Here is a 56,893-nt window from a genome sequence, read left to right on the forward strand (position 1 = left end):
CCGGCGTCAGGTCATAGCAGTTCGTCGACACCGCCAGCGGCGGGATCAGCAGCACCGGGCGGGTCGACGCCGCCCGCGCCGAGGTCAGTTCCTCGTCGGTGCCGTAGCGACGCAACTGCCGATGCGGCGCGTCGACGAGCACGGTGTTCGGCGTCGGGCGGGTCTCGCCGACCTCCCCGCCGCGTGCCAGGTGGATCAGCGTCGCGACACCGTCGAGACCACCCATGTGGACGTTCCTCCCCCGTCGATCGGATCAATTCCCGGACGCCTCCGGGCACGTGACGCAGCCATTCAACACGGTCCGCAACCGGTCCACATGATTGGGGGCGGTCACCCGTGGGTACGCGACGGATCCGCGACCGAGACCGCGTCGAAGGAATATCAGGTCGAAGGAATATCAGACAGTCGCGCCGACCCACCGACGTGCCGGTGCCGACGAGGAGGACAGCCATGGCCGAAGAACTCAACGACGTCACCGTCGCCTTCCTGGTCGCCGCGGAGGGCGCCGAACAGGTCGAACTCACCGAACCGTGGAAGTCCGTCGAGGCATGCGGCGGCAAGCCGGTGCTCGTATCGCTGGAACCCGGCACCATCCAGGCCTTCGACCATCTCGACCGCGCCGACACGTTCCCGGTCGATGTGACGCTCGCCGACGCGCGGATCGCCGACTTCGACGCCCTCGTCCTGCCCGGTGGCGTCGCGAACCCGGATTTCCTGCGCGTCTCGGCGCCCGCCGTCCGCTTCGTGCGCGGCTTCTTCGAGGCCGGCAAGCCGGTCGCCGCGATCTGTCACGCGCCGTGGACGCTCATCGAGGCCGACGTGGTGCGGGGCCGCACGCTCACCTCCTACCCGAGCGTGAAGACCGACGTCATCAACGCCGGCGGCAATTGGGTCGACGAGGAGGTCGTCACCTGCCGCGGCGGCGACAGCGTGCTGATCACCAGCCGGCGGCCCGACGACCTGCCGGCGTTCAACGCCGCGCTCGTGTCGGTGTTCGCACACAGCCGCGTCCCGAACTGAGTCATCGGCGCCGCCATCTCCCGATCACGGGGGGGGGCAGGAGAGCACGCGCGATCGCCACGAAGGCCCCACGGGAGACACCGTCGGGGCCTCCGCGGCCTGCCGGCGTCACACCACCGAGATCGGCCCGTTCTCCCGCCCGGTCAGCACCAGCAGCGCCCGCTCGCCCTGCCCCGTGATCCGCGCGGCCTCGGCGGCCGTGGACAGCGCCGACGCGAGCACCGCCGACGGAAGGGGCGACGACGAGCCGATCGCCCGTGCGATATCGAGGCCGTGCACCGCGAGCTCGAAGGTCCGGGTGGGCAGGTAATCGGACAACAGGATGCCGCCCCACGGGGTGGCCACCGGCCGGTCGGCGATGCCGTCGAGCGCGGCCGCGGCCCGATCCCGCCGCGCGGCCGCCTCGGCCAGGGGATCGTCGCCGAGCTCGACGCCGGCCGCAACACCGCGGGCGGTGACCTCCGGCGCCGACGCGAGTCCCTGGATCTTCGCGTAATAGCTTCCGACGCGGTCGATGTCGACCTCCGGTTCGGGCTGGTCGAGATAGTCTGCGACGGTCGTCAGGGAGCGGGTCGTATGGCCGACCAGCGACCGGACCGTCCACTCACCGAGACCCGGTGCCTCCCACTGTTCGTCGGTGATCTCGTCGATGAGGGCGAGCAAGTGCGCTGCGCCCGCGAGGTAGTCGTCGACCACCGGCCGCAGGTTCCGGTCATCCACCATGGTGTTCCCTTTCGTTCGCGGAAACCGCCGTCCGAGCACACGATATGCGGCGCGGTGCCGACCTCGACGCGCGAGGTCGACGACCCGGCTCGTACCGTGGTCGTCATGACCACCGACTCCCCCTCCCGCGACCGCGCCGCCACCGGCGTCGACACCCGCCACCTCATCCGGTACGGCGGCCAGTTCTCGCCCGAGCCGATCGTGCGGGCGTCGGGAAGCTGGGTGGAGACCGCCGGAGGCCGTCGCCTGCTCGACTTCACCTCAGGGCAGATGTCGGCGATCCTCGGCCATTCCCATCCCGACATCGTCGCGACGGTGACCCGCCAGATCGGTGAGCTCGACCACCTGTTCAGCGGCATGATCTCCCCACCGGTCGTCGAACTCGCGGCCCGGCTCACCGAGACCCTGCCCGAGTCGCTGGACAAGGTGCTGCTGCTGAGCACCGGCGCCGAATCCAACGAGGCCGCGATCCGGATGGCCAAGCTGGTCACCGGGAAGCACGAGATCGTGTCGTTCGCCCGCTCCTGGCACGGCATGACGCACGCCGCCGCGGCGTCGACCTACAGTGCCGGACGCACCGGCTACGGCCCGGTCGCGCCCGGCAACTTCGCCCTGCCGACCCCGAATCCGTACCGGCCGGATTTCACGAATCCCGACGGCACCCTGGACTGGCAGCGACAGCTCGACTTCGGTTTCGAGCTCATCGACGCCCAGTCGACCAGCTCGCTGGCCGCCTGCATCGTCGAACCGATCCTGTCCTCCGGCGGCGTGATCGTCCCTCCGCCCGGCTATTTCGCGGCACTCAAGCGCAAGTGCGAGGAGCGCGGAATGCTGCTCATCCTCGACGAGGCGCAGACCGGGTTGTGTCGCACCGGTTCCTGGTACGCCTTCGAACGCGATGGCATCGTCCCGGACATCCTCACCCTGTCGAAGACCCTCGGCGCGGGGCTGCCGCTGGCGGCGGTCGTCACCTCCGCCGAGATCGAACAGGCCGCCCACGACCGCGGATATCTCTTCTTCACGACCCACGTCTCCGACCCGCTGGTCGCGGCGGTCGGCCTCACCGTCCTCGACGTGCTGGCGCGCGACCGTCTCGATGCCCGTGCGGCGCGGGCGGGTTCGCTCCTGCGCGACGGCCTCGAGGAGATCCGGGGTCGGCACGAGTGCGTGGGCGACGTGCGCGGACGCGGACTCATGCAGGGTATCGAGCTCGTCACCGACCGGGAGACCAAACAGGGTGCGGACCGGCTGGGAGCCGCGATCACGACGCGATGCTTCGAACTCGGCCTGCACATGAACGTCGTGCAGCTCCCCGGGATGGGCGGCATCTTCCGGATCGCGCCGCCGCTGACCGCCTCCGACGACGAGCTCCGCACCGGACTGGAGATCCTGGACACCGCGATCGGCGAATGTGCCGCCACGACTTGGTGATCCGGTGAGCGCCGGTTGGCCGACGAGACCGGGTCAGGCCGGCGGGCCGTCGACCTTGTGCCCGGTCTCGAGCTCGGGGTCGCTGCTCTCGGTGGCGAGCTTCGTGGTGCGCTTGTAGAGGATCGCGACCACGGCGGCGAACACGATGACGCCGAGGATCTGCGCCCATGTCTCGAAGCCGTCGCCGACGACGGCGAGCACCGAGTCGTCTCCGGTCGCCGCGACGATGCCGGCGTACACCACGCCGAACAGCGCCTCACCGACGATGAGACCGGTGGCGAGCAGGACGCCCATGCGCTTCTTGTGCTCGACCGCACCGCCCGAGCGTTCGGCCCACTTGTCGTAGAAGTACCCGAGGAACGCGCCCACCGGGATGATCAGTGTCACCGACATGGGCAGGTACATGCCCATGCCGACGGCCAGTGGCGGGATGCGGAAACGTCCGGCACGGCCGAGGAGCTCGTCGACGAGGATGACGACGGCGCCGATCAGCGCGCCGAGCCCCACCAGCCCCCAGTTCAGGTCGGCGCCGAGCACGCCCTTCGCGAGCGTCGACAACAGCCCCGCCTGCGGCGCGGCCAGCGCGTCGGGACCGGCGCCGGGCGCGCCGACGAAACCGAAGACGTCGTACATGAGGCCGAGGATCGGCGGGATGATCGCCGAACCGAACAGCACGCCCACCACCAGCGCCACCTGCTGCTTCCACGGCGTCGCGCCGACCAGCTGACCGGTCTTGAGGTCCTGCAGGTTGTCGTTGGAGATGGTCGCGACACCGAACACGATCGCCGCCGTGAACAGCGTGTAGGCGATGAGCGCATCGGTGTGCGAGTCGTCGGTCGCCCCGTAGACGGCCTTGATGAGGATGGCCGCGATCAGCACGACGAGGATGCCGACGCCGGAGATCGGCGAGTTCGACGACCCGATCAGACCGGCCATGTAACCGCAGACCGCCGCGACGGCCAGGCCGATCACGAACACGAACACGACGCTGACCGTGATGATCCCGGCGGCGCTGCCCTCGAGCACGGTGCTGTGCACGAAGTCCCACAGCAACAGGCCGATCGGGATGAGCAGCACGAGGATGCTGCCGCCGACGATGTTGAACGGGATGTCGCGCTCGGTGATGTCGACGGTCACGCCATCGCGTCGCGACCGCGAGGAGGCCAGCGAGCCCTTGATGCCGCCGACGATCGGACCCATCACCTTGATGAGGGTCCAGATCGCGGCGATGGCGATGGCGCCTGCACCGATGAGGCGCACGTCGTTGGCGAACACCCCGGACACGATGTCGCCGAGCGCTTCGCCCGGTTCGCCGGCATTCTGGCTCTGGATCGGCAGCAGCACGCCGTAGGAGATGACCAGCCCGATCAGCATCGCGATGCCCACCGTGACGCCGACGAGATGCCCGATTCCGATGAGGGACATGGACAGTCCGGCGGTGAACAGGGTGCCGCCCGCGCCGACCTTGATCGTGGCGGAGATGGCGTCGCTGAGGACCCTCAGCTTGGCCAGGAGTGCGAATCCGGCCGAGGCGATGGAGCCGACGATGATCGCGCGCAGGCCGGCCCTGTTCTCCCGGGCCCCGCCGGTGGAATCACCGACCTTCAGGACCTCGGCTGCCGCAACGCCTTCCGGATACGGGAGATCCGAGCCGGTGACGAGGGCCCGCCGCAGCGGGATGGAGTACATCACGCCGAGGATGCCGCCGATCGCACACACCGCGACGGTGATCCAGTACGGGAAGCCCGTCCACCAGCCGATCATCACCAGGCCGGGGATGACGAAGATGATCGCCGAGAGTGTACCGGCCGCGGACGCGATGGTCTGGACGATGTTGTTCTCGACGATGGTGTGGTTCGCGAAGTTGCGCAGGATGCTCATCGAGATGACCGCCGCCGGGATGGCCGTGGCGAAGGTGAGGCCCACCTTGAGACCGAGGTACACGTTGGCGGCGGTGAAGACAAGAGTGATGACGCCACCGAGGAGAATCCCTCGAAGCGTCAGTTCGGGCAGACTTCTCGCAGCCGTCGGCGTCGTCGCCATTGAAGGATCCCTCCCGCGGATCGTGACCGGTTCGCGGGTCGTGTCCACGGGCCGGGGTCACAGGTGTCGGTCGCTTCACCATAGGTCGGCCGGGTCTGCCACGCACGCACCCCCCGCCGTATCGGTCGGCCGACGGTCGCGCGCCGGGACGATGCCACGCGTCGGCGAACCGTACTCGGGACGGGACGGCCGGTAGGGCATCATTTATCCATGACCGAGGGGAAGACGGAGCAGTCCGCCCGCACCCGGCAAGCACTCATCACCGCGGCGGAGAAGCTGATCGCCCTGCACGGCGTGTCCGCGGTGTCGAGCAGGCAGATCAGCAAAGCCGCCGGTCAGGGCAACAACTACGCGGTCGGGCACCACTTCGGCAGCAAGGCGGACCTGATCCGGGCGGCGCTCACGGTCCACAACACCCCGCTCGATGAGTTGCGCCGGAAGGCGCTCGACGAGATCGGGCCCGACCCCGGGGTCCGCGACTGGGTCCGGTGTCTGGTCCGACCCGAGATCGAGTACCTGGGCCGGCTCGCCTCCCCCACCTACTTCGCGCGGTTCTTCGCGCAGGTGTCCGCCGACCCGTCGACCACCACGCTGCTCTACGAACAGATGGGCGGGTCCGCACCACTGCTCGCGATCCTCGAGGGCTTCTACGGCGCGCTGCCCCCGTTCCCCGACGACGTGCTCGAGATCCGCAACAACATGACGCGCCACATCATCGTCAACACCCTCGCCGACATCGAGCGCGCCGCCGAGGACCCCGCCCACACCCCGACGCCGTGGGAACGCCAGTGTGAGATCGTGGTCGACGCCCTCACCGGGATGTGGCTCGCGCCGGTCACCCCCGATTCGCCCTGAGGCGCGACGAGGGGCCTCGACCGGTCAGATCACCGTCCCCACGTCCTTCGCGACGATGTGGTCGAGCGCGCGTTCGGCGACCGCGGCGATGGTCATCGACGGATTGCACGCCGCGGTGGTGCCGGGCATGAGGGCGCCGTCGATCACGTAGAGACCGCGCTGCCCCTTCACCCGGCCCTCGAGGTCGCAGACGACACCCATGTTCGCCCCACCCAGCGAATGCCAGGTCGACGGGAAGGTCGCATTGGTATCGACGAGGATCGCGTCGGGACCGGCGATCCTGCGGACCGCGCGATCGATGTGTGTGGTCTGGATCTCCGAGTCACCCTCGTGCGGCCACTTCAGGATCGCGTCCCCCGCAGCGGAATCGTAGGTGATCACGCCGCGTCCCGAACTGACCCCGAAGCCGACGAGCATCGTCGTCCGGGCCCGGACCGGCAGGGGCGGCAGCGACGCCTGGACGACGGTGAACGCACTCTTCGGGTCGCTCCAGTTGGGGCTGCCGTACACAACCGGACCGCCTTGCACCGCACCGAATTCCAGGCTCGGACTGGTCCAGGTGTAGATGCGGTCGGCGTTGGTTCCCCAACCGTGTCCGAGGCCGTCGGGCAGGTCGGTGATCGTCCCGGCCTCCCGGGCTTTGACCAACAGCTTCGTGGTGTTGACGCTGCCCGCCGACAGGATGAGCGCCTTGGCGACGATCTCCTTGTGCTCCAGCACCTTTCCGGTCTCGTCGGTCCGTTCGACGTCTAGTGACCACTTGCCGTCCTTCCGCCGGGAAACCTGCCTCACGGTATGCAGGGTGCGCACGGTGACGAGTCCGGTCGCCTCGGCCTGACGGATGTAGGTGACGTCGATGCTGTGCTTGCCGCCGTTGTTGACGCCGATCGCGCCGTCACCGTTGGTGTATGCCGGTTTCATCTCGCCGCGGAGTTCGGCCTCCGCGTAGCTCCAGTCGATGGGCATCGGGATCTTCTGCAGCGGAAGGCCCTCCGCCCGAACACGTTTCGCGAACTGGCGCGAAGCCAGGTACTGCGGCGCACGGATCAGCGAGTCCGGCGCGACGGCCACCTGTAGCATCTTCGCGACCCGCGGGTAGTGGACGCGGTTCATCAACTGCCAGTCGAGGGCGTTGGGGAAGTGTTCGTTGAACACCGCCTCGCTCGGCTGCAGGGTCATTCCCTGGTACACCAGCGAGCCGCCACCGAGGCCGGCGGGGCACAGCGCCGTCATGTTCACGCCCGCAACCGATTCGAACAATCCCACATAGGGTTCCACGCTGAGTGGCCTGCCGAACGGGTTCGGCGTGGACTCGTGCCAGAGCATCCGCTTGTCGGGCTTCGACGACCGGGGGAAGGTCTCCGCGTTCGGCCCGGTCGGCCAGCGCTTTCCGCGTTCGAGCAACAACACCGGGACACCTGCCTGCGCCAGCCGCAATGCGGCGACCCCGCCGCCGAAACCGGAGCCGACGACGACCACCCGGTGTTCCTCGCGCGTGCTGCGCACCCGCCGTGACGGCGTCGCCGACGCCGGGGCGCCGATGGAGGTTGCCGCCGCGCCCGCGACGGTGACGGCCGCGGCCTTGAGGAAGGTTCGTCTCGTCGCTGGGGCCCCGGACATGCATCTCCTGTCGTCGGCGCACGGGAGGGTTCCCGCACGCACGTGCTGAGGGAGCCCACGGCAGATCTCGCCGCGGGCGGGAGAACCTGGGCGGCCCCGGACCTCGCGGCCGCCCGGAGAAGGATTCGGTATACGAGGCGGCTGTGTCAAGGGCTACAAGCCTTTTCGGTCTCGAATCCACACTCGACCGCCGGCGCCCTTGACAGATCTTCAGTCATATGACTGAATCGTTCTCCTACGGGCCCGGACCCTCAGGCCCCATGACGTCGGCGATCGAGTGATCCGGTGTGTGTGAGCGGCCGCGGTGCGCAGAGGGGTGCACATCACGGCCGGACCGACGCGCACCCGTCGGGCACGATCGCCGCTGTTACGATGGCCCGACCGATTACGGCCGGGGGGGGAGTTGCATGTCAGATCACTTGCGGGACAAGACCATCATCATCACCGGGGCGGCCGCCGGTTTCGGCAAGACCATCGCCGAGAAGTGCGCCGCACGGGGTGCGCACGTCGTCGGAGTGGACATCGACGCCGATGCGCTGCAGATGGTCGTGGACGGGATCGCGGCGAGCGGTGGTTCGGCGATCGCACATGCGGCCGACGTGACCGACATGCGACAGATGAAGGACGGTGCCCGTCTCGCGGTCGACAGGTTCGGCGCGATCGACGTCATCGTCAACAACGCCGGGGTCATGCCGCTGGCGTTCTTCGCCGATCACGAACGTGCCTGGGAGAGGTGGCACCGGGCGATCGACATCAACATCAAGGGTGTGGTCAACGGGATCTCCGCGGTCTACGACCAGATGATCGCGCAGGGGCGCGGGCACGTCGTGAACATCGCGTCGATCTACGGCAACGGCGGATTCGAGGGTTCTGGCGTGTACAGCGCGACGAAGGCCGCCGTGACCATGCTCTCGGACTCGTTGCGAATCGAGGCCAAGGGCAAGATCAAGGTCACCACGGTCAAGCCGACCGGGGTCGCCGGCACCAATCTCGCGAGCTGGATCGTCAACGACCGCGCGATCCGCGGCATCGTCGGCCAGCGCGCGGCGTCGTACAAAGAGCACGTCGGCCAGATGCTCAGGGGTGAGCTTCCCGAAGCCCTGACCGACGTCGACTCGATCCAGTACTGGCTCATCACGCCGGAGGACCTCGCGAACGCAGTGGTACACGTGATCGACCAGCCGTGGGGCATCAGCCTCTCGGACGTGACGGTTCGTGCGAGTGGCGAGGACTACCTGTACTGATCCGGACCCTTGACGGCTCGCAGCGCAGAAGTCGGCGTGCCGCAGCCACCGGGGCGGTGTGGGACTCAGTGCGGCCGGCGCACCTCACCGCGGTACTTGCGGTGGTACTCGTCGTAGAGGTCGGCGTTCTTCTCCCGCTCGAGACGGTTCACCAGGTCCGGGTTGAGGCCGTGCTGCGCGAGACGGTGACGGCGGTAGACGCGGTTGAGCGCGATCGAGAAGAACAGGTAGGCGAGCAGGATGGGCATCGTCATCGTGAAGCGGACACCGAAGTCGGCCGGGACGAGCCACATCGGGGCGAGGATGATGATGCAGGGGATCGCCCAGCGCACGACCATGCGGAGCGACGCACCCGGACCCGTGAGATCCTTCTCGACCCACTCGGTCATCGACTTCGGGAGAGGGGCCCAGTAGGCGTACTTGATGTACTGCCAGGTGGACGGGGTGGTGCGTTCGGTTGTTGTGCTCACCATTCGATCGTGCACCATCACGGCGGGTGGTCCCAAAAACTCCGTCGCACGTCACAGAGACCAGAGGACCGCCCGGCGACGCCGATCCGTGCGGCCCAGACCTGCGGAATCCGGCATATCGAACACGTGCCGAGTGTGCTCGGCCACCACGCTCGGTACCCTGACCGCGACCCTGCGTCGCACCACCTCCGAAAGGACCCGCGATCATGAGCTCGGACTCGACCACCGCCGCACCGGGCGACCCGATCGACTCCGACGCCATCAGTGGCCTCGAGGCGGAGCTGACCGACTTCTGGCGGCGCGGCCGCATCCGGACCCGCCTGCGCGCCCGTGCGATAGACCCACGCCTCGATCCGTCCTGCTATCCGCTCATCACAGTGCTCGCCCGCCACAACTCGATGCCGATGTCCGAGCTGGTCAGCGCCGTGGGCATGGAGAAGTCGACGGTCACGCGGCAGATCGACGCCGTGGAACGACTCGGCCTCGCCGAGCGCCATCCCGATCCCCGTGACGCCCGCGCTCGCGTCGTGACCCTGACCCCGCACGGCCGCGAACGCGTCGACGCGGTCCTCGCCTCCGCGGTCACCGAGTGGCGCGCACGGCTCGCGAAATGGGACCCGGAGGACATCCGCACCCTCACCCGCCTGCTGCATCGCCTCAGCGAAGCCGCCTCGGACGACCCCGCCTCGCGCACGGACGCCCAGTCCTGAGAGGCACGACACACTCGTCCCGGGATCGCGGGGAATAACTCAGATCGTTGCGCGTTACACCTTTCGCGCCCTATAGTTGCAGTATTCAACTAAACGGGCGTCCCCTGTGCCCGTTTTCATCACCCCTCCGGCACGCAGAGATCGCGACGTCGACCGAGCCCACGTCGACGCGCCACCCGCGCGCCCGCCTGAACCGCGCCGTTTCACCGACGACGCCCTACACGACCGAGGAACCGCCTGCATGACAACGTCCCCGACCCGCGTCGAACCCGCGGACACCCCGATGACGCATCGCCAGCGCATCAACGCGCTCATCGGCCTGCTGCTGGGCATGTTCGTCGCCCTCATGTCGGCGACGATCGTGTCGAACGCGCTGCCGACGATCATCACCCAGCTACACGGAACACAGGATCAGTACACCTGGGTGGTCACCGCGACGTTGCTGGCATCGACCGCCGCGACCCCGATCTGGGGCAAGCTGTCCGACGTCTTCAGCAAGAAGCTGCTCGTCCAGCTGTCGCTCGCCGTCTTCACCATCGGCTCGATGCTCGCGGGTCTGTCGACCACCGTCCCGATGCTGATCGGATTCCGCGTCGTCCAGGGTCTCGGACTCGGCGGTATGCAGTCGCTGGTCATGATCGTCATCGCGTCGATGTTCAGCCCGCGGGAACGCGGCCGCTACCAGGGCGCGATCGCCGGTGTCATGTCACTGGCCACCGTCGCCGGCCCGCTGCTGGGTGGCGTCATCGTCGACACGAGCTGGCTCGGCTGGCGGTGGACGTTCTATGTGTGCGTCCCGCTCGCGGTCATCGCCATGATCGTCGTCCAGCGCACGTTGAACCTGCCGCTGATCCGTCGCGAGGTCCACATCGACTACGCGGGAGCCCTGCTCATCGCGGCCGGCGTCAGCGTCCTGCTGATCTGGGTCACGCTTGCCGGCAAGAACTTCGACTGGGCCTCGACCACCTCATTCGGCCTCATCGCCCTCGGCCTCGCGATGCTGGCCGTCGCCCTCTGGGTGGAGTCCAGGGCGAAGGACCCGATCATCCCGCTGTACCTGTTCAAGGACCGCACCACCACCCTCGCGACGATCGCGAGCATCGCGGTCGGCGTGGCACTGTTCGGCGGCGCCGTGTTCCTGGGCCAGTACTTCCAGATCGCCCGTGGCTACTCCCCGACCGCAGCGGGCCTCCTGACGCTCCCCATGGTCATCGGCTCGCTCGTCTCGGCCACCGTGTCCGGGCGACTGATCACCAAGTTCGGCCGCTGGAAGGCATACCTGGTCGCCGGCTCGATCGTGATGGCCCTCGGCTTCGGCCTGCTCGCGACCATCGACTCCCACACCAACATGGCGGTGCTCGGGTGCTACCTGTTCGCGCTCGGCCTCGGCATGGGTATGACCATGCAGAACCTGGTGTTGGCCGTCCAGAACACCATCGCCCCGCGCAATCTCGGTGCGGCGACGTCGGTCGTCACGTTCTTCCGGTCGCTCGGCGGTGCAGCCGGCGTCTCGATCCTGGGCGCGGTGCTGTCGAACCACGTCGCCGATCTGATCGCGCAGGGGCTGCGTGCGGTCGGCATCACCCAGACCGGTTCCGGCGGCGCGGGTCTGTCGAACCTCAACGAGCTGCCCGCACCGATCGAGGCCATCGTCCGCGGCGCCTACGGTGACGGCACCGCACGGATCTTCCTGGTCTCGATGGTGATGGCGCTCGTCGGCACGCTGGCGGTGCTGTTCATCAAGGAGGTCGCGCTGAACACCCTCAATGCCGAGGACCAGCGCCGCGCCGAGGCCGCCCTCGCCGCGTCGGGGGATGCCGGACCCACCCCGGCCGCGGTTACGGCCGCAACGACCCTCGACGCAACGACCGCCGCCGCAGGGCCCGCCGCCGAGGGCGCCCACGCCGGCCCCGCCCGTCGGGTCGTCACCGGCGCCCCGGCCTCCACGGAGTCCGATCGTCGATCATGACGACCGGCGCCTGTCCCGGAGCACCCGGACGCTGATGCGCACCAGCTGAACGAGACCGATCGCGGCCGCCGCCAAGGTGGCCGCGATCGCCGTCTGCGCCCACGGCCAGGGGGCCACGCCATCGCGACCGGCGGCCGGGACGTCCACGGGATATTGCAGGCTCTTCGCCACCCACGACGCGGTGGCGCGGTCGTAGTGGACGGCGATGTCATCGAGGACCGGGTCGAACGCGAACCGATCCGACCGATGCAGGTACGTCGGTTCGGGACCGTCACCGACGACGGCCGCGGCCACCCCGGTGCGGGCGGCCTCTGCGCCCGGCACCAAGAGACGGTCGATCCCGCCGGCACCTGCCACATCGGACGCCGGGATGACGGTCACCCCGTGCCGGGACGTCACCGGCCCGCCGTCCGGTGACACCGCGGTGAGCGTCGCCAGCCACGAGAGCTCGGTGTACGGGCGGAAGGCGGATGCCAGCTCGATCTCGCCCACCCCCGGGGTCAACAGCACGCCGTTGCGCGGGCGGTCCCAACGGAACGCGGCGCTCAGCGCGAACGGCAGGTCACCGGGCCCGAGCGCGGCCGGATCGATGTCGACACCCGCCCCGGAACCATATCCGCGCCAGTGGATCTCCCGCGAGATCCGGGGCAGCTGGTCGCCGCCTCCGAGCCGTTCGACGACGCGCATCGCGGCATCGATGCCCGACAGGACGCCCGCCGCGGTGATCGTCGGCCCGTCCTCGACGAACCGCACGCCATCGACCCAGTCGGTGTCCCCGGGCTCGCGCCGCAACCCGACGAGCTTGAGCCAGTGCGTGGTCGCGCGGCGACCTCCGAGGATGCCGACATCGGCGATGTCGGCCGCGCCCACGCAGACGCTCATCACCAGGGTGTCCGGGTTCTTGTCGAGAGTGTCTGCCACCCAACGCATCTCGCTGTCCCGATCACCGTGCATCTGCGCGACGACGATGACCTCGGGCGCGCCGCCGGTCATCTCCTCGATCTCGGCGAAGGTGCGTTGCGGCAGAACCGTGAGTCCACCGCCGAGCGTGATGGGCCCGGGTTCCTCGGCGACGAGGAACACGTTGACGATCCCGGACCGTGCGAAGACCTCGTAGGGCGCGAGTGTGTCTGCGATGTTGGTCCCGCCCCCGGCGAGGAGGATCGCCACCGTCGGCCGCTCGGGCCGGAACCCGGGCGCGCGCTGGGCGGCGAGCCCGACATCGGCCGGGCGCACCGCCGCCGGTTCCGGATACACCTGCGCCGCCGCCCTCTTCGCCGACGGCAGTCCGACGGCCACCCACACGCCCGCCACCGCCACGATCGACAGCAGGGTCCAGGCGACCGCTGCGAGCGCCCGTCGCAACCGCGGGTGACCGGTCGCACTCACGGCATCGATCCCACGGCACGGTCCGGGGGCACCGGCACCCCGGCGCCCGGCGGCGTCACCGTCCCGGACATCGTCGCGAAGATCAGTTTCGGTGCGTCTGCGGCGTCGATCCCGCCCTCGTGCACCGCGCTCGACGCACCGTGGGTCACGGTGTGCAGCAACGAGACCAGCCATCCGGTCGAGATGTCGTCGCGGAACACCCCGCTGCGCTGCCCACGGGCGAACAGCGCCTCGGCCGCAGCCATCGGCTCGGCGTGTGCGAGCGTCAATTCGTCTGCGGGAAGGGCTCGTTGGGCCGCGACCAGCAGCGCTCCGTGACGGTGCGCCACCGACCACGAGGCGTCGACGAGCCGGGCCAACGCCTCGAACGGGTCGCCCTCGTGGAGGCGCGCCGCGGTGATCGCGGCCGTCGTCTCGGCGAGCGCCCGGTCCACCGCGGCGGCGAGCACCGCCGCCCGGTTCGGGAAGTGGCCGTACAGGGTCACGCGGCCGACGCCCGCCTCCTTCGCGATCACCGACACCGACGCCTTCGGGTCGCGGGCCAACACCCGGATCGCCGCGTCGATGATCGCCTCCACATTCCGCCGCGCATCCGCCCTCTGCATGCGCTCGCCCATCTCCGACACGACGTACCTCCCGGGCCGACCTCTCGAACAGATGGGTCCAGGCTAACAGAACTCGTACAGCAGTGTTCGAGTTAATTCGGGAACCGTTGACGAACCGGACGTGCCGGGTGATTCTTGGCCGGTGAAATCGGACCACCCGAATGCTCCACTGCCACTCGAGGGCATCACCGTCATCGCCCTGGAGCAGGCCGTCGCCGCGCCCTTGGCCACCCGCCACCTCGCCGACCTCGGGGCCCGGGTCATCAAGATCGAGCGGGTCGGGGAAGGAGACTTCGCGCGGCAGTACGACTCCGCGGTACGCGGCAGGGCCGGAACCCATTTCGTCTGGCTCAACCGCGGCAAGGAATCGGTCGAGCTCGATCTCAAGAGCGATGCGGGCATCGCGGCGATCAAGAAGCTGATCGCCGGCGCCGACGTATTCCTGCAGAACCTCGCACCCGGGGCCGCGGCGCGACTCGGTCTCGGAGCCGACGAACTCCGCGCCGACCACCCCGAACTCGTCGTCGTCGACATGTCCGGGTACGGCGACTCGGGACCGTTCCGCGATCGCAAGGCCTACGACATGCTCGTGCAGGCCGAGACCGGCCTGATCTCGGTCACGGGCACGCCCGACGAGATGACCAAGACCGGTATCCCGTCATCCGACATCGCCGCCGGGATGTACGCCCTCACGTCGGTGTTGTCCGCCCTGTTCCGGCGAGAGCGGACCGGGGTCGGGGCGCGGGTGGCGGTGTCGATGTTCGACGCGACGGTCGAGTGGATGGGCCATGCGATGTACATGCGGCTCTACGGCGGCAAGCAGATCGAGCGCGTCGGCGTGGGCCACGCGGCGATCGTGCCGTACGACAAGTACCCCACCGCCGACGGCCACATCCTGATCGGCGTGCAGAACGACCGGGGCTGGGACACCCTCACCCGCACCGTGCTCGACCGCCCGGACCTCGCCGACGATCCCCGTTATCGCACCAACATCGACCGGGTGTCCCGGCGGGCCGAGGTCGACGCCGCCATCGCCGCCGAGACCAAGCACTTCACCACCGCCGAGCTCGACCGCAGGCTCGCCGAAGCCGGTGTGCCCGCCGCGGAGATCCGCGACCTGGCGGGCGTCGTCGCCCATCCGCAACTCGGCGAACGCGACCGGTGGCGAGAGGTCGACACCGAGGCGGGTCCGATCCAGGCGGTGCTCCCGCCGATGACCTTCGACGACGTCGAACTGGCCATGGGGCCGGTACCCGCGCTCGGCGCGCATACCGAGTCGGTGCTGCGCGAGTTCGGGGTCGAGGTGACCGGACGATCTCGAATCGTCTGACCTGGCCCGACACGTCAGCACGGTAGGATCGGCAACGCCGGCCTGCAGCCCTCGGGCCGCGCATTCCATGCTCGACGCGCGGTGAGGGATGTTCCCGGCACGACGTGTCGCGCCAACGGATACCTGACCTCGCGGAGGCGACATGTCGGACGATTCGCTGTACACGACCCGGGACTCGGGAGCACCGGCCGGGAGTGACGAACATTCCCTGACCGTCGGCCCCGGAGGGCCCATCGTGCTGCACGATCACTACCTGATCGAGCAGATGGCCCAATTCAACCGCGAACGGATTCCCGAGCGGCAGCCGCACGCCAAGGGCAGCGGGGCCTTCGGAACGTTCGAGACCACTGCGGACGTCTCGGCCCACACCTGTGCGGCGCTCTTCCAGCCCGGCGTGAAAACCGAGATGGCGGCGCGGTTCTCGACGGTGGCCGGCGAGCGTGGGAGCCCGGACACCTGGCGCGACCCGCGCGGATTCGCGCTGAAGTTCTACACGACCGAGGGCATCTACGACATGGTCGGCAACAACACGCCGATCTTCTTCGTCAAGGACCCGATGAAGTTCCAGCACTTCATCCGTTCGCAGAAACGCCGCCAGGACAACAATCTTCGCGATCACGACATGCAGTGGGACTTCTGGACGCTCTCGCCGGAATCCGCACACCAGGTCACGTGGCTGATGGGTGACCGCGGGATCCCGAAGACGTGGCGGCACATGAACGGCTACAGCTCCCACACCTACCTGTGGGTCAACGCCGAGGGCGTGAAGCACTGGGTCAAATACCATTTCAAGTCCGACCAGGGCGTCGAACACCTCACCCAGCACGAGGCCGATCAGATGGCCGCGGCCGACACCGACTTCCACACGCGCGACCTCTTCGAGAACATCGCGTCGGGCAATCACCCGAGTTGGACGCTCAAGGTGCAGCTGATGCCGTTCGACGACGCGCCGGACTACCGCTTCAACCCGTTCGATCTGACCAAGGTGTGGCCGCACGGCGACTACCCGTTGATCGAGGTCGGCCGGATGACGCTGCACACCAACCCGGTCGACCACCACACGCAGATCGAGCAGCTCGCCTTCGAGCCGAACAACGTGGTCCCGGGCATCGGCTTCAGTCCCGACCGGATGCTCTTGGCACGAGTGTTCTCCTATGCCGACGCCCACCGTGCCCGCCTCGGCGGCAACTACAAGCAGATCCCGGTGAACGCGCCGATCAACGAGGTCCACTCGTACTCCAAGGACGGCGCGATGCGCATCCACAACGTCACCGACCCGGTATACGCCCCCAACTCCAAGGGTGGTCCGGCGGCACTGTATCCCGGTCAGGGAGAGCCACAGTGGGCCGCCAACGGCGAGATCCTGCGCAGCGCGTACGTCGACCACCCCGAGGACGACGACTGGCGGCAGGCCGGCACGCTGGTCCGCGAGGTGTTCGACGACGCGGCGCGAGACCGGTTCGTGGACAACGTGGTCGGCCACCTGCTCAACGGCGTCTCCGACCCGGTGCTGGAACGCGCCTTCGAGTACTGGCACAACGTCGATCCGAACATCGGGGCCCGCATCAAGTCCGGGGTGATCGAGATGAAGAACGAGTCGGACCCGAAGAAGGTCGACCAGGGCAACCCGGCGCGGACGTCGATGCAGGAGAAGGCCAAGGAGGAGAAGGCCTGAGGGCGGCCCCTCGGCCCGCCGGAGGGATCACGCTGCGTTCTCGCTCAGGGAGCGGACGCCGCACGCGCCCCGGTTGACTAGGCTCGACTCCGTGAGTGTGCGTGCAGGAATCGTCGTGACGGGGACCGAGGTGCTGACCGGGAGGATCTCCGACCAGAACGGACCGTGGTTGTCCGAGCAGCTCCTGACGCTGGGCGTCGACGTCGCCCACATCACGATCTGCGGCGACCGCCCGGCCGATCTGACGGCCCAGCTGCGCTTCCTCACCGACCAGGGTGTCGACCTCATCGTCACCAGTGGCGGCCTCGGCCCCACCGCAGACGACCTCACCGTCGCGACGGTCGCCGCCTTCTGCGGCCGCGAGCTGCGGCTCGACCCCGATCTCGAGGAACACATCGCCGGAATCATCCGGCGATGGCGGCCGGACGCCCCCGACATCGACGAGGGCCCGACGCGGACCGGCATCCGCAAGCAGGCGATGGTCCCGGTCGGGGCGTCGAGCCTCCCGCCGACCGGCACCGCGGCCGGTGTGGTCATCCCCGCCACGACCGGCGACGCCCCGATCCCGACCATCGTCATCCTGCCCGGCCCGCCCGGCGAGCTGCAGGCGATGTGGCCGTCGGCGGTCGTCTCCCCAGCGGTCGGCGAGATCCTCTCCCGCGCCGACGACCTGGAGCAGGAGACCGTTCGCGCCTACGGCCTGCACGAGGCCCGGCTCGCGGAGACGCTGCGCATCGCCGAGACACGGATCCCCGATTTCGACCGACTCGAGATCACGACGTGTCTCCGACGCGGCGAACTCGACATGGTGACCCGTTTCGCCTCCGACGACGCGGACGTGTACCGGCAGCTGCTCGACGTACTGACCGAACACCATGCGCGCCAGATCTTCTCGACCGACGGCTCGACCATCGATGACCAGCTGGTGGAGATCCTGGACGGTCGGACGATCGCGACCGCCGAGTCGTGCACGGGTGGGCTCGTCGCCGCGCGTCTCACCGACCGGCCCGGCTCGTCGGCCTACGTCATGGGTGGTGTCGTGTCCTACTCCAACGACGCCAAGTCAGATCTCATCGACGTTCCGGCCGAGATGATCGCCGAGCACGGCGCGGTCAGTGAGCAGGTTGCCGCGGCGATGGCCGAGGGCGCGCGACGCCGGTTGAAGACCGACGTCGCGGTCTCGACCACGGGCATCGCGGGCCCCGGCGGCGGCACCGAGACCAAGCCGGTCGGCACCGTGTGCTTCGGCGTCTCGATCGAGGGCCGACCCACCCACACGGTCACCCGCCGTTTCCCGGGCGACCGTGAACGGGTCCGCTCACTGACCACCACGGCCGCACTGCATCTGGTGGTCCAGCAGCTCAAGCGCGTGGGCTGACGGACTCACAGAGGACCGGTCGGCAACAGTCTCCGCACCAGCTTGCCCGTGGGATTGCGCGGCAGCTCGTCGACGAAGACCACGTCGCGCGGAACCTTGTAGCGGGCAAGATGCGCCTTGACGTGGGCCTTGATGTCCTCCGGGGTCGGATTCGCGTGCGGTGCCGCGACGATGAAGGCGCGCAGCCGCTTTCCGAACTCGTCGTCGTCGACGCCGATCACCGCGACGTCGTCGATGTCGGGATGCTCGGCGAGCAGGTTCTCGACCTCGAGCGGGTAGACGTTCTCGCCGCCGGAGACGATCATGTCGTCGTCGCGGCCGTCGATGTGCAGCAGACCGTGCTCGTCGAAGCGCGCCATGTCGCCGGTCGACATGTAACCGTCGATGATCTCCTTGTTCCGGCCGTCGGTGTACCCCTCGAACGGTGCCCCGTTGCGGACGAAAAGCCTTCCGCGGACGTTGGTTCCGTGGATGCGGTGGCCCTCGTCGTCGAACAGGGCCAGCCGGCTGGTGACCGGGGGACGGCCGACGGTGCCCGGGGCCAGTCGCAGTTCCTTCGGGGTCGCGACCGAGGCGATGGCGACCTCGGTGGAGCCGTAGAGGTTGTAGAGCACATCCCCGAAGGCGTCCTGCACCGCCTCCGAAAGAGTCGGTGAGAGCGCTGATCCCGCGATGACGATGACCCGCAACGCGGAGGTGTCGTACTTCGCGATGGTCTCGGGGCCGAGGGCGAGGATGCGGTGCAGCATCGTCGGCACCGCCACCAGCATCTCCGCCCGATGCTCGGCGAGCGCGGCCAGGGTCTTCTCCGGATCGAACCTCCGCATGACGACGGCCTTGTTCCCGAGCGCGGCGGCGACGCCCCACAGCGCAAAGCCGGTGGAGTGGAAGATCGGCGAGACGATCACCGCCGACCCGCGCCGGGGGACCGGGATGCGATCGACGATCAGCGCACTGGAGAACGGGGAGAGCCTGGTGCGCTGCGCGCCCTTGGGAAGACCGGTGGTACCGCTGGTGAGGATCACCAGGCCAGCCCATTCATCGGGTTCGTCCGGCGTCGACGTGTCACCGGTGGCCGTGATGTCCTCGAGGGTGCGCACCCCGTCCGGGATCGGACGCTTTCCCTCGACCCAGGTGACGATGCGCAGGATCGCCGGGGGCAGGGCGTCGGCGAGGTCTCCGAACTCCTCGTCGTAGAGCATCGCGGTGACCTTCTCACGCTCGGCGACCTCGACGAACTGGGTCTTGCCGAAGCCCGTGTTCATCATCGCCAGCCGGAGCCCGGCCTTGCCCGCCGCGCTCATCGTGGTCAGAAGCCCTCGATGGTCCCGGGCGATCACGCCGATCACCGAGCCGCGCTCGATCCCGGAGGCCAGGAGGTGGTTGGCGAGCGCGTTCGCGTGGGCGTCGAGTTCCCCGTAGGTGAGCTCGCCCTTCTCGTCCGCGATCGCACCGGCGTCGGGATACTCCTCGGCGCCATGCGCGACGACCGATCCGCACGGCCCGATGGTCTTGGCGCGCTTGACCGTGGTGAGGGTCTCCTTGGGATTCGTCGGGTTGAGCAGGCCGGAGCGCACGAGCACCTTGAGCGCGCCGACCGCGTCCTGGACCGATTCGACCACCGTTCCGACTGCCGAGGGCACCGAGACCATGTGAATCCACCTTCCGCGGCCGGGGCCGCACGTCGCGCCAACCGGGTACGGCACACTGCGCTACCGGCCCGGAACCGCGGGTCGCCCGGTGCCGATGTACTCGCCAGACTAGGGCGCCGCCCAGGCGTTCTGTCCGATTCGCTCGAAATGGCGCTCCGCCAACATATTTCGGTCATTCATGTCGTTCACATTGCCAGCGACATCCCCCATGGGCGGTCTGATCGTCACGAATCCGTTGCCAAACGGGGACATGTCTGACAACATCCGTCATCAGATATACGAGGCGGAGGAACATGCTCGGTTTTCGAAGGTTGACGACGATGGTGGCCGCGGCGGTGACGTGCACGGTGGTGGCCGCGAGCGGAGTGGTCTCCACCGGCGCGGCAGCGGCGGCGCCCACGAAGACATACCCGGTGTCCTGGGACTTCCGATCGGCCATCCCGGGCGCGCTGCAGCAGACCGTGGATCCGAGCTGGGCGCCACCGGGTGCCAACGACCCGTCGTGCAAGCTCACGAAGAAGCGGCCCAACCCGGTCGTGTTGCTCAACGCCACGGCCACCACCCAGTGGGCTTACAACGCGGGCGCGCCGTACCTCGCCAACCACGGATACTGCGTTTTCACCTTCAACTACGGCAACATCACTCCGATCCCGACGTTCCCGATCCAGGGTCTCGCCGACATCGAGCGTTCGGGCCGTGAGATCTCGCGTCAGATCGACCGCATCCTGCGCCGGACCGGCGCCGAGAAGGTCGACCTGGTCGGCTGGTCGCAGGGCGGCGGCCTGCTGCCGCACTATTACATCGACTTCCTCGGCGGCGACAAGAAGGTCGACAAGCTCATCGGCATCGCTCCCGGCAACCACGGTTCGACCGGCGACATGCTCACCTACGTCCGATACTTCCTCCCTCCGTTCGGACCCGTCGGCTACGAGATCTTCAAGGCACTCTTCCCGGCATTCGCCCAGCAGGCGCAGTACTCGGACCTGGTTCGCAAGGTCTACGGCAACGGCGACACCAAGCCCGGCCCGCACTACACGACGATCGTCACCAAGTACGACGAGATCGCCACACCGTTCACCAACGGTTTCCTGGAGGGCGACAACGTGACCAACATCCTGCTCCAGGACGACTGCCCGGTCGACCTGTCCGAGCACCTGTCGATCAACTTCAGCGAGCGCACGTGGCGGCATGTCAGGAATGCGTTGACACCTGCCGAGGCGACGCCCGTACCCTGTTTCCAGGTCGATCCCTTCTATCCCGGGATGAGTGAAGGACGATGACAGCAGACACGACGCCCGTCGAGGGTCCGGCACCCGACGCGGAGATCGAGCCCCTCGGCCCGGATTCCGTGGCGTGGAACGTCTTCGGTGACCTCACGTTCGTCCTCGGCGCACCACGACGTCTGCTCATCGACGTCGCGCATCCGGTGGTCGCCGCCGGTGTCCGGGAGTTCTCGGTCTTCGAGACCGATCCATATGGTCGCGCCGAGCGCACGCTGAACATGATCATGGGCGTCGTCTATGGTCGGCAGGACGCCCTCGACACCGCTCGCCGGCTCCGTGAGCGCCACCGCGACATCAAGGGCAGAAATCCCGATGGCACTCGGTGGAGCTCGCTGAATCCGGAAGCGTTCCACTGGGTTCACGCAAGCCTCGTGCACGGCGTCTACACCCAGCAGAAGGAACTCGGCCGCGGATGGAAGCCGGGCGAGGTCGAACGGTTCTACCAGGAGATGCGCCGCGTCGGGCGGATGTACGGCGTGCGCGAGCAGGACATGCCCGCCGATTGGGCGGCGTTCTGCACCTGGTTCGACGAGATGACGCGCACCCGGCTCGAGCGCTCCGACATGACCGATCGCGTGTTCGCGGTCGCGACCTCACCCAAGCCGCCGCCCCACATCCCGGTGTTGCGCATCCCGTTCATCTGGAACCTGACCGTCCGACCCGTGGCGGGACGTGTCGTCGCCGCGGTGACGGCCGGGCTGCTGACACCGGAACTACGCGAACTGCTCGCCATCGACTGGGGACCGGGACGCCGGTTGCTGTTCCGGCTCATCGCCATTCAGTCGAGACTCGTCATCCCGCGGTTGCCGAAGGCGATCCGGATGGTGCCGCATGCGCGGGCGGCAGCGCGAACGAAGTAGCAGTCGTCTCCGCGAGGGTCTCGACCACCGCGAGATTCTCCACTGCCGAAAGCAGTTGCTGCCCAATCCTGCGCACGGCCGTGCCCCCACACACCGAGGTGTGCGGGGGCACAGCGTCTCTCACGCGGAAACCGTGGAGATCAGAAGGCGCGCAGGTTCTCCTTCAGGGTCGAGCCGGTGTACTCCTCGCGGATGAGGCCGCGACGGCGCAGCTCCGGAGCCAGGCCGTCGGAGACGATGGCCAGGTTCATGCGGGTGGTGGGCAGGTAGAACAGGAAGCCGTCACCGCCGGCCTCCTCCATGATCTCGCCCATCTTGGCCGCGACGGTCGCGGGCGAGCCGACGAGGCCCATGTCCTTGACCTGGAAGCTCGAGGCGACCACCTCACGAAGGGTCTCGTCCTCGCGGCCCTCGAACAGTCCGGCGATCGAGGTGTACTCGCCGTTCTGCTTGCTGAGGTCGATGTCGCGCACCTTGGTGTCGGGGTCGATCGCACCGAAGTCGATGCGGCCTCCCGAGGTATACGACATGTTCCACAGGTTGTACTCGATCGCCTTGTCGGTCTTGCGGAACTCCTGGGCCGCCTTGTACGCGGCCTGGGCTTCTTCGTCGGTTGCGGCGATCGTCGGGGTGGCGATGAACAGGATCTTGATGTGGTCGGGGTTGCGACCTGCCGCCGCGGCCCGCTCCCGGATGTTCTCGCGGTAGGCCTTGGCCGCTGCCGCGTCCTTGACGATGGCGATCTGGGTGTCGTCGTAGTTCGCGGCGAGCACACGCCCCAGCTCCGAGCTGCCGGCCGAGCACACCGGAACCTCGCGCTGCGGGCCGGGGATGGTGTTCAGCGGGCCGCGGCACTTGAAGTACTTGCCGACGAACTCGATCGGATTGACCTTGGTGTGGTCGGCATAGACACCCGCGATCGGGTCGGCGATGACCGCGCCTTCCTGCCAAGAGTTCTGGAGTTGTTTGACGACGTCGATCCACTCCATCGCCATCTCGTAGCGCTCGTCATGCTCGAGATGCCGTTCGTAGCCGAAGTTCTGGGCGACACGGTCGGTGACGCTGGTGACCACGTTCATGCCCACACGCCCCTCGGTCAGATGGTCGAGCGTGGTGAACGCCCGGGCGGCGAGGTACGGCGGGTACTGGATCGTCGAGACGGTCGGGATGATGCCGATGTGCTTGGTCTGCTGGGTCATCAGCGGGACCAGCGGCAGCGGATCGTTCTTCGGCGCCATGAATCCGCGGCGCAGCGAGGTCTCCGCGGAGTTCTTGTAGGAATCCTCGACCATCGAGGTGTCCTCGATGAGGATGTAGTCGAAGCCGGCACGCTCGAGGCTCTTGGCCATGTCGACGTGGATGTCGGGCTTCATCCAGTCGAGGTGGTTGGTGCCGGTCCACGGACCGTCGCCGTTCGTCGGGCTCCAGGGATGAATGCCGAAGCCGTCGCCGAGGAACCAACCCATATGGAACATGTGAATCTCCTGTCGTGAATGTCTGCGGGGAGGAGCGCTCGCCGCGAGATCTGTTGTGCGGCAGTTGGTACCGCCGATCTGGAAGGATCAGGCCACTGCTTCCATGGCCTGGTAGGCACCGACGAGGGTCTGCGTGTAGTCGTTCGACGGCGCGTTGAGGATGGACATGGTCTCCCCCGACTCGACGACCTTGCCCCGGTTCATCACCAACAGGTCGTCGGTGATGAACGCGGTCGCGGGCAGACCGTGCGAGATGAACACCAGCCCGAGGGAATGCGTCTTGACGTAGTCCTTCAGGAGGTTGAGCACCACGGCCTGGGCGGAGACGTCGAGAGCACTGACCGCCTCGTCACAGACCAGGATGTCCGGGTGCACGACCAGGGCGCGTGCGATCGAGAGCCGTTGCCGCTGACCGCCGGAGAGCTGGTGCGGATACCGATCGACCAGCTCCGGGGCGATGCCGAGATCGGCGACGATCGAGTCGACGGCGTCATCGGCCGCCTTCGCGTCCATCCCGCCGAGGATCTGTGCCGGCCTCCGAATCGCCTCCCGGACGATCCGGCGCGGATCGAAGGTCGTCGTGGTGTCCTGGGCCACGAGCTGCACCTTGCGGCGGTACTCGAGACGCCCGGGACGCCGCTCCAGCAACCGGGTGAGGTCTCGGCCGTCGACCAGGACCTGACCCGATGTCGGAGCGGTGAGCCCGACGATCATCTTCCCGAGAGTGGACTTGCCCGAGCCGGATTCGCCGACGATGCCGACCGACCGACCGCTCTCGAGCTTGGTGGTCACCCCACCCACTGCGGTCACCTTGCGGCCGTATTGCTTGTGAACGTCGACGACCTCGATGATGGTGCTCATGCCGCGGGCTCCTCGGTCATGACCGTGTCCAGGGTCGGGAGACGGTCGAGCTGGGCCGAACTCAGCGTCGGCATGCACTGCAGCAGACCGCGGGTGTACGGGTGCCGCGCGTGATCGAGGTCGCGCGCGGCGACCGTCTCGACGATCTCGCCCTTCTGCATGACGAGCACCTTGTCCGAGAACCTGCGGGCGAGCGCGATGTCGTGGGTGATGAACACCAGCGACGCCCCGTTGGCGACGGTCAGACCGGTCATCAGTTCCATCACCGACACGGCCAGCGACGCGTCGAGCGCGCTAGTCGGCTCGTCGGCGATCAGCAACTCGGGCTCGGACGCCAACGCGATGGCCATCATCACGCGCTGGCGCATACCGCCGGAGAGCTGACCGGGCACCGACGACATCACCCGTCCCGGATCGATGATCCCGACCTGCTCGAGACGCTCCTCGGCCGCGGCCGTGCGTTCCTTGCGGGAACCGTATTTGTCCTTCGGGAGTACCGCCATGAGCTGGCTGCCGACCGACCAGATCGGATCGAGCGAGCTCATCGCGTCCTGGAAGATCATCGAGATGCCGGGACGGCGGTCGGGAATCCGCTTGGCCGGCAGGTCGAGCAGAGACCGTCCCGACAGCGACATCGTCGTCACCGCCACCTCGCCCACACCCGGCGGGATGAATCCGCCGAGTGCGTTGGCGATGCTGGACTTTCCCGAACCGGATTCGCCGACGATGGCGACCCGCTCGCACTTGCCGATCGTGAACGAGGTCGGGTGGATCCGCTCCACGCCGCCGTAACGGATGGTCAGATCGACGACCTCGAGGACCGGGGACGATCCCTCACGCGTGCTCTGCGCCTCGGGTGCGGCGGATTCGGTCAGCGTGGTCATGGCTGCAGCACCGAGTAGTCGATGACACTGTCGGTACGGAACACGTAGCCGCCGAGTCCGTTGCGGAAGGCGTTGAGCGGCTGAACGTATCCGATGTAGACGGTCGGCATCTGATCCTGCAGGATGCGCTCGGCCTCGTTCCACTTCGCCCAGGCGGCCGGGGTGAGCGGCTCACCGGAGGCATTCCCGGCGGCGATCGCGTTGTTCAGCGGCGCGTAGTCGAAGTCGGGCCAGTTGATCGGCGAGCCGGGGGTGTAGAAGAGCGACAGGACGTACGGCGGGGACTGCACGACCGCGTAGTCACGGCCCATCGACGCCTGGAAGGTCTTGGCGGCCAGACCCTCCTGGAACACCGCGGAGTTCACCTCGTTGAGCGTGATCTCGAAACCTGCTGCACGGGCCGCTGTCTGGATCTGGACTGCGGACTCCTTCAGGTCCGGAACGGCGTTGTTGATGGTCAGCTCGAACCTGACCGGGGTGCTGACGCCGGCGCTCTTCAGGATCTCCAGCGACTTCTGCGGGTCGAACGTGTTGGGCTCGAGGCCATTGCCGTTGTAACCCGGCAGGGTGTCGTTCAGGATCGACGAGATCGGGCCGAGACGTCCCTTGTAGACGTCCTTCATGATCGCCTCGTAGGGCACCGCGTGGGCGAACGCACGACGGACGTCGACGTTGTCGAACGGTGCCTTGGTGGTGGTCAGCGGGACGTAGACGTAGGCGTTGCTCGGGACGTCGAAGATCTGGGCCTGTCCGGCGTCGCGCAGGGCCACCTGGTCGGCCGGGCGCAGCTGGGTGGCGATGTCGGCGTCGCCGCTCTTCACGAGATTCGACCGCTGGCCGGCGTCGGCGACCACACGCTGCACGATCTTCTTCACCTGCGGCTCACCGAGGGCGTAGCCGGGATTCGCTTCGTAGACCATCTGCTGTCCGGGCGTGTAGCTCACCAGCTTGTAGGCGCCGAAGCCGTAGTCGGCGTTGGTCTTCGAATGTTCGACGCCGTAGGGGTCGTCGGGGGTCGCGTGCGCCTTCAGCACGTCGGAGTCATAGATGGTGTAGGGCTGGTTCGACAGCAGCGACAGCAGGGTGAAGCCGTGCGCCGGGTCGTCGATGGTGATCGTGACGGTGTCGTCGTCGATCTTCTTGACCTGGTCGGGCGAGGTGATCACCGGGGCGCTGACGAACGCCACGATGCTGGTGTCGACCTCGAACTTGCGCTTGAACGAGAAGATCACGTCGTCGGCGTCGAGCGCGTTGCCCGAGGCGCTCTTGGCGTCGGTGTTGAGCTCGAAGGTGAAGACCTTGCCGTCTGGGCTCACGTCGTAGCTCCTGGCGAGGACCGGTTCGAACTTGAACAGCTCTTGGTGGGCCGCGAGTCCGTCGGTTCCCTCGACATAGGGGTTGCGGATCAGGGTGGCGCCGGTGTTGAGCCAGAATTCCGCGGCCTCGTAGCCGGTGGGGGTGCTCTCGTAGCTGAAGCTCGGCGGCTGGGCGGCGGTCACGATGACCACACCGCCCTCGGCGGAGTCACTGGACGAACCGCCGCCGCACGCGCTCAGGGTCAGCGCGGCGGCGAGGGTGAGGGCGGTGCCGCTCACCAGGGCCGACAGTCTCTTTTTTTGGAACTTCATGGGTATCGAGGACTCCGTTTCTACACGTTGTTTGCACGAAGGGGTTCCCACGAGGGGGTTCCCACGAGGGGACTTGACGATCGGGTGGCGTCAGGCCCGCCGGCGGCGGGAGATGAAGGTGGTGACCCAGGATGCGGCCCACACCGAGTAGGCGAGGGCGAGCACCGGGAAGAGGGCGGGCCACCAGCGGCCGACGGCGGCGTCCGCGGCGCCGTCGGCGAGCATGTTGCCCCACTCCGCGGTCGGGAGCGGAATGCCGACGCCCAGGAAGCCGAGCCCGGCGCAGAAGATGATCGCCATGCCGAAGATCGCCGAGGCGTTCTCGAGGACCGGCGCGCACGAATTCGGGATCACGTGGCGGAGCAGGATTCTCATCTCGGACTCACCGCTCATCCGGGCCGCCGTCACATACCCGTCGTTGCGTGTCGCAAGGACCTCGGTGCGCATCAGGCGCCCCTGGAAGGGCATGAGCACCAGGGCCAGGGCGATCGCCACCACGACCTCGTTGCGGCCGAAGAAGGAGACGATCACCAGACCGCCGATCATCACCGGCAGCGCCTGCACGAGATCGATGGTGCGCCCCAGCGCGCCGGCGATCAGGCCGAGCAGGCCGCCCTTGGAGCCGTACATACCGGCGACCGCGCCGATGGCCATCCCGACGGCCGTGGCCAGCAGGGTCACCGCGATGGCGATCAGGATGTCCAGGCGGAACGCGGTGAGGGTCCGTGAGAACACGTCGAAGCCGTTGGAGTCGGTGCCGAACCAGTGGTCCCCGGAGGGCGCGGTCGACGGTGTGCCGACCACTTCCGTGGCCGGTTCCGGCGCCACCACCGGCCCGACGATCGCCAGCAACAGCAGGAGCCCGAAGGGGATCAGTGCGGCGTAGTCGCGCAGGCCGGCGGACTTCCCGGCCGACGGCGAGGCGGCGTCGGCCGATGCCGGGGCCGTCGTGTTGGTGAGCGGTGGCATGACCATGTCAGACCTCCTGGTTTCGCGAGTCGCGGCGGCGGGAGTCGAGCAGACCGGTGGCCACCTCGGTGAGGAAGTAGACGATCAGGCAGAGGCCTGCGATGACCACCAGGAACGAACGGAGGGCGAACACGTCGGAGGCACGGACCGCGTCGACCGCGTACTGGCCGAGGCCCCCGAGGCCGAACAGCGATTCCAGGACGACGGCGCCGCCGAGGAGCAGGCCGAAGATCATGCCCAGCATCGCCACCGCCGACGGTAACGCCCGGCGGTACACGCTCAGGATCACCACTCGCCGCGGCGCACCCGATGCGATGCGGAATCGAGTTGCGGGATCGTCGATCTCGGTGTCGAGGGCAAGGATGAGCGACTTCACCAGGATCGCCGTGTGCGAGACGACCATCACGGCCACCGGAAGGATCAGGTGGGAGATGTAGGAGGTGGCCGCCTCGGTGTCCCCGGCGATGAAGGCGTCGAGGATCGGGAACCCGGTGACCTCCGGCGGCGGCATCAGGATCGGGTCGAGTCGACCGGACGGCGCCGGCACCCAGGCCAGGGTGGCGAAGAATACGAACAGGAACAGGATGCCGACGACGTACTCGGGGATCGCGCCGGCCGAACTCGCATAGGACCGCAGCACTTTCGAGAAACGGTTGGTCGGATGCGTCACGACGAAGTACGACATCGGCAGGGCCACCAGGCAGGCGAAGAACAGGCCCGTGCCGATCAGTTCGAGCGTGGCGGGGATGCGGGTGGCCATGTCCTCCGCGACGGGGCGGCCGGTGGCGATCGACTCACCGAGGTCGAAGCCGAACAACGAGGTCAGATACGACCAGAACTGCGAGATCAGAGTCCCGTTGAGCCCGTACGACTCTCGGGCCTTGTCCAGTGCCTCTCCGGTCAGCCGTCCACCGGACGAGGACACCAGCGGGTCGCCGGGGATCAACTGGACGAGGAAGAAGGCCGCCACCACGAAGATGAGGAAGTTGACGATGGCCCGGCCGGCGGCGCGGCCCACCCATGCCCATTCCGACAAGCGGGACAGCATGGACTGCACGCCGAATGCCTTTGTCCCCGTGCCGCCGTCGGCGGGTGAGGTCACGAGATGCGGATCGGCGACGCCCGTGTCGACTCGTATATCGACGGTCACTCGACTCCTCCCATCAGGGTCGGTCAATTTGTTGCTGCCGATCCTGTGGGGGATTTGTTTCAATTCCCGCGTCGCAGCGTGACTGAACAATTGCGCGGGTTCACAAACGCGGCGGGACTCGAATCCGTGCAGGTCAAGAGGTCGACAGAACTCGTTGGCGGCGTTTTTGCGCCGAATGTGACGCGCGCTACTCGCCGCGACCGGTGGCACAAGAGTCCTTAGACTCACCACATATCGGCCGTTCAACCCACTTCTTCACGATCGGAACACAGGATCATGACGCCACCCAGCCATCATCCCCGGTCTCGCGGAGGCTCCGCGCGGGGTCGCCAGGTGTCCGCCCGCCGCGTCCGCGACCTCATCCTCGCGTCGATCCGCAACGGCACCATCGACATCGACGCGCAACTGGTCGAAGAGGACCTCATGATCATGTTCAACTCGAGTCGCGGGTCGGTGCGCGCGGCGTTGAACGAGCTCAGCGAGATGGGCGTCGTGATCCGTCGCCCGCGTGTCGGAACGCGCGTAAATCGCCGGGATCTGGGTGTGGCACTTGACGACATCGCCGTGACGGGTGGTGAACAGGTACACATCCAGGTAACCGACCAGTGCATCGTCCCCACCTTCCCGCTCATCCGCGCGCGGTTGAAGATCGATGACGATGTGGTCCGGCTCGTCGAGAACTCGTTCATCGCGCGCGGCGAGACCATCGGGATGCGCAGTGCCTATTTCTCCCCCCGCTTCAACGCCGATCCCAATCTGCTTCGGGACAAGCCGATGTCGATGGCCCGCACTCTTGCCGAGTTCTTCGGCGTGGCCCCGGGCGGCGCCGCGGTGTCCATCGGCGCCGAACGCGCCGACGAGCGGACCGCACGGCTGCTGAATGTGCGTACGGGAGAGACGCTTCTGTCCCGCGAGATCCTCTACACCACTGCCGACGGAAACCCGCTGGAGATCGTCTTCGACCGGTTCCGCGCAGATCTGGTGCGGTTCGAATCCCAGGTCGACCACTCCGACCTGACCTGGTGTCCGGAACCGAATTCCATTCCGTCAACGGAAGAATCGGCGTTCACCGGGTCCCGCGGCCCCGATACCGGCACCGATCGGGTGGGAACTGTGGCGCAATCTGGGTGAAATACTCGCTTGACCGTTCGGCAATGTCGCATACGCACGCTGCAGATGAATCCACCACCGCGACAACCGAAGGGGAACATCGTGATCGTTTCCGTTGTGGCAGGCAATCCGAAGCCTGCATCGAGGACCCTGAGCGCCGCGAGCCTGCTGGCGTCGACCCTCACCGGCAAGGAGCCCGATCACGTCGTGGACGTCGTCGATCTCGGTCCGGGACTGCTCGGCTGGGGTGACCCCGCCGTCGCCTCGGCCGTCGAGACGGTCGCCGGCAGCGACCTCGTCGTCGTCGCCTCGCCGACCTTCAAGGCGACCTACACCGGTCTGCTGAAGCTCTTCCTCGATCAGTTCTCCACCAGTGACGGCCTCCAGGACGTCACGGCCATCCCGCTGATGCTCGGCGCCGGACCGGCCCACTACATGGCACCGGACCTGCTGTTGAAGCCCGTGCTCGTGGAACTCGGCGCGACGGTCCCGGCCGCGGGTCTCTACGTTGTCGACAAGCTGTACGACGACACCGAGGCATTCCAGCCGTGGATCGACCGCTGGGGATCGGTGGTCCTCGCCTCGGTTGCGTCGACCGTCAAGGCGGGCGAGTGATGACCGGACTCATCCCGACCACCGAGATCGACAACGCCGAGTTGCGCAAGGCATTCGGTGCCTTCCCCACCGGCGTCGTGGCCCTGGCCGGCATCGCCGGTGACGAACCGACCGTCATCGTCGCGTCGTCGTTCGCCGTCGGCGTGTCCCAGGAACCACCGCTCGTCATGTTCGCGGTCCAGCAGACCTCGACCACCTGGCCGATCCTCCGCGAGCTGCCGACGCTCGGGATCTCGGTCCTCGGTGAAACACACACCGAGGTGATCCGCCAGCTGTCCTCGAAGGACAAGACCAAGCGCTTCGAGGGCGTGGACATCACCGTGTTGCCGAGCGGCGCACTGCTTCTCGAGGACGCCCCGGTGCACTTCGAGTGCTCGATCGAGAGCGCACACGTCGCCGGCGACCACGAGATCGTCGTGCTCCGGGTCCTCGGTCTGGCCAACGACCATTCCAAGCAGCCGATCGTCTTCCACCGTTCGTCCTTCGCCCGCCTGTCGGCCTGACCGATCCCCCGGACCCGGGGGTGATGCGCCGATCTCCCGTGCGTCCGCGCATCCCCCCGTGCCACGTCCACTGCGCGACCACGAACCGACCGCGGACCACGCGTCGCCTGGCGTGTGCAGCGTGTCGAGCACGCCTCGACGAAGGACCTCAGCCATGAACGTATCGGTCACCCCCGAAGCCGAATCCGCCATCGCCGACCTCTCGTCGCGCCACGAGATCTCCCGCGAGGCCGTGCTGGCGATGCTGTTCGCCGTGAACACCGGCGGCGGCACGATGGCACAGTTCGACATCCCCGAACCCGGTGGCTCCGGGCAGTGGATGCGCGGCGGGATGCCAGAGCACGCCGCCGACCGCCGAACCGGTGCCGGCGCCCGTCCACAACCACTCGACACCGGACCCGACGTCCATCGTCGCCGCCATCGAATCACCGGCCGATCTGCACCGCCGCGGGATCCTCACCGACGACGGGTTCGCCACGGAGAAGGCCGAGCTGCTCGGCCGGCTCTGATCGCTCGCCACGAGATCGCCGCGGGTCGAAACCTCCTCTGGGTCAACACCTGTGGGATCGGCGTCACACGCGGTGTTACCTCCGTGTTGCACCGGCCGGATGTTCGCAAATTGCAGGTAAACGATCCTGGTCTCGCCGCTCGGTGCGGCCCGCCGGGGGCGACACTGTGCCGGTGCCCGGATTGCCTGCAGACCACCGCTCGTTCGCGGAGACCGCGCTACCCTGCTACGGGCTCGCCCCGACGACGTCCCTGCGTCTGCTGAGCCTGTCCGAGAACGCGACGTACCTGGCCGAGGACGCGGGTCGGCAGCTGGTCCTGCGCGTCCACCGTCCCGGATACCACTCGCTCGACGCCGTGCGCTCCGAGTTGCGCTGGATGTCCGCGCTGGGCTCCGAGACCCCCGTGTCGACCCCGACCCCGATCTCCGCCCTCGACGGATCGGATGTCGTCGAGGTGGCCGTCGACGGCCGCTCCCTGCTGGTGGACGCCGTCACGGTGGTGCCCGGCTGCAACGCCGAGGAGGCACCGGACAAGGTGGACTTCTCCACCATCGGAACCGTCACCGCACACCTACACGAACACAGCGTGTCCTGGTGCCCGCCACCTGACTTCACGCGGTTCACCTGGGATGTCGACGCGATCCTCGGTCCGCGGGCCCGGTGGGGCCAGTGGCGTGAGGCGCCCGGCCTGACCGATCGGGACCGCGCCGACATCGCCGCGGCCGCCGACGTCATCACCGAGCGCCTCCACCGCTTCGGCACCGGCCCCGACCGGTTCGGCCTCGTCCACGCCGACCTGCGGCTGGCCAACCTCATGATCGATCCGGACGCGGATCTGCCCGTCGTCACCGTCATCGATTTCGACGACTGCGGTTGGTCCTGGCATCTCGCAGACCTCGGGTCGGCGCTGTCGTTCATCGAGGACTCGCCCGACGCCGAGCAGATGGTCGCCGAATGGCTGCGCGGGTACACCGCGGTCCGTCCGCTGCCCGACGAGCACCGGGAGATGATCCCGACCTTCGTCCTGCTGCGTCGCATCCAGCTCACCGCCTGGGTGGCATCGCACGCGGAGTCCGACGCGGCACTCGAATTGGGTTCCGGGTTCGCCCCCGGCACAGCCGTTCTCGCCCGGCGCTACCTCGACGACCCGGACTGGTTGCGCGGCGCCTCCACCCGGACGACCGCCGCCTGATCCGCCGACGGCGACCGGCGCACGCCGCCTCGACCGAATCCACGAACATCACGCCACGAGCATCACGAGGAGCATCATGACCCTGTTCGATCTGTCCGGACGATCCGTGATCGTCACCGGTGCCACCAAGGGCATCGGCCGCGGGATCGCCGGGGTGTTCGCGCGGGCCGGCTGCAACGTGGCGATCGCCGCCCGCTCCGCTGCCGAGATCGAGTCGTGCGTCGCGGACCTGGACGCGCTCGGCGGGGGCAAGATCATCGGCGTCCAGACCGATGTCAGCAACCGGGAGTCGTGCGACGCGATGGCCGCGGCGGCCGTGGACGCATTCGGCGTCATCGACGTCGTCTGCGCCAACGCCGGCATCTTCCCGGAGGCCTCGTTGCCGTCGATGACCGATGCGCAGCTCTCCGAGGTCCTCGACGTCAACGTCAAGGGCACGATCTTCACGGTGCAGGCGTGCCTGCCCGGCCTCACCGCCTCCGGTAGCGGACGGGTGATCATCACCTCGTCGATCACCGGCCCCGTCACGGGCTTCCCCAACTGGTCACACTACGGGGCGTCGAAGGCCGCCCAGCTCGGGTTCATGCGCACGGCGGCGATCGAACTCGCGGCGCAGAAGATCACCGTCAACGCGATCATGCCCGGCAACGTGCTGACCGAGGGCCTGGTGCAGATGGGTGAGGACTACATCGCGGGCATGACCCGGGCGATCCCGATGAAGGCCCTCGGGACTCCCGAGGACATCGGCCATCTCGCGGCGTTCCTGGCCACCAGGGAGGCCGGTTACATCACCGGGCAGGCGATCGCCGTCGACGGCGGCCAGATACTGCCCGAGTCGCCCGACGCGATCCCCGCCTGACGGCCGCCGGCCGGGGCACCCGCACGCACGCGAAATCGCGGGTTGGGCTCAGGATCGCGCTCTGTACCATGCGATCCGGGCTCAGCCCGCGTTTTGCGAGGACGCGGCCGCGGCCCTCTCGGCCAAGATCGGCGAGTACCATGCGATCCGGGCTCAACCCGCGTTTTGCGAGGGCTCAGATCGAAGCCACCGTGCTCCCGCCGTCGACCATGTTGTCGAAAAGGTGGCCGAGTCGGCGACGCTTGGTGTCGAGGTAACGGACGTTCGCGGACTGGACGCCGACGACCAGCGGAACCCGCTGCGCGATGGAGATTCCCGCGTCGGTCAGTCCGCGGACCTTGTCGGGGTTGTTGGTCAGCACGCGCGCGCGTTCGATGCCGAGGTCGGCGAGAATGGCCGCGGCCGCCCCGTATTCTCGGCCGTCGACCGGTTCGTCGAGTTCGAGGTTGGCCTCCACGGTGTCGAGGCCTTGATCCTGCAGCCGGTAGGCGGCGAGCTTCTTCAGCAACCCGATGCCGCGGCCCTCGTGACCGCGCAGGTACACGACGACGCCGCCTTCATGGCCGATCCGCTCCAGCGCGGCGTCGAGCTGGGGTCCGCACTCGCAGCGCTGTGACGAGAACGCCTCTCCCGTCAGACATTCGGAGTGGATCCGGACCAGCGGGGCGGGCCGGCGCAGGCCGTCCCCAAAGATGCCGTCGCTGATGAGGGCTACGTGTTCGGCACCGGTCTCCGTGTCGCGGTAGCCGATCGCCCGGAGTTCGCCGGCCGGGGTCGGCAGCACCGTCTCGGCGCCGCGCCGGACGCGGGGCGCGACGGCCCAACGATCGGCATCGTGCATGCGCCGGTGGTTGACGAGTTCCTCGATGGTCAGCACCGGCAGCCCCATGCGTGAACCCAGCGCGGCGACCTGCGGATACCGCATCATCGACCCGTCCTCGGCGACGAGCTCCGCGATCACGCCCACCGGGGCGATGTCGGCGAGCGTGCACAGGTCCACGGCGGCCTCCGTGTGACCGGGACGCTCGAGGACACCGCCGGGGCGGGCGCGGAGCGGGAGCACGTGCCCGGGCCGGGTGAAGTCGCGCGGACCGGAGGCGGCCGCGGCCAGCATACGAAGCGTGTGGGCCCGATCGGCGGCGGAGATACCGGTGGTGACCCCCTCTGCCGCGTCTACGGTCACCGTGTAGGCGGTGGCCTTCGGGTCTTCGTTGTGGGAGACCATGGCGGGCAGTTCGAGCATGTCCGCCCGTTCGGCCGTCATCGGTGCGCAGAGCAGCCCGGAGGTGTTCCGGACCGTCCATGCGGTCCATTCGGTGGTCACGCGGTCGGCGGCCAGGATGACATCGCCCTCGTTCTCGCGATCGGCGGCGTCGGTCACCAGGACCGGCCGACCCGCACGAAGTGCATCGATGGCGTTCTCGATGGCGTTCATCTGCTCTCCTCGTCCTCGACGACCATGCGCGTCGTGGCCCGACACCCGATGCGCGAGCGCTGCATATCGCGTGGCCACGTGTCCGTCATTCGACACCCCGGCCGTGACGTGGCGGAAAACCGCGCGTGGCAGACAGATTTCGCCGCCGGACGGATTCGAAACCGCAGGTCGACGGCCCCTGCCGGTGAATAGCGCCGGTTTTCGGACCGGGTCGGGCCATATCCGCGGTGACGACGGCGCGCACGGGCCGACCGGTGACGTCTTGGGCATACTGTTCTTCTGACGCAGTCCGGAACGCCGGACTCAACCCCGAACCTGGAGGTCCCCGTGGCAGGTGGTCTCGTCGCCCTGCTCGACGACATCGCGACGCTCACCCGCGCCGCCGCCGCGTCGCTCGACGACATCGGCGCCGCCGCGGGCAAGGCCAGTGTCAAGGCCGCGGGCGTCGTCGTCGACGACACCGCCGTCACCCCGCGCTACGTCGACGGGTTCACCCCGGATCGCGAGCTTCCGATCGTCCGCAAGATCGCGTTCGGCTCGATCCGCAACAAGCTGCTGATCATCCTTCCGATCGCGATGGTCCTCAGCGAGTTCCTGCCCGACGCGCTGCCGTACCTGCTGATCGCAGGCGGCCTGTTCCTCTCCTACGAGGGCGCGGAGAAGGTGTGGGAGGCGATCACCGACCACCACGAGGAGTCCGGCCCCGAGCGGGCCGGTCCCGAGTTCGAGAAGACGATGGTCAGGGGCGCGATCCGCACCGACCTCATCCTGTCCGCCGAGATCATGGTCATCTCGCTGTCCTCGGTGGAGGACGAACCGTTCTGGACACGGCTGGCGGTGCTGATCATCGTCGCGTTCTTCATCACCGCGCTGGTCTACGGCGTGGTCGCGCTGATCGTGAAGATGGACGACGTCGGTCTGGCCCTGGCCCGGCGTGAATCCGGGTTCAGCCAGACCGTGGGCCGAGGCCTGGTCAGCGCGATGCCGAAGATCATGGCAGTGCTCACCGTCGTAGGGATCGCCGCCATGCTGTGGGTCGGTGGCCACATCCTGATCGCCAACGTCGGCGAGGCCGGATTCCACTGGCCCGCGGATCAGTTGCACCACCTCGAGCACTGGTTCGCCGAACTGGTCCACGGTGGCTTCGGCGGGTTCCTGTCCTGGACCGCCGGGACGGTGGTGTCGGCTCTCGTCGGCCTGGGCGTCGGCGCGATCCTCGTGGCGCTGCTGCACTTCCTGCCCAAGCGGGCGAAGAAGAACGAGGCCGCCGCCGAGGTCGAGGCGCACTGACCTCGGTCAGCCCACCAGACGCCACAACCCGATCAATCCGACCACGACGATCACCCCGCGCAACGCGCCCGGCGACAGGCGTCGCCCGTACCGCGCGCCGATCATCCCGCCGGCCAGCGACCCGAGGGCGATGACCCCGGCCGCTGCCCAGTTGATCCGATCGAACGCGACGAGCGTGTAGGTGACCGCGGCGACGACGTTCACCACGAGCGAGAGCAGGTTCTTCGCCGCGTTCATGCGCTGGATGTGGTCGGGCACGACCACTCCGAGAACGGCGATCAGCATGATGCCCTGGGCGGCGGTGAAGTAGCCGCCGTAGATGCCCACGGCGAAGGTGCCGGCGATCATCGCCGTGATGCGCAGCGGGGTGAGGTGCTCACGCTCCGGGTGCACGGGGCCGGTCGACCGGCGCGCCACCCACGCCGAGATGCGCGGTTGGGCGACGACGAGTATCAGCGCGGCGACCAGCAGCACCGGTACGACCATCTCGAAGACCCGCTCCGGCAGATGCAGCAGCAGCCAGCATCCGACGATCGCGCCCACGAACGACGCGGGGATCTGCCACCGCAGTTGCGGCCACTGGCCCTCGAGCTCCCGCCGGTACCCCCAGGTTCCCGACACGCCTCCCGCAACCAGGCCGATCGCGTTGGAGATGGTGGCCGTGACCGGCGGAATCCCGAACGACACCAGCGTCGGGAAGGTGATCAGTGTGCCGCTGCCGACGACCGCGTTGATCGCGCCCGCTCCCACGCCGGCCAGCAGAACGGCCAGCAGTTCCCAAGTCGTCACAGTGTCCGAGGGTGCCCGCTGCGCCGAGGGACGTGAACACCGGGGTGGGTCACACCAGTCGCTCGCCCGTCTCGGGGTGGAACAGGTGCACGGCCCGATCGGCCTGCTTCAGTCGGATCCCCTCGCCGCGTTTGGCCGGGGACCGCTCCGAGGACCGCGCGACCATGACCATCGGCTCGGCGTCGAGGTTGCGCACCGACGGGTCGGCGAGGTTGGCGTAGATGTAGGTCTCGCTACCCAGCTCCTCCAGGAGGGCGACCTCGGCGTCGATGCCGGTACCGTCGTCGGCGAGGGCCAGGTGTTCGGGCCGGATGCCGACGGTGACCGACGACAGACCCGAACGGCGCAGTGCTGCCTGCGATTCCGCGTCGAGATCGACCCGTGCCCCGGAGACGGTGATCTCGCCGTCGGAGACCGGTGCGGTGAAGAGGTTCATCCCCGGCGATCCGATGAATCCGGCGACGAAGGCGTTGACCGGACGGTCGTACAGCTCGGTGGGCGACGAGAACTGCTGCAGGACGCCGTTCTTGAGAACGGCGACCCGGTCACCCATGGTCATCGCCTCGACCTGGTCGTGGGTGACGTAGACGGTCGTCGTACCGAGCCGACGCTGCAGCGCCGCGATCTGGGTGCGGGTCTGCACACGCAGCTTGGCGTCGAGGTTGGACAGCGGCTCGTCCATGCAGAACACGCGCGGCTCCCGGACGATCGCACGACCCATCGCGACGCGCTGCCGCTGGCCGCCGGACAGCTTGGCGGGCTTGCGGTCGAGGAAGTCGGTGAGATCGAGCAGCTTGGCGGCCTCGGCGACCTTCCGCTTGCGCTCGTCGAGGGGAATGCCGCGCATCTTGAGCGCGAAACCCATGTTCTCCCCGACGGTCTTGTTGGGATAGAGCGCATAGTTCTGGAAGACCATGGCGATGTCGCGGTCCTTGGGCGGCACTCCGACCATGTTCTCGCCACCGATGCGGATCTGTCCGGAATCGATCTCCTCGAGACCGGCGAGCATACGCAATGCGGTGGACTTGCCCGAACCCGAGGGTCCGACGAGGACGACGAACTCGCCGTCGTTGATGTCCAGGTCGAGGGAGTCGACGGCCAGCTTGTCGGCGCCGGGGTAGACGCAGCAGGCCTTGTCGTAGGTGATGGATGCCATGGTTTGCTCCGGAGGTCGTGGTGGTGGGTCAGGAGAAGAACGGATGCCGGTGGGTCATTTGATGGCGCCGAACGACAATCCTCGGACGAGTTTGTTCTGGGCGATCCAGCCGCAGATGACGACCGGTAGCGCGGCGAGGACCGAGGCCGCCGACAGCTGCGCCCAGTACAGGCCCTGCCCCGACATGAACCCGGTCAGGAACACCGGCATGGTCTGGGCGTTGACCGCGGTCATGTTGACGGCGAAGAAGAACTCGTTCCACGAGAAGATCACACAGATCAGCGCGGTGGCGGCGATTCCCGGTGACACCAGCGGGAGGATCACCTCGCGGACCGATGTCCACAGGCTCGCACCGTCGATGCTCGCCGCCTCGAGCAGTTCGCCTGGAACCTCGAGGAAGAACGAGCGCATCATCCACACCGCGATCGGCAGGTTCATGGCGGTGTAGAGGATCACCAGCGTCCAGATGTTGTCGAGCATCCCGATCTCGCCGACGATCACGTACAGCGGGATGATCGCGGCGACGATCGGCAGCATCTTGGTGCTGATGAAGAAGAAGAGCGCGTCCCTGGTCTTGCGGACCGGCCGCAACGACAACGCGAACGCAGCCGGAACACCGAGCAGCAGGACGAGAATCGTCGAGACCACGGTCGCGAACACCGAATTGAGCAGTGGTGTCGCGATTCCCGCGTCGAAGACGTCACGGAACTGTTGCAGCGTCGGGGTGAAGACGAACGTCGGCGGGTTGGTCGCCGCATCGGACTCCTGTTTGAACGCGGTCAGCACCATCCACAGGACCGGGAAGAAGAACCCGATGGCGAGGATCCAGGTGAACACGGTCAAAGCCGCTTGCCGTGGATGCCTGCGTCGACGGATCTCTGTGTGAGACAGACCTTCCGGGCTCGTCTCCACGGACGCGGTCGGGCGGGTGTCGGTGGTCATCAGGCCGGCTCCTCTGTTCCGGTGAACGACTTGAAGATCAGTCGGAGCGCCAGCGAGGCGACGACGATCGTGCCGATCACGGTGACGACGCCCATCGCCGCGGCCTGACCGATGTCGAAGCCGAGGAAGGCGCGCTGGTAGATGTAGTACGAGAGGTTGGAACTGGAAACGCCCGGCCCGCCGGAGGTCATCATGTACACGGCGTCGAAGGTGTTGACCAGATAGATCGCGCCGAGCACCGCGCCCAGTTCGATGAAGCGGCGCAGGTGCGGCAGCGTCAGTTCGCGGAACAACCGGAAGTTGGTGGCGCCGTCCACGCGGGCGGCCTCCTGGACATCACGCGGCATCGACTGCAGGCCGGCCAGTATCAGCAGCATCATGAACGGCGTCCACTGCCAGACCAGTTCGGCCATGACGCTCATCAGCGGGAACTCCGACAACCAGTCGATCTCCACCCCGAATGGGCCGAGCGCCCAGTTGACCAGACCGTTGGTCGGCGACAGCAGGCTCGTCTTCCACAGCAGCGCCGCGGCGACCGGCGTCACCAGGAACGGGGTGATCAGCAAGGTGCGAACCACGCCGCGGCCCAGGAACTTCCGATCGAGCAGCAGCGCGAAGAGCAACCCGAGGACGATCGAGACCAGGACCGTGCCGACGATCAGCAGGACGGTGTTCGCGGTGACGCGCCAGAACTGGTTGTCCCGGAAGACCGCCACGTAGTTGTCGAGGCCGACGAACGAGCGGGAGTCCGGACGGACCAGGTTCCACGACTGCGTCGAGTAGTACAGCGTGAACAGAAACGGAACCTGCGTCACCACGATCATGAAGATCAGCGCGGGCAGGAGTGGTCCGCGGCGGCGCCACCCCTCGGCGCGTGAGATGTGGTCGCGCGACGAGGTCAGCGGTTCCTGACCGGCGGGTTCCTCGGGGGCCCGCGGCGGGGCTGCAGTCGCCATGATCAATGCTCCCTCTGGTAGGACTTGCCGACGACCTCGGCGTACTCCTGCGCCTGGGCCAGTGCGTCGTCGACGCTGATCTGTCCGGCGATGGCAGCCGAGATCTGCTGGCTGACACGGGTTCCGAGATCCTGGAACTCGGGGATCGCGAGGAACTGGACGCCGGTGTAGGGGACCGGCCTCAGCGTCGGTTCCAACTGGTTCGCAGCCTGCATGGACGCCAGCGTCTGTTCGGCGAACGGTTCGGCGAGTTCGCGGTAGGCCGGCAACTCGTAGGTCGACATCCGGCTGCCCGGCGGCACGTGGCTGGGGCCGAGTTTCTCGGCGACATATCGGATGTACTCCTTACCCGTCATCCACCGGATGAACGCCCATGCCTCGTCGGGATGTTCGCTGCTGCTGGGGATGCCGAGCGACCAGGTGTACAGCCAGCCGTTGTCCTTCTTGGCCATGCTGGGCGCGGGGAGATATCCGACGTCGCCGGCGATCGTCGAGGTCTCCGGGCTCTCGAGCACCGACACCGCGGAGGTGGCGTCGTACCACATCGCAACCCTGCCCTGCGACAGCAGGTTTCCACATTCCTGGAAGCCCGACGACGACGCCCCGGCCTCGCCATACCTGCGTACGGTGTCGACGTAGAACTGCACCGCCGCCTTCACTTCCGGACTGTCGAGCCGCGCGTTCCAGTCCTCGTCGTACCAGCGGCCGCCGTAGGCGTTGATCACGGTGTTCAACGGCGCGAGGACCTCACCCCAGCCGGGCTTGCCGCGCAGGCAGATCCCGGCGACACGGTCGCTGTCGAGTTTCGCGGCCGCCTCGGCGACCTCGGGCCAGGTGGGATTCGGCGGAAGGGAGACCCCGGCCTCGGCGAAGAGCCTCTTGTTGTACATCAGGAACGACGACTCGCCGTAGAACGGGGCCGAGTACATCGATCCGTCGTGGGACAGCGCCGTTTTCAGGGTGGGTATGAAGTCGTCGGCGTCGTAGTCGGGGTCGGCCGCCATGTAGGGGCCGAGGTCGACCAACCAGCCGTACTCACCCCACATCGGGGTCTCGTAGTTACTGATCATCACGACGTCGAACTCGCCGCCGCCGGTGGCGACCGATGCGGTGATCTTGGCGCGCGCCTCGTTCTCCGAGAGGGTCACGAACTTCACGCTGACGCCGGGGTTCTGCTGTTCGAACTGGTCGGACAGGGCCACTGCATCCTGCATCTGCGAGTTGGAGACCATCGCGACGGTGATCTCGCGCCCGCCTCCGCCGGTGAGCGATCCGGCCCCGGAACAACCGGCCACCACCAGCGCCACCGTCGCCACGAGGACGCCGAGGACGCTGCGTCGGGAGAACTTCATTGTTCGCCTTTCTTCTGCAACACAAGCCATTCCGCGGTCGCAACATCGGTGACGAGGATGGTGGCGTAGCCGCCGCGGAGGGCGCCGAGAATCGACTCGCGCCGGTGCTCGCCACCGGAGACGAGGATCGACGTGGGACATCCGCGCACCGCGTCGAGCGGGACCGAGATGGTCCGGTCGACGAGGCTCGACGCCACCGGGTTGCCGTCGGCGTCGTAGAACCGGCCGCCGATCTCCCCGACCGCGCCCAGTTCGAGGAGTTCGTCGAGCACGATCGCGTCGATGAACGCCCCCTCGAAGAGGGTCGTCGACGTCGAGACCGACCCGACGCCGAACAACATCACCTGCGCGCCGCGAGCAGCTGAGAGCGCCTGCGACAGAATCGAATCGCGATTGACCGCGGCCACGGTCTCGGGGTCGACGTAGAGCGGGGCGACGAGCCGCAGCGGGCGTGCGTGGAGACGCTCGGAGAATCGCGCGAGCGCGTGGTCGACTCCGGTGTGGTACTCGACGGAGGTCATCGAACCGTCCATCTGCACCACCCGCTCACATGACGAGCTGGCGCCCAGGGCATCGGCGACGGCGACCTGTTCGGGCCCCCAGGTGAAGCCGAAGGTGTCGGAGGGTTGGATACGGCGTGTCAGCACCGATGCCCCGGCGCGGCCGAGCGCGGCGTTGCCGGTGGTCGATCCGTCGGCCACCTCGTCGATGACCAGCACCTCGTCGAGGCCGAATGCCTCCTCCACCCGTCGTTCGAGGTCGGTGTGGATCGAGGCGGACAGGTGCGGCGGCGCCGACACCGTCACCTGCACCAGGCCCTGGGCGCGGGCACGGGCGACGAGCCGGCCCGCGGTGGGACGGGAGACGCCGAGCCGGGCCGCGATCTCGGCCTGGGTGAGGCCCTCGAGGTGGTACATGGTGGCCGCGCGGACGAGGAGTCGCAGGTCCTGACCGGTGTCGGCGCCGGCTCTCCCGGACGGACGCGCGGTCGCGGTCTGCTGATCGTCGGCGGAGTCGACCGCCGGTTTGCGAGGTGCCATCCAGGCCCACCCCCGTCGTCTCGTGTGAGCATCTGCTCACTAGCGGTGAATATGCTCAGTAAGCTAGCATCCACTGTGTGACCCACGCAACACCCCTCACCTCCACCCCTGAGCCGCCACAACGCATGCGCGCCGGGGTTCTCCACCCGGATCTGTCGCTCAGGATCGAAACCCGCAGGTCACCGAGGCCGGGTCCCGGCGACGTCCTGGTTGCGGTGCGCGCGGTCGGCGTGTGCGGCTCCGACGTCCACTACGTCCGCCACGGTCGCATCGGCGAGTACGTCGTAGACCGGCCGCTGATCCTCGGCCACGAGGCGTCCGGCGTCATCGTCGCGGTGGGCGAGGGTGTCGCGGCCGACCGCGTCGGCGAGCGCGTCTCCATCGAGCCGCAACGCCCCGACCCGACGTCGGCGGAGTCGAAACGCGGGGACTACCACCTGTGTCCGCACATGCGGTTCTTCGCGACCCCGCCCGTCGACGGGGCGTTCGCCGAGTTCGTGACCATCGGTGCGGACTTCGCCCATCCGGTGCCGCCTGAGGTGTCCGACGAGGCGGCCGCGCTGCTCGAGCCGCTGTCGGTCGGGATCGCGTCGGTCCGCAAGGCGGCGGTGTCGGCGGGCGACTCGATGCTGATCACCGGGGCCGGTCCGATCGGGCTGATGATCGCCCAGGTCGCCCGGGCTTCGGGTCTCACCCGCATCATCGTCAGCGAGCCCGACGACACCCGCCGTCGGCGCGCGCTGGAATTCGGTGCCACGCAAGCTGTTTCCCCAGAGGACCCGATCGATCCGGTGGACGCCTTCATCGATGCCAGTGGAGTCGCCGCCGCGGTCCGGGCGGGGATGGACGCGGTCCGCCCGGGTGGGCGGATCGTCTTGGTGGGCATGGGCGCCGACACGATGGAACTCCCGGCGAACCTCATCCAGAACCGCGAACTGGTGCTGACCGGCGTGTTCCGCTATGCCAACACCTGGCCCACCGCGCTGGCACTCGTCTCCGCCGGCGCGGTCGACCTGGACGCGATGGTCACCGCGCGGTTCGGCCTCGACGAGCTCGCCGACGCCCTCGACGCCGACCGGATGCCGGGAACCATCAAATCGGTTGTCCACCCGGCTGTTCGACGCTGGGACGACACCACACGACTCGACACGACAGGAGCAGCTCACCGATGAGCTCGACGCCGACCCCTCCCCTGACCGCCGCGACCCTGGACATGGTCCACGACGCCGCGGTTCCCGCCTACGACCGTGACGCCGTCACACCGGGAATCGTCCACTTCGGCGTCGGCGCCTTCCACCGCGCACACCAGGCGATGTACCTCGACCGGCTCCTCGCCGCCGACCCGTCGGCCCGTGGGTGGGGCATCTGCGGGGTCGGTGTGCGTCCCGCCGACACGGCGATGCGTGATGCGCTCGCGCCCCAGGACGGGTTGTTCACCCTCACGCTCAAACATCCCGGTGGGGCGGCCGAGACCTCGGTGATCGGTTCCATCGTCGAATATCTCTACGCGCCGGACGATCCCGAGAAGGTCCTGGAACGGCTGGCCGACCCGGCCATCCGCATCGTCTCGCTCACGGTCACGGAGGGCGGTTACAACTTCTCCCCCGCCACCGGCGAGTTCGACGCCGCGAACCCCGACATCGTCGCGGACCTGGCCGGGACCGAGCCGCCCCGAACGGTGTTCGGTCTGGTCACCGAGGCGCTCGCCCGTCGCCGCGACCGCGGGATCGGATCGTTCACGGTGATGTCCTGCGACAACATCCAGGGCAACGGCCACATGGCACGGTCAACCTTCCTGGCCTACGCACACCTGCGGGACCCCGAACTAGCGCAGTGGATCGAGGCCAACACCCGTTTCCCGAACTCGATGGTCGACCGCATCACGCCCGCGACCCCGCCCGAACTCACCGACGAGGTGACCGCACGCACGGGCGTCGTCGACGCCCGGCCGGTGGTCGCGGAGCCGTTCACGCAATGGGTTCTCGAGGACGACTTCGCGATGGGCCGCCCGGCTCTGGAGACCGTGGGCGTGCAGGTCGTCGACGACGTGACGCCCTACGAGCTGATGAAGCTGCGGTTGCTGAACGCGGGCCATCAGGCGCTCTGCTATTTCGGGTATCTCCTCGGCCACCGGTACGTGCACGACGCGGCATCGGACCCCGATCTGCAGAATCTCCTGCGCCGCTACATGACCGAAGAAGGCAAGACCACCCTGCGGCAACTGCCCGGCGTCGACGTGGACGTCTACATCGAGACCCTGCTGCAGCGGTTCGCCAACCCGGCGATCGGCGACACCATCGCCCGGCTGTGCCAGGACTCCTCCGACCGAATCCCCAAGTGGTTGGTGCCGGTGATCCGGGAGCGTCTCGCCGACGGGCGGCGCAGCGAGTTGGCCGCCGCAGTGGTGGCCAGTTGGACGCGGTATGCCGAGGGTGTCGACGAACAGGGCGAACCGATCGAGGTCGTGGACTCACGAGCGGCGGATCTCGTTCCACGGGCCCGGCGGTCACGCACCGACCCGCTGGCATTCGTCGCCGATCGTGAACTGTTCGGGGATCTGGCCGAGCAGGAGGGCTTCACCACGCCGTATCTCGCCGCGCTGGATGCGCTTCGCACCAAGGGCGCACGCGCCACGCTGACAGAATTGCTGTCATGACCCTGGTCGCCGGAATCGACTCGTCCACGCAGTCCTGCAAGGTCGTCGTCTGCGACGCGGGGACGGGTGAGGTCGTCCGCTCGGCGAGTTCACCCCATCCGCCCGGCACCGAGGTGAATCCCGAGCGGTGGTGGGAGGCGTTGCGCGACGCCGTGTCCCGGGCCGGCGGACTCGACGATGTGGCCGCGGCGTCGGTGGCAGGGCAGCAGCACGGGATGGTGTGCCTGGGCGCCGACGGGCAGGTCGTACGAGAAGCGTTGCTGTGGAACGACGTCCGTTCGGCATCGAGCGCCGCGGATCTGGTCGACGACCTGGGCGGATCGGACCGGTGGGCGAAGGCGGTCGGTGTGGTCCCGGTCGCGGCCATCACCGCCGCCAAGCTCCGCTGGCTCGCGGACCACGAACCCGAGGCCGCCGACGCCACCTCCGCGGTGTGCCTGCCCCATGACTGGCTCACCTGGCGCCTGCGCGGCAGTACCGACATCTCCGAGTTGACGACCGATCGCAGCGATGCGTCGGGGACCGGATACTTCAGCGCGCCGTCGGAAGAGTATCGACCCGACCTGCTCGAACTCGCGTTCCGCGGCCGTCGACCGGTGGTGCCACGCATCGTCGGGCCTGGCCAACGGTCCGGCGTCACGCCGTCCGGTGTGGTCGTCGGCGCAGGTGCCGGTGACAACGCGGCAGCGGCCCTCGGGCTGCATGTGCGTCCCGGCGAGGCCGTGGTGTCCCTGGGCACCTCCGGCGTCGTGTGCGCCGTCTCCGACTCCGCGCCCGCCGACCCGGAGGGACTCGTCGCGGGGTTCGCCGACGCCACGGGCCGGCATCTCCCGCTGGTGTGCACGCTGAACGGTGCGCCGGTGCTGGCGTCGACGGCGCGGATGCTCGGAGTCGACCTCGAGGAGTTCGCCCATCTCGCGCTCGCCGCTCCTCCCGGGGCGAACGGTCTGACGCTGATTCCGTACTTCGCCGGTGAGCGCTCCCCGAATCTCCCCGACGCGACCGGGACACTGACCGGGATCACCGCGGCCAACCTCACCCCGGCATCGGTCGCGCGAGCCGCGGTCGAGGGGCTGATCGCGTCCCTGGTGTTCTGCCGGGAGAAGATCGAGGCGCAGGGCATCACGGTCGATCGGATCCTGCTCACCGGTGGTGGTTCGAAGTCGCCTGCGGTGCGGGCGATCGCGCCGGCGATGCTCGGTGGCGGGGTCGACGTCCCGGCCGACGGCGAGCACGTCGCCCTCGGCGCGGCCCGCCAGGCCGCATGGGCTCTCACTGGTGAGCTGCCGGACTGGGACGTCGCGCGCCGGAAGCTGACCGCCGACCCGGCCCCGGAGGTGTACGAGCGGTACCGCTCCGTCGTCGACGTCGTCGGCTGAGCCGCGCGGCGCACGAGCGCCGGGCCGCGAGGTCCCCCGCGCGACCCGCCCGTGTGGAATCCACCGATCCCGTCCCCACGGTCGTTCCAGCGAGGACCATGGAACCCGGACCTCCGATGGCGGGAGATGCGATGGTCGACTGGGATGGTGCGAAGTATGCCGAGGTCAGCGGGCTGCAGCGGATGGTGGCCACCGAGTCGATCGCCGGCCTCGAACTGAACGGCGACGAACGCCTGCTCGACGTCGGGTGCGGCGACGGGTTCATCACGATGCTGCTGGCCGAGCGCCTTCCGCAGGGTTCGGTGGTCGGCGTCGACGCCTCGCGGCGGATGATCGAGCGCGCGCTGGAGCGCGGTCGGTGACTTCGCCGACTGGTTCAGGGTGGGTTCACCGGCCTGGACCTCCCGGCTCTCCGATGACGAGACCCGCGAGTTCGTCGGAGAGGTGATCAGTCGCCATCAGGGCGTCATCGGTGAACCGGCGCTGTTCCGGTTCACCCAGATGCGGGCGATGCTGACCAAGCACTGACCGACAGTCGGGCGGGCCACCGGTTCCGGTGGCCCGCCCGACTGTCAGGATCTCCAACCGCTCACGGGATCCAGTTGAAGGTGTCCGGGTCCGGGCCGATACGCTCGTCACGGTTCACCGCATCGATCGCCGCGACCTCGTCGTCGGACAATTCGAAGTCGAACACCGCGAAGTTCTCCTCCACCCGCGCCCGCGTCACGGACTTCGGGAACACGACGTCGCCACGCTGGATGTGCCACCGCAGCGTCACCTGCGCCGGCGTGCGCCCCTTGGACTCGGCGATCTTCGTGATCACCGGGTCGTCGACGATCCTGCCCTGGGCCAGGGGCGACCATGCCTCGGTTACGATTCCATGCTGAGAGTTGAACGCCCGCAACGCATTCTGCGAGAAGTACGGATGCACCTCGATCTGGTTGACCGCCGGCACGATATCGGTCACGTCCAGCAACCGCTCCAGATGCGCCTGCTGGAAGTTCGACACACCGATCGCCCGAGCCTTGCCGTCGGCGTATGCCTTCTCCAGCGCCTTCCACGTCTCGACGAAATCACCCACACCCGGCAGCGGCCAGTGGATCAAGAACAGGTCCACCTGCTCCACACCCAGATCGGCGTTCGTCTGGTCCAGCGCCTTCAACGCGTCGTCGTAGGCGTGGAAACCGTTGTTGAGCTTCGAGGTGATGAACACCTCGTCGCGGCTCAACCCCGACTCCCGGATCGCCTCCCCGACGCCCTTCTCGTTGCCGTACATCTCCGCGGTGTCGATGTGGCGGTACCCGACCTCCAGCGCCGTTGCCACCGCGGCACGCGTGTCCTCCGGCGGCACCTGCCACACGCCGAAACCCAGCTGCGGGATCGAGACGCCATTGTTCAAGGTGATGTTCGGGACTGTCATACGCGATCTGTCCTTTCGTCGGGATGAGACGAGGCGGTGCCTCGACGTCGCGCGCCGATCGGGCCCCACCCGATTCCGCCCCGATTCCGCGGCGGACCGGGGCGGCCTCCAACCGGCGACGACCACGTCCCAGTTCAAGCCGCGGGACCGGTCGGTTATTCCGCGCACCTGCGAACAGCGGGGCGGGCCGCCCACCGGGCAGCGCGCCGTGGTGGGCGGATCCAACGGGGGCAGGTGGTCGACGGTCACCGTTCGCGCTCGGCGCGTGCCAGCAATCCGTCGACGAGCGCCTCGAGCGCCCACGGGTAGGTGTCGCGAGCCGAGATGACCGGCCAGTCCTCGCCGACCTCGGCGAGGCGCGGAAAGCGGTCCGGCGTCGCCGTGCTCAGAAACCCTTGCCGGAGTTCGGGATCGGTGGCGCGTCGCGGATCAGAGCGCGCACGGACCAGGATCTCGCCGACCGTGAGATACCAGATGCTGCGGAACACGACGACAGCCTGTTCCGTCGTGCATCCGTGATCGACGGCGGCCCCGACGATCGCCTCGACCATCTCCAGCGAGGACTCGCCCAGCCGGCCCAGGAACCCGTCGGTCGTGAGGATCTCGGCCGCCCATGGCCAGGAACTCAACGATTCTCGAATAGCCAACGCCGACTGGATGATCCGATCCCGAGGAGCGTCCGGAAGCGACACCGGCATGGTGGCGTCCGCATGGTCGTTCAGCAACTGGATCAGCAGGTCGTCCTTGTCGCGGACGTGGTGGTACAGCGTCGTCGGACCGATGCCGAGCGCGGCGGCCAGACGCCGGATGGTGAGCTTCTCCCACCCGTGCTCGTCGATGATCTCGCGCGCCGCGGCGAGGATCTGCGCGCGTGACGTCACCGGGGGCCGTCCGGTCCGGCCGGGAGTGGAGCTCGATCGGGTCACGCCCTCCATTCTGCGTCCTGGGCTTCTGCGTCCTGGGGACAAACCCCGAGCCGCGTGCCCACAAAATTGGGGGTTGACTCCCGACCTGCATGTTCTTACTTTCGGAACATGTTCGAAAAGTACTCGCACACCCTCGCTCGTTCGCAACTCGTCCTCGCGGCCGCCGCCGTGACGCAGTTTCTGGTCTCGCTCGACCTCTCGGTCGTCAACGTCGGCCTCCCCCGGATCGCCGACGGCCTCGGATTCGACACGGTCGGCGCCACCTGGGTCATCCATGCCTACGCCCTCACCTTCGGAGGACTGCTGCTTCTCGGCGGCAAACTCGCCGACCGGTTCGGACACCGCCGCGTCCTGTCGACCGGCTTGGCCGTTTTCGGGATCGCCTCGCTGGCTGGCGGTTTCGCGGTGAACCCGGAGCAGCTGGTGGTGGCACGGGGCCTGCAGGGCGCCGGCGCGGCCGCGATGGCCCCGGCGGCCCTGGCCCTGTTGTCCACGACCTTCCCGTCGGGCCGCGAACGCGTGAGGGCGTTCGGCATCTGGAGCGCCATGAACGCCGCCGGCGGGGCCTTCGGAGTGGTGATCGGAGGCGTGTTGACGGAGTTCGCCGGCTGGCGGTGGGTGATGTTCGTGAACGTGCCGATCGCCGCGATCGCGCTCACCGTCGCCGCGGGCATCCCCGCCGACCGCCGGCTGCGTTCACACGGACGGCCCGATGTGGCGGGTGCGCTCCTGGCGACCGCGGGCATGATGTCGCTGGTCTACGGCATCGTGCGGACCGACGCCGTCGGATGGGCGTCGACGAGCACCGTCGTCACCCTGACCGCGGCAGCCGTCCTGCTCGCCGGGTTCGTCCTGGTCGAGAGGACGACGCGGAACGAACCGTTGCTGCGGTTGGGCATCTTCACCCATCGCTCGGTGGCCGGGGCCAACATCTTCAACCTGCTGCTGGGCGGGGCGATGGCATCAGCCTTCTACTTCGCCTCCCTCTACGCGCAGCGCGTGCTGGGAGAGGGGCCCGCCGTCACGGGCCTCGAGTTCCTCCCGCTGGCGCTGGGCGTCATCGTCGGGTCGGTGCTCGCGGTACGACTCGGTTACAGATACGCGCCCCGCACGCTCATGATCATGGGCGGCGGTCTCACCGCGATCGGCCTGGCCTGGTTCGGACGGATCTCCGTCGACGGCTCGTTCCTCACCGACATCCTGGGACCGGCCGTCGTGACCGGTGTCGGATTCGGACTCGCCCTGGCGCCAGTGGTCTCCGTCGCAACGGCCGGGGTCGGCGCCGAGGAGAGCGGCACCGCATCGGCGCTGCTCAACAGTTCGCGGCAGATCGGTGCCGCACTCGGCCTGGCGGCCCTCGGCACGCTCGCCGCCGGCCGGGCCGGACACGACCCCACCATCTCCGGCGCGAATGCGGGATACGGCCTCGGCCTCAGCGGAGCGGCAGCCCTGCTGGTCGTCGCCGTCCTGGTCGCACTGACCGTGATCCCCCGCGGGACGCAAATGCCGCCGAGCGCCGACGCACCCAGCCTGGAGTCCGACGAGAGGAGTGAGAAGAAATGAACCGATCCGCGAACACACGGACGGCAGTGGGCCTGATGTACGTCGGCGCCGCGCTCACCGCCCTGGTCGCGATCATCCCCTTCGGGATGCGTGACACGCTCGCCGAGCACGTCCGCCACGGCTATCCGGACTATACGGCCGCAGAGATCGACACCGCCGTGACCGCCTACCTGAGCATCCTCGCAATCCTGGGTGCCGTGGGTGTCGCCGCCTGGCTGACCAGCGCCTGGCTGGTCCGCCGCGGTACCCGCCACGCCCGGATCGTCGTGTCGCCGACCTTCGGCGCCGCCGTCCTGGTGACCGCCACCCTGGTCTTCATCCGGGACACCTCCGGCGAGGTCGGGCTGGCCCCGGCGGTCGGGTGGATGCAGCTCGTGCCGTGCGTCGTCGGCCTGATCGCCGTGACGCTGCTGTGGCGCGGTGGTGCCACCGCGCACCCCGACCGGACGGTCCGACCGCCGAGGTCGGACACGATCGGGGTCTGATCGCCCGATCACGACCCGTCACGACAGCGAACCCGCCCTGGGAGCGCCCGATCCGGCTCCGGATCGTCCCACGTCAACGACCAATTCGGCCGTACCGTTTCCCAGGGCGGGTTTTCTGTGACACACTGGCCGAGCAGCCATCGGTCTTGGTGGCTGTTCACTGAAGAAAGAAGTACAGCAGTATGGCACAGGGAACCGTCAAGTGGTTCAACGGCGAAAAGGGCTTCGGCTTCATCGCACCCGACGACCAGGGCGCCGATGTTTTCGTCCACTACTCCTCGATCAACGGTAGCGGTTTCCGCAACCTCGAAGAGAACCAGCGCGTCGAGTTCGACGTGGAGCAGGGCCAGAAGGGTCCCCAGGCAACCAACGTCAGCGCGCTCTAAGCACATCTGACTTCACGAAGCGTCGCGTCCGGCCAGATCGGATGCGGCGCTTCGTCGTTTCTCGAGATACTCGCGAACCCAACTCCGCGCCAACAGATCTCACCCATCAGCGCAGCGAGCGCGGCACCTTCGACAGCGGCACGACAATGGTGCCGTCGGCGGTCCCCGACGAGAGGATCCCGACCACCTGTCCGCGTGTGTCGCGCACGCCGGCGCCGCTGTCGCCCAGTTGCGAATGCAGCGACGTCTGAATCGAATACGAGTCGTGGACCGTGACGAACGGCGGTGCGAGAGAGAACCCGGCGGACGTCCGCTTCACGAGCGACGGGTCGGTCACCTTCCCCTTGCCGAACCCGGTGGCGACGCCGACCTTGGTGACCGGCTGCCCACGGAAGAACCGCGGATTCCAGTTGACGTCGTCGACGCGGATGACGGCCCGCGGCGCCAGACGGATCACCGCGATGTCGAGGTCGCGGGCGACACGGTTGGCGGTCACGGTCCCGATGCGGGTGCCGTGGCGGTCGCGTACCGGACGGCCCACCGCACCACAGTGACCGGCGGTCAACGCCTTCGTCCGCGAGATCACCGCACCGAGCGTGCAGTTGTTGGTGGTCAAGAGCGTGTCGTCGATGCCGATCTCCATGCCGGACCGCACCGTCGTGGGCGTGGCACCGGCAACGGCGACGGGCACGCCGAGCGCAACCAGCGAGATGCCGATGGACAGCAGCACACGAAGACGCATCGTCACCATTCCCTCCCCCGAAGACCCCGCCAGCCTAACCGCGGCCCCCGACAGCGGTGAAGGCACCGCTCGGCGCACGGCGCATCGTGCCAAAAGGCAGCACCACCGATGTAAGCCACGTCACAATGGGGCCGAGGGTTCCGTGCCCGGGGTCGAGCGTCCGGCCCCGGGCCGGAGGTTCGACGTCGAGAAGACGTGGAGGGTGATGCAGGGTGAGCGACCCGGTTCTGGTTCTGACCAAGGCCCGCACGTCGTGCGAGATAAACGCGGTGACCGAGTGGGCCGCGGAGGCCTACCCGGACGCCGAGGTGCGTCACGGCCTGGACGTCGACTTCGAGGCGCTGGCCCCGGAGACGCTCCTGGTCCCGGTGCGGCCGGTGTGGCTGCCCGCGGTCCGCCAGGGCGAACGCCGGGTCACGCTGGGCGATCTGCTGGTGCTCTCGAACCCCCGGCGTCCGCTCGGACCGATGCAGCCCCTGATCCGGAGGCGCCGGCCGGACGCGCTGCGCGTGGTCGCGGGCGAACCGGCCACGGTCGCCCGGTTGCGTGAGCGGTACGAGCGGGAGCAGGCCGAGGGCTCGTCGTTCGACGACTTCGTCCGCTTGCAGGCATCGCTCACGGCCGAGCGTGCCGAGCGTCAGATCATCGGCGACCGCTACAAGGTGCCCAAGCTCGTCGCCGAACAGATCAGCAGTTCGGCCCGATTCCGGACCGGCGCGGCCAAACTCGCCGCCGAACTCGGACGTCCCACCGACGCCGTCATCGCCGAGGCCATCGACAAGCTGTCCGGCTTCGTCGCCACCCAGAGCCGGGTCATGAACGACATCTTCTCCGCGACGTTCGACCGGCTCCACGACCGCGCCTGGAACATCACCGTCGATGTCGAAACCCTCAATTCCCTGCGGAAACTGAACAAGAAGACCGGTCTGATCTTCCTGCCGTCGCACCGTTCGTACGTCGATCCGCTGATCCTGGCGAAGGTACTGCGCAGCAACGACTTTCCACCGAATCTGGTCCTGGGCGGCAACAACCTGTCGTTCTGGCCGGTCGGCCCGGTCGCCCGGCGCGCCGGGATGATCTTCATCCGCCGCAAGTTCGGGTCCGACCCCGTCTACAAGTTCGCGATGCGCTCCTACCTCGCCTACATCATCGAGAAGCGATTCAACCTCGAGTGGTACATCGAGGGCGGACGCAGCCGGACCGGCAAGTTGCGTCGGCCGATGCTCGGCCTGCTCCGGTACGTCGTCGACGCATTGCAGCAACTCGACGGCGTGGACGTGACGATCGTGCCAACGTCGATCGTGTACGACCAGCTGCACGAGGTCGGGGCGATCGCCGCCGAGGACGCCGGCGGGGTCAAGAAGCCCGAGAGCGTGGGCTGGCTGCTGCGGTATGCGAGGGCCCAGCGCAACTACCTCGGCGAGGCGCGGGTGCGCTTCGGCACCCCGCTCTCGCTGAGGAATACACTGGCCGAGGCCGGCGAGGGGAGCTCGCAACTGGAGAAGGTCGCCTTCCGGGTGATGGACGAGATCAACTCGGCCACCCCGATCACCGCGACGTCGCTGGTGGGATTCGCCGGCCTCGGCGCCCAGGACCGGGCGTACACGCTCCCCGAGATCGAGGCGGTGCTCGCGCCGCTGCTCGACTACATCGACAAGCGCGGTCTGCCCGGGCCCGATCCGGCGCTGTGCCGGGGTGTCGGCCTGATCCAGACCCTGCGGGTCCTCGCCGGCAACGGGGTCGTCGCCGGGTACGAGGGCGGATCGGAACCGGTGTGGTGGATCGTGCCGGAGAACCGGGCGGTGGCCGCGTACTACCGCAACGGCGCCCTGCATCACTTCGTCGGCCGAGCCATCGTCGAGATGGGGATGCTCGCCCTGGCCGAGGGCGAGGTCAAGGAGGGCAGCACACCGATCCGCAGCCAGCACGTCGGCAGCACCCCGCCCGCACCCGACGAGGGTCTTCTCGCCGCCGCCCAGCGCGAGGCGCTCCGTATCCGGGACCTGCTCAAGTTCGAGTTCTTCTTCCCGCCCAAACAGGAATTCCTCCACCGGCTCGGCATAGAACTCGACCTCCTGGCACCCGGCTGGCGTGAGGTCACCCCCACACGGGAATGGACGTACGAGGTCCTCCACAGTCACACCGGCGCACTGTTCGCTCGTCGCACGCTGCAGCCGTTCTTCGACGCCCAGCTGGTCGTCGCGACCAAGCTCGTCGAACTCGGCAACACCGCCCGGGAGAAGGACGACTTCATCGCCGACTGCCTCGGTCTCGGGCGGCAGCTCGCGCTGCAAGGCGTTCTGCGGAGCAAGGATTCGGTGTCCAAGGATCTCTACGACGGCGGATACCGTCTCGCCGACAACCGCGGTCTCATCCATGGCGAGGGGGTCGTCGATCTCCGTGTCGCCCGGCAGAACTGGCTCGACGAGGTCGAACTCATGCGCGACCGGCTCGCCCGGATCGCGGCGATCGAGGACATCCAGCCCGTCGGCGTCGAGGGCATCGGCGTGGGTGCCGGTGCCGGTGCCGGTGCCGGTGCCGAGGAGGACAAACCATGAGCGCCTTCACCGATCGCATGCGGGCCATCCGGTCCGCGCCGACAGGCAAGAAGGTGGCCGCGCTCTTCGACTACGACGGAACACTCATCGAGGGGTTCTCCGCGGCCGCGATCATGCGCGCCCGGTTGCGCAGCATGGAGTTCGGCCTCGGCGAGCTCGCCGAGTTCCTGCTGATCGGTTTGCGCGGGGTGATGTCCGAGCAGGACTATGCGGAGGTGCTCGCCGCAACCAGGCCGACGTTCGCCGGCAAGACCTACGCGGAGCTCATCGAATTCGGCGAGTACCTGTTCAAGCACGAGACCGCCGCCAAGCTGCGGCCCCAGATGTGGCAGATCCTGCGGGCACATCGGCAGATGGGGCACACGATCGTGATCGCGTCGTCGGCCACCCGGTTCCAGATCGAACCCATCGCCCGGGAGATAGGCGCCGACTTCGCGCTGGCCACCGACGTCGAGGTGGTCGACGGCGTGGTCACCGGCAACATCAAGGGACGCCCCCTCTGGGGACCCGGAAAGGCCGCCGCCGTACGACAACTCGCTCGTGAACACGACATCGACCTCGACGCGTCGTTCGCCTACAGCGACGGCAACGAGGACATCCCCTACCTCGAGGCCGTCGGCCACCCCGCGGCCATCTCGCCGCGCCGGGTCCTGCGCGCGGAGGCCGAGGCCCGCGGCTGGCCGATCATCGACCTCAAGAACCCCACCCACAACCGCCTCGGGATGCTGGCCCGGACCGGCGCGTTCTACGGATCGTTCCTCGCCTCGGCTGCCGCGGGCGTCGCCACCGGCATCCTCCGGCGCGACCCGCACGCCCTCGTCGAAGCACTGCCCACGGGCAACGACGTCGGGTTGTCGCTGGCGGGCGTCCACGTGCAGGTACTCGACGGCGGTGAGTACCTCTTCTCCGACCGGCCGTGCGTGTTCCTGTTCAACCATCAGTCGAAACTCGACCTGCCGGTGATGATCCACCTCATCCGCGGCGAGGCCACCGGCGTCGCGAAAAAGGAGGTGGAACGGGTACCGGTGCTCGGGGAGATCCTCAAGCAGGCCGGCCTGGTGTTCATCGACCGTGCCGACCGGGACAAGGCGATCGAACAATTGGCGCCCGCAGTCGACGCCCTCGGCAACGGCATGTCGCTGGTCATCGCGCCGGAGGGCACCAGGTCGCCGACGCCGCGGGTCGGCGAGTTCAAGAAGGGTCCGTTCCACATCGCGATGCAGGCGGGGGTGCCGGTCGTGCCGGTCGTGCTGCGCAACACCGGCGAATTGATGTGGCGCGGTGCGCAACTGATTCGCCCCGGGACCGTCGAGGTGATGGTGTTGCCGCCCATCGACACCAGCAACTGGACGGTCGAGGAGATCGGCAAGCGTGCCGAAGAGGTTCGGCAGATGTATGTCACGGCGCTCGCCGACTGGCCGTTGGAGTCCTTCGTCGACGACTCGGTCAGGTCGCTGCGCCGCCCACCGGAGGAGACAACACGATGAGCAACGACGCCGGCCTCACGCAGGGCGTGGACGAGCCACTCGACTGGGCGCGCGACCCGCACATGTCCCCGGTCGACACCATCATGTGGCGCGGGGACACCGACCGTCGGATGCGGGGCACGATCTGCATGCTGGAGATCTACGACTGTGATCCGGACTGGGATCGCCTCGTGGCCGCACACGAGTGGGCCAGCCGGATGGCGCCACGGTTCCGGCAGCGCGTCGTCGACTCCCCGTTCGGCACCGGAACACCCAGTTGGGCAGTCGATCCCGATTTCGACCTGCATTACCACCTGCGGCGTATCCGGCTCGGCGGGGA

The 56,893-nt window shown here is 68.1% G+C and carries 53 protein-coding genes and 1 pseudogene (2 of these 54 cut by a window edge); 30 read left to right on the top strand and 24 right to left on the bottom strand.

The features are described from left to right. On the bottom strand, positions 1 to 226 hold the beginning of the coding sequence (locus ABFT43_RS16140; protein ID WP_347961346.1) for an alpha/beta hydrolase. The gene continues 842 nt to the left of window position 1, outside the view; the window shows 226 of its 1,068 coding nt (coding positions 1-226); its start codon is at positions 224 to 226; the stop codon falls past the left edge of the window. Between the two features lie 224 nt (positions 227 to 450). Between ABFT43_RS16140 and ABFT43_RS16145 the strand changes: the two genes are divergently transcribed. Beyond that, the gene (locus ABFT43_RS16145) at positions 451 to 1,020 is read left to right on the top strand and encodes a type 1 glutamine amidotransferase domain-containing protein (RefSeq protein ID WP_347961347.1); all 570 of its coding nucleotides are present in this window, start codon (positions 451 to 453) and stop codon (positions 1,018 to 1,020) included. A gap of 108 nt (positions 1,021 to 1,128) precedes the next feature. Here ABFT43_RS16145 and ABFT43_RS16150 read toward each other — a convergent pair whose 3' ends face one another. Further along, positions 1,129 to 1,743, bottom strand: coding sequence for a maleylpyruvate isomerase family mycothiol-dependent enzyme (locus ABFT43_RS16150; protein WP_347961348.1), 615 nt, complete (start codon positions 1,741 to 1,743; stop codon positions 1,129 to 1,131). Positions 1,744 to 1,848: 105 nt separating this feature from the next. Between ABFT43_RS16150 and ABFT43_RS16155 the strand changes: the two genes are divergently transcribed. After that, on the top strand, positions 1,849 to 3,174 hold the full coding sequence (locus ABFT43_RS16155; RefSeq protein WP_347961349.1) for an aspartate aminotransferase family protein: 1,326 nt from the start codon (positions 1,849 to 1,851) through the stop codon (positions 3,172 to 3,174). Positions 3,175 to 3,207: 33 nt separating this feature from the next. On the opposite strand, the gene ABFT43_RS16160 is transcribed toward ABFT43_RS16155, so the two are convergent. Next, positions 3,208 to 5,217, bottom strand: a complete 2,010-nt coding sequence (locus ABFT43_RS16160) for an OPT family oligopeptide transporter (protein WP_347961350.1) — start codon at positions 5,215 to 5,217, stop codon at positions 3,208 to 3,210. A gap of 210 nt (positions 5,218 to 5,427) precedes the next feature. Here ABFT43_RS16160 and ABFT43_RS16165 point away from each other — a divergent pair, with 210 nt between their 5' ends. Next, complete coding sequence (locus ABFT43_RS16165) at positions 5,428 to 6,072, top strand: TetR/AcrR family transcriptional regulator (RefSeq protein ID WP_347961351.1); 645 nt, start codon at positions 5,428 to 5,430, stop codon at positions 6,070 to 6,072. A 24-nt stretch (positions 6,073 to 6,096) separates the two neighbouring features. Here ABFT43_RS16165 and ABFT43_RS16170 read toward each other — a convergent pair whose 3' ends face one another. After that, positions 6,097 to 7,692, bottom strand: a complete 1,596-nt coding sequence (locus tag ABFT43_RS16170; RefSeq protein ID WP_347961352.1) for a GMC oxidoreductase — start codon at positions 7,690 to 7,692, stop codon at positions 6,097 to 6,099. Between the two features lie 407 nt (positions 7,693 to 8,099). Here ABFT43_RS16170 and ABFT43_RS16175 point away from each other — a divergent pair, with 407 nt between their 5' ends. After that, positions 8,100 to 8,936, top strand: a complete 837-nt coding sequence (locus ABFT43_RS16175; protein ID WP_347961353.1) for an SDR family oxidoreductase — start codon at positions 8,100 to 8,102, stop codon at positions 8,934 to 8,936. A 65-nt stretch (positions 8,937 to 9,001) separates the two neighbouring features. Here the strand turns inward: ABFT43_RS16175 and ABFT43_RS16180 are convergent, their stop codons facing one another. After that, complete coding sequence (locus ABFT43_RS16180; RefSeq protein ID WP_347961354.1) at positions 9,002 to 9,424, bottom strand: DUF5313 domain-containing protein; 423 nt, start codon at positions 9,422 to 9,424, stop codon at positions 9,002 to 9,004. A 188-nt stretch (positions 9,425 to 9,612) separates the two neighbouring features. Between ABFT43_RS16180 and ABFT43_RS16185 the strand changes: the two genes are divergently transcribed. After that, entirely contained in the window at positions 9,613 to 10,116 is a 504-nt protein-coding gene (locus tag ABFT43_RS16185; RefSeq protein WP_347961355.1) for a MarR family winged helix-turn-helix transcriptional regulator, read from the top strand. Positions 10,117 to 10,357: 241 nt separating this feature from the next. Beyond that, positions 10,358 to 12,085, top strand: a complete 1,728-nt coding sequence (locus tag ABFT43_RS16190; protein WP_347961356.1) for an MDR family MFS transporter — start codon at positions 10,358 to 10,360, stop codon at positions 12,083 to 12,085. On the opposite strand, the gene ABFT43_RS16195 is transcribed toward ABFT43_RS16190, so the two are convergent. After that, positions 12,080 to 13,474, bottom strand: a complete 1,395-nt coding sequence (locus ABFT43_RS16195) for a DJ-1/PfpI family protein (protein ID WP_347961357.1) — start codon at positions 13,472 to 13,474, stop codon at positions 12,080 to 12,082. The genes ABFT43_RS16190 and ABFT43_RS16195 overlap by 6 nt on opposite strands. After that, positions 13,471 to 14,079 (bottom strand): TetR/AcrR family transcriptional regulator, encoded by a 609-nt coding sequence (locus tag ABFT43_RS16200; protein WP_347961358.1) that lies wholly within the window; start codon positions 14,077 to 14,079, stop codon positions 13,471 to 13,473. Before ABFT43_RS16200 ends, ABFT43_RS16195 begins: the two co-directional genes overlap by 4 nt. A gap of 142 nt (positions 14,080 to 14,221) precedes the next feature. Here ABFT43_RS16200 and ABFT43_RS16205 point away from each other — a divergent pair, with 142 nt between their 5' ends. The 3 genes from ABFT43_RS16205 to ABFT43_RS16215 all read left to right on the top strand — a co-directional run bounded on the left by ABFT43_RS16205 (position 14,222) and on the right by ABFT43_RS16215 (position 18,462). Further along, entirely contained in the window at positions 14,222 to 15,409 is a 1,188-nt protein-coding gene (locus ABFT43_RS16205; RefSeq protein WP_347961359.1) for a CaiB/BaiF CoA transferase family protein, read from the top strand. 142 nt (positions 15,410 to 15,551) lie between these two features. Beyond that, positions 15,552 to 17,084 (top strand): catalase, encoded by a 1,533-nt coding sequence (locus ABFT43_RS16210; protein ID WP_347961360.1) that lies wholly within the window; start codon positions 15,552 to 15,554, stop codon positions 17,082 to 17,084. A gap of 91 nt (positions 17,085 to 17,175) precedes the next feature. Beyond that, a complete protein-coding gene (locus tag ABFT43_RS16215) occupies positions 17,176 to 18,462 on the top strand; it encodes a competence/damage-inducible protein A (protein WP_347961361.1) in 1,287 nt (428 codons plus the stop codon). Positions 18,463 to 18,467: 5 nt separating this feature from the next. On the opposite strand, the gene ABFT43_RS16220 is transcribed toward ABFT43_RS16215, so the two are convergent. Then, positions 18,468 to 20,114, bottom strand: coding sequence for an acyl-CoA synthetase (locus ABFT43_RS16220; RefSeq protein ID WP_347961362.1), 1,647 nt, complete (start codon positions 20,112 to 20,114; stop codon positions 18,468 to 18,470). Between the two features lie 320 nt (positions 20,115 to 20,434). Between ABFT43_RS16220 and ABFT43_RS16225 the strand changes: the two genes are divergently transcribed. Then, complete coding sequence (locus tag ABFT43_RS16225) at positions 20,435 to 21,394, top strand: esterase/lipase family protein (RefSeq protein ID WP_347961363.1); 960 nt, start codon at positions 20,435 to 20,437, stop codon at positions 21,392 to 21,394. After that, complete coding sequence (locus ABFT43_RS16230) at positions 21,391 to 22,257, top strand: oxygenase MpaB family protein (protein WP_347961364.1); 867 nt, start codon at positions 21,391 to 21,393, stop codon at positions 22,255 to 22,257. The genes ABFT43_RS16225 and ABFT43_RS16230 overlap by 4 nt, the downstream gene beginning before the upstream one ends. Before the next feature lie 140 nt (positions 22,258 to 22,397). Here the strand turns inward: ABFT43_RS16230 and ABFT43_RS16235 are convergent, their stop codons facing one another. The 6 genes from ABFT43_RS16235 to ABFT43_RS16260 all read right to left on the bottom strand — a co-directional run bounded on the left by ABFT43_RS16235 (position 22,398) and on the right by ABFT43_RS16260 (position 29,224). Next, a complete protein-coding gene (locus ABFT43_RS16235; protein WP_347961365.1) occupies positions 22,398 to 23,732 on the bottom strand; it encodes an NtaA/DmoA family FMN-dependent monooxygenase in 1,335 nt (444 codons plus the stop codon). Between the two features lie 87 nt (positions 23,733 to 23,819). Then, a complete protein-coding gene (locus ABFT43_RS16240; protein WP_347961366.1) occupies positions 23,820 to 24,593 on the bottom strand; it encodes an ABC transporter ATP-binding protein in 774 nt (257 codons plus the stop codon). After that, on the bottom strand, positions 24,590 to 25,477 hold the full coding sequence (locus ABFT43_RS16245) for an ABC transporter ATP-binding protein (RefSeq protein ID WP_347961367.1): 888 nt from the start codon (positions 25,475 to 25,477) through the stop codon (positions 24,590 to 24,592). The genes ABFT43_RS16240 and ABFT43_RS16245 overlap by 4 nt, the downstream gene beginning before the upstream one ends. Continuing rightward, positions 25,474 to 27,105 carry an ABC transporter substrate-binding protein gene (locus tag ABFT43_RS16250; RefSeq protein ID WP_347961368.1) on the bottom strand — a complete coding sequence of 544 codons (1,632 nt, stop codon included), beginning with the start codon at positions 27,103 to 27,105 and terminating at the stop codon, positions 25,474 to 25,476. Before ABFT43_RS16250 ends, ABFT43_RS16245 begins: the two co-directional genes overlap by 4 nt. Before the next feature lie 90 nt (positions 27,106 to 27,195). Beyond that, positions 27,196 to 28,080 carry an ABC transporter permease gene (locus ABFT43_RS16255; RefSeq protein WP_347961369.1) on the bottom strand — a complete coding sequence of 295 codons (885 nt, stop codon included), beginning with the start codon at positions 28,078 to 28,080 and terminating at the stop codon, positions 27,196 to 27,198. A 1-nt stretch (position 28,081) separates the two neighbouring features. Beyond that, positions 28,082 to 29,224, bottom strand: a complete 1,143-nt coding sequence (locus tag ABFT43_RS16260) for an ABC transporter permease (protein ID WP_347961370.1) — start codon at positions 29,222 to 29,224, stop codon at positions 28,082 to 28,084. A 333-nt stretch (positions 29,225 to 29,557) separates the two neighbouring features. Between ABFT43_RS16260 and ABFT43_RS16265 the strand changes: the two genes are divergently transcribed. The 7 genes and pseudogenes from ABFT43_RS16265 (at position 29,558) to fabG (ending at position 34,012) form a co-directional block, all read left to right on the top strand. Then, complete coding sequence (locus ABFT43_RS16265; protein ID WP_347961371.1) at positions 29,558 to 30,355, top strand: GntR family transcriptional regulator; 798 nt, start codon at positions 29,558 to 29,560, stop codon at positions 30,353 to 30,355. A gap of 81 nt (positions 30,356 to 30,436) precedes the next feature. Next, positions 30,437 to 30,949, top strand: coding sequence for an NADPH-dependent FMN reductase (locus ABFT43_RS16270; protein WP_168699843.1), 513 nt, complete (start codon positions 30,437 to 30,439; stop codon positions 30,947 to 30,949). Continuing rightward, a complete protein-coding gene (locus tag ABFT43_RS16275; protein WP_168699844.1) occupies positions 30,949 to 31,452 on the top strand; it encodes a flavin reductase family protein in 504 nt (167 codons plus the stop codon). Before ABFT43_RS16270 ends, ABFT43_RS16275 begins: the two co-directional genes overlap by 1 nt. Before the next feature lie 154 nt (positions 31,453 to 31,606). After that, positions 31,607 to 31,786, top strand: a pseudogene (locus ABFT43_RS16280) (SHOCT domain-containing protein); the annotation flags it as partial. 28 nt (positions 31,787 to 31,814) lie between these two features. Further along, positions 31,815 to 31,961, top strand: coding sequence for an SHOCT domain-containing protein (locus ABFT43_RS16285; RefSeq protein ID WP_247603858.1), 147 nt, complete (start codon positions 31,815 to 31,817; stop codon positions 31,959 to 31,961). Between the two features lie 172 nt (positions 31,962 to 32,133). Continuing rightward, a complete protein-coding gene (locus ABFT43_RS16290) occupies positions 32,134 to 33,153 on the top strand; it encodes a phosphotransferase enzyme family protein (protein ID WP_347961372.1) in 1,020 nt (339 codons plus the stop codon). An 82-nt stretch (positions 33,154 to 33,235) separates the two neighbouring features. Then, positions 33,236 to 34,012, top strand: coding sequence for a 3-oxoacyl-ACP reductase FabG (fabG, locus tag ABFT43_RS16295; protein WP_109238076.1), 777 nt, complete (start codon positions 33,236 to 33,238; stop codon positions 34,010 to 34,012). A 175-nt stretch (positions 34,013 to 34,187) separates the two neighbouring features. Here fabG and ribB read toward each other — a convergent pair whose 3' ends face one another. Then, positions 34,188 to 35,447, bottom strand: a complete 1,260-nt coding sequence (gene ribB, locus ABFT43_RS16300; protein WP_347961373.1) for a 3,4-dihydroxy-2-butanone-4-phosphate synthase — start codon at positions 35,445 to 35,447, stop codon at positions 34,188 to 34,190. Positions 35,448 to 35,774: 327 nt separating this feature from the next. Between ribB and ABFT43_RS16305 the strand changes: the two genes are divergently transcribed. After that, entirely contained in the window at positions 35,775 to 36,737 is a 963-nt protein-coding gene (locus tag ABFT43_RS16305; RefSeq protein WP_347961374.1) for a DUF808 domain-containing protein, read from the top strand. A 6-nt stretch (positions 36,738 to 36,743) separates the two neighbouring features. Here the strand turns inward: ABFT43_RS16305 and ABFT43_RS16310 are convergent, their stop codons facing one another. From ABFT43_RS16310 to ABFT43_RS16335, 6 genes are read right to left on the bottom strand one after another with little or no spacing between them, the layout of a single operon-like run. Then, a complete protein-coding gene (locus tag ABFT43_RS16310) occupies positions 36,744 to 37,526 on the bottom strand; it encodes a sulfite exporter TauE/SafE family protein (protein ID WP_109238007.1) in 783 nt (260 codons plus the stop codon). A 49-nt stretch (positions 37,527 to 37,575) separates the two neighbouring features. Continuing rightward, complete coding sequence (locus ABFT43_RS16315) at positions 37,576 to 38,682, bottom strand: ABC transporter ATP-binding protein (protein WP_109238006.1); 1,107 nt, start codon at positions 38,680 to 38,682, stop codon at positions 37,576 to 37,578. Between the two features lie 54 nt (positions 38,683 to 38,736). Beyond that, complete coding sequence (locus ABFT43_RS16320; protein ID WP_347961375.1) at positions 38,737 to 39,624, bottom strand: carbohydrate ABC transporter permease; 888 nt, start codon at positions 39,622 to 39,624, stop codon at positions 38,737 to 38,739. Beyond that, positions 39,624 to 40,580, bottom strand: coding sequence for a carbohydrate ABC transporter permease (locus ABFT43_RS16325; protein WP_347961376.1), 957 nt, complete (start codon positions 40,578 to 40,580; stop codon positions 39,624 to 39,626). The genes ABFT43_RS16320 and ABFT43_RS16325 overlap by 1 nt, the downstream gene beginning before the upstream one ends. Positions 40,581 to 40,582: 2 nt before the next feature. Beyond that, entirely contained in the window at positions 40,583 to 41,932 is a 1,350-nt protein-coding gene (locus ABFT43_RS16330) for an ABC transporter substrate-binding protein (RefSeq protein ID WP_109238003.1), read from the bottom strand. Continuing rightward, a complete protein-coding gene (locus ABFT43_RS16335; RefSeq protein ID WP_109238002.1) occupies positions 41,929 to 42,972 on the bottom strand; it encodes a sugar-binding transcriptional regulator in 1,044 nt (347 codons plus the stop codon). The genes ABFT43_RS16330 and ABFT43_RS16335 overlap by 4 nt, the downstream gene beginning before the upstream one ends. 125 nt (positions 42,973 to 43,097) lie before the next feature. Here ABFT43_RS16335 and ABFT43_RS16340 point away from each other — a divergent pair, with 125 nt between their 5' ends. From ABFT43_RS16340 to ABFT43_RS22705, 5 genes are all read left to right on the top strand, one after another. Then, complete coding sequence (locus ABFT43_RS16340; RefSeq protein ID WP_347961495.1) at positions 43,098 to 44,144, top strand: NAD(P)-dependent alcohol dehydrogenase; 1,047 nt, start codon at positions 43,098 to 43,100, stop codon at positions 44,142 to 44,144. Beyond that, positions 44,141 to 45,628, top strand: a complete 1,488-nt coding sequence (locus ABFT43_RS16345) for a mannitol dehydrogenase family protein (protein WP_457590166.1) — start codon at positions 44,141 to 44,143, stop codon at positions 45,626 to 45,628. The genes ABFT43_RS16340 and ABFT43_RS16345 overlap by 4 nt, the downstream gene beginning before the upstream one ends. Continuing rightward, the gene (gene xylB / locus ABFT43_RS16350; RefSeq protein ID WP_131734586.1) at positions 45,625 to 47,007 is read left to right on the top strand and encodes a xylulokinase; all 1,383 of its coding nucleotides are present in this window, start codon (positions 45,625 to 45,627) and stop codon (positions 47,005 to 47,007) included. Before ABFT43_RS16345 ends, xylB begins: the two co-directional genes overlap by 4 nt. Positions 47,008 to 47,138: 131 nt before the next feature. After that, complete coding sequence (locus ABFT43_RS22700; protein ID WP_109237998.1) at positions 47,139 to 47,369, top strand: class I SAM-dependent methyltransferase; 231 nt, start codon at positions 47,139 to 47,141, stop codon at positions 47,367 to 47,369. 19 nt (positions 47,370 to 47,388) lie between these two features. Next, positions 47,389 to 47,535 (top strand): hypothetical protein, encoded by a 147-nt coding sequence (locus ABFT43_RS22705; protein WP_181371701.1) that lies wholly within the window; start codon positions 47,389 to 47,391, stop codon positions 47,533 to 47,535. Between the two features lie 61 nt (positions 47,536 to 47,596). Here ABFT43_RS22705 and ABFT43_RS16360 read toward each other — a convergent pair whose 3' ends face one another. Then, a complete protein-coding gene (locus ABFT43_RS16360; RefSeq protein WP_347961377.1) occupies positions 47,597 to 48,427 on the bottom strand; it encodes an aldo/keto reductase in 831 nt (276 codons plus the stop codon). Positions 48,428 to 48,672: 245 nt separating this feature from the next. Continuing rightward, complete coding sequence (locus tag ABFT43_RS16365) at positions 48,673 to 49,353, bottom strand: TetR/AcrR family transcriptional regulator (RefSeq protein WP_347961378.1); 681 nt, start codon at positions 49,351 to 49,353, stop codon at positions 48,673 to 48,675. A gap of 108 nt (positions 49,354 to 49,461) precedes the next feature. On the opposite strand from ABFT43_RS16365, the gene ABFT43_RS16370 reads away from it, so the two are divergent. The 3 genes from ABFT43_RS16370 to ABFT43_RS16380 all read left to right on the top strand — a co-directional run bounded on the left by ABFT43_RS16370 (position 49,462) and on the right by ABFT43_RS16380 (position 51,787). Next, positions 49,462 to 50,916 (top strand): MFS transporter, encoded by a 1,455-nt coding sequence (locus ABFT43_RS16370; protein WP_347961379.1) that lies wholly within the window; start codon positions 49,462 to 49,464, stop codon positions 50,914 to 50,916. Then, positions 50,913 to 51,401, top strand: coding sequence for a hypothetical protein (locus tag ABFT43_RS16375; protein WP_347961380.1), 489 nt, complete (start codon positions 50,913 to 50,915; stop codon positions 51,399 to 51,401). Before ABFT43_RS16370 ends, ABFT43_RS16375 begins: the two co-directional genes overlap by 4 nt. 182 nt (positions 51,402 to 51,583) lie before the next feature. Further along, the gene (locus tag ABFT43_RS16380; protein WP_006901346.1) at positions 51,584 to 51,787 is read left to right on the top strand and encodes a cold-shock protein; all 204 of its coding nucleotides are present in this window, start codon (positions 51,584 to 51,586) and stop codon (positions 51,785 to 51,787) included. Between the two features lie 106 nt (positions 51,788 to 51,893). Here ABFT43_RS16380 and ABFT43_RS16385 read toward each other — a convergent pair whose 3' ends face one another. Next, positions 51,894 to 52,529: a trypsin-like peptidase domain-containing protein gene (locus ABFT43_RS16385; protein ID WP_347961381.1), complete on the bottom strand. Its 636-nt coding sequence runs from the start codon at positions 52,527 to 52,529 to the stop codon at positions 51,894 to 51,896. 212 nt (positions 52,530 to 52,741) lie between these two features. Between ABFT43_RS16385 and ABFT43_RS16390 the strand changes: the two genes are divergently transcribed. The 3 genes in view from ABFT43_RS16390 to ABFT43_RS16400 are tightly spaced (each overlapping or abutting the next) and all read left to right on the top strand, a layout consistent with a single transcriptional unit that may run on beyond the window. Continuing rightward, a complete protein-coding gene (locus ABFT43_RS16390) occupies positions 52,742 to 55,087 on the top strand; it encodes a glycerol-3-phosphate 1-O-acyltransferase (protein WP_347961382.1) in 2,346 nt (781 codons plus the stop codon). Beyond that, positions 55,084 to 56,574: an HAD-IB family hydrolase gene (locus ABFT43_RS16395; RefSeq protein ID WP_347961383.1), complete on the top strand. Its 1,491-nt coding sequence runs from the start codon at positions 55,084 to 55,086 to the stop codon at positions 56,572 to 56,574. Before ABFT43_RS16390 ends, ABFT43_RS16395 begins: the two co-directional genes overlap by 4 nt. Further along, positions 56,571 to 56,893, top strand: the 5' end (the start) of a protein-coding gene (locus ABFT43_RS16400; RefSeq protein ID WP_347961384.1) for a wax ester/triacylglycerol synthase domain-containing protein. Its footprint extends 1,132 nt past the window's final position; only the first 323 of its 1,455 coding nucleotides appear in the window; the start codon lies at positions 56,571 to 56,573; the stop codon falls past the right edge of the window. The genes ABFT43_RS16395 and ABFT43_RS16400 overlap by 4 nt, the downstream gene beginning before the upstream one ends.

Source organism: Gordonia aurantiaca (assembly GCF_039939235.1).
In the GTDB taxonomy this organism is placed as follows: domain Bacteria; phylum Actinomycetota; class Actinomycetes; order Mycobacteriales; family Mycobacteriaceae; genus Gordonia.

Excerpts from the sequence above, each read along its gene's own strand:
- ABFT43_RS16145 (WP_347961347.1), top strand. The coding sequence starts at position 451 with ATGGCCGAAGAACTCAACGACGTCACCGTCGCCTTCCTGGTCGCCGCG.
- ABFT43_RS16150 (WP_347961348.1), bottom strand. The coding sequence starts at position 1,743 with ATGGTGGATGACCGGAACCTGCGGCCGGTGGTCGACGACTACCTCGCG.
- ABFT43_RS16155 (WP_347961349.1), top strand. The coding sequence starts at position 1,849 with ATGACCACCGACTCCCCCTCCCGCGACCGCGCCGCCACCGGCGTCGAC.
- ABFT43_RS16160 (WP_347961350.1), bottom strand. The coding sequence starts at position 5,217 with ATGGCGACGACGCCGACGGCTGCGAGAAGTCTGCCCGAACTGACGCTT.
- ABFT43_RS16165 (WP_347961351.1), top strand. The coding sequence starts at position 5,428 with ATGACCGAGGGGAAGACGGAGCAGTCCGCCCGCACCCGGCAAGCACTC.
- ABFT43_RS16170 (WP_347961352.1), bottom strand. The coding sequence starts at position 7,692 with ATGTCCGGGGCCCCAGCGACGAGACGAACCTTCCTCAAGGCCGCGGCC.
- ABFT43_RS16175 (WP_347961353.1), top strand. The coding sequence starts at position 8,100 with ATGTCAGATCACTTGCGGGACAAGACCATCATCATCACCGGGGCGGCC.
- ABFT43_RS16180 (WP_347961354.1), bottom strand. The coding sequence starts at position 9,424 with ATGGTGCACGATCGAATGGTGAGCACAACAACCGAACGCACCACCCCG.
- ABFT43_RS16185 (WP_347961355.1), top strand. The coding sequence starts at position 9,613 with ATGAGCTCGGACTCGACCACCGCCGCACCGGGCGACCCGATCGACTCC.
- ABFT43_RS16190 (WP_347961356.1), top strand. The coding sequence starts at position 10,358 with ATGACAACGTCCCCGACCCGCGTCGAACCCGCGGACACCCCGATGACG.
- ABFT43_RS16200 (WP_347961358.1), bottom strand. The coding sequence starts at position 14,079 with ATGCAGAGGGCGGATGCGCGGCGGAATGTGGAGGCGATCATCGACGCG.
- ABFT43_RS16210 (WP_347961360.1), top strand. The coding sequence starts at position 15,552 with ATGTCGGACGATTCGCTGTACACGACCCGGGACTCGGGAGCACCGGCC.
- ABFT43_RS16220 (WP_347961362.1), bottom strand. The coding sequence starts at position 20,114 with ATGGTCTCGGTGCCCTCGGCAGTCGGAACGGTGGTCGAATCGGTCCAG.
- ABFT43_RS16225 (WP_347961363.1), top strand. The coding sequence starts at position 20,435 with ATGGTGGCCGCGGCGGTGACGTGCACGGTGGTGGCCGCGAGCGGAGTG.
- ABFT43_RS16230 (WP_347961364.1), top strand. The coding sequence starts at position 21,391 with ATGACAGCAGACACGACGCCCGTCGAGGGTCCGGCACCCGACGCGGAG.
- ABFT43_RS16235 (WP_347961365.1), bottom strand. The coding sequence starts at position 23,732 with ATGTTCCATATGGGTTGGTTCCTCGGCGACGGCTTCGGCATTCATCCC.
- ABFT43_RS16240 (WP_347961366.1), bottom strand. The coding sequence starts at position 24,593 with ATGAGCACCATCATCGAGGTCGTCGACGTTCACAAGCAATACGGCCGC.
- ABFT43_RS16245 (WP_347961367.1), bottom strand. The coding sequence starts at position 25,477 with ATGACCACGCTGACCGAATCCGCCGCACCCGAGGCGCAGAGCACGCGT.
- ABFT43_RS16250 (WP_347961368.1), bottom strand. The coding sequence starts at position 27,105 with ATGAAGTTCCAAAAAAAGAGACTGTCGGCCCTGGTGAGCGGCACCGCC.
- ABFT43_RS16255 (WP_347961369.1), bottom strand. The coding sequence starts at position 28,080 with ATGGTCATGCCACCGCTCACCAACACGACGGCCCCGGCATCGGCCGAC.
- ABFT43_RS16275 (WP_168699844.1), top strand. The coding sequence starts at position 30,949 with ATGACCGGACTCATCCCGACCACCGAGATCGACAACGCCGAGTTGCGC.
- ribB (WP_347961373.1), bottom strand. The coding sequence starts at position 35,447 with ATGAACGCCATCGAGAACGCCATCGATGCACTTCGTGCGGGTCGGCCG.
- ABFT43_RS16315 (WP_109238006.1), bottom strand. The coding sequence starts at position 38,682 with ATGGCATCCATCACCTACGACAAGGCCTGCTGCGTCTACCCCGGCGCC.
- ABFT43_RS16320 (WP_347961375.1), bottom strand. The coding sequence starts at position 39,624 with ATGACCACCGACACCCGCCCGACCGCGTCCGTGGAGACGAGCCCGGAA.
- ABFT43_RS16325 (WP_347961376.1), bottom strand. The coding sequence starts at position 40,580 with ATGGCGACTGCAGCCCCGCCGCGGGCCCCCGAGGAACCCGCCGGTCAG.
- ABFT43_RS16330 (WP_109238003.1), bottom strand. The coding sequence starts at position 41,932 with ATGAAGTTCTCCCGACGCAGCGTCCTCGGCGTCCTCGTGGCGACGGTG.
- ABFT43_RS16335 (WP_109238002.1), bottom strand. The coding sequence starts at position 42,972 with ATGGCACCTCGCAAACCGGCGGTCGACTCCGCCGACGATCAGCAGACC.
- ABFT43_RS16340 (WP_347961495.1), top strand. The coding sequence starts at position 43,098 with ATGCGCGCCGGGGTTCTCCACCCGGATCTGTCGCTCAGGATCGAAACC.
- ABFT43_RS16345 (WP_457590166.1), top strand. The coding sequence starts at position 44,141 with ATGAGCTCGACGCCGACCCCTCCCCTGACCGCCGCGACCCTGGACATG.
- xylB (WP_131734586.1), top strand. The coding sequence starts at position 45,625 with ATGACCCTGGTCGCCGGAATCGACTCGTCCACGCAGTCCTGCAAGGTC.
- ABFT43_RS22700 (WP_109237998.1), top strand. The coding sequence starts at position 47,139 with ATGGTCGACTGGGATGGTGCGAAGTATGCCGAGGTCAGCGGGCTGCAG.
- ABFT43_RS16360 (WP_347961377.1), bottom strand. The coding sequence starts at position 48,427 with ATGACAGTCCCGAACATCACCTTGAACAATGGCGTCTCGATCCCGCAG.
- ABFT43_RS16370 (WP_347961379.1), top strand. The coding sequence starts at position 49,462 with ATGTTCGAAAAGTACTCGCACACCCTCGCTCGTTCGCAACTCGTCCTC.
- ABFT43_RS16375 (WP_347961380.1), top strand. The coding sequence starts at position 50,913 with ATGAACCGATCCGCGAACACACGGACGGCAGTGGGCCTGATGTACGTC.
- ABFT43_RS16380 (WP_006901346.1), top strand. The coding sequence starts at position 51,584 with ATGGCACAGGGAACCGTCAAGTGGTTCAACGGCGAAAAGGGCTTCGGC.
- ABFT43_RS16385 (WP_347961381.1), bottom strand. The coding sequence starts at position 52,529 with ATGCGTCTTCGTGTGCTGCTGTCCATCGGCATCTCGCTGGTTGCGCTC.
- ABFT43_RS16395 (WP_347961383.1), top strand. The coding sequence starts at position 55,084 with ATGAGCGCCTTCACCGATCGCATGCGGGCCATCCGGTCCGCGCCGACA.